This is a genomic window from Saccharopolyspora sp. MMCC62, from assembly GCF_057736575.1.
This window is the reverse complement of record NZ_JBYKCM010000008.1, coordinates 1-55,789: the sequence shown is the minus strand read 5'-3', so window position 1 is coordinate 55,789 and position 55,789 is coordinate 1. Positions and strand designations below refer to the sequence as shown.

The 55,789-nt window shown below is 71.8% G+C and carries 54 protein-coding genes and 2 riboswitches (1 of these 56 cut by a window edge); of the genes, 22 read left to right on the top strand and 32 right to left on the bottom strand.

Going from position 1 to position 55,789, the window contains the following annotated elements:
* The 4 genes from AC29IT_RS19170 to AC29IT_RS19155 all read left to right on the top strand — a co-directional run.
* Positions 1-1,457, top strand: the 3' portion of a protein-coding gene (locus tag AC29IT_RS19170; protein ID WP_358437784.1) for a methylmalonyl-CoA mutase family protein. Its footprint begins 424 nt before the window's first position; the window shows 1,457 of its 1,881 coding nt (coding positions 425-1,881); its start codon lies off the left edge, out of view; its stop codon occupies positions 1,455-1,457.
* Complete coding sequence (gene scpA / locus AC29IT_RS19165) at positions 1,457-3,670, top strand: methylmalonyl-CoA mutase (protein ID WP_358437787.1); 2,214 nt, start codon at positions 1,457-1,459, stop codon at positions 3,668-3,670. Before AC29IT_RS19170 ends, scpA begins: the two co-directional genes overlap by 1 nt.
* A gap of 225 nt (positions 3,671-3,895) precedes the next feature.
* Positions 3,896-4,882: a methylmalonyl Co-A mutase-associated GTPase MeaB gene (gene meaB, locus AC29IT_RS19160; RefSeq protein ID WP_488219669.1), complete on the top strand. Its 987-nt coding sequence runs from the start codon at positions 3,896-3,898 to the stop codon at positions 4,880-4,882.
* 456 nt (positions 4,883-5,338) lie between these two features.
* Positions 5,339-5,701, top strand: coding sequence for a GntR family transcriptional regulator (locus tag AC29IT_RS19155; protein ID WP_488219668.1), 363 nt, complete (start codon positions 5,339-5,341; stop codon positions 5,699-5,701).
* Between the two features lie 132 nt (positions 5,702-5,833).
* Here the strand turns inward: AC29IT_RS19155 and AC29IT_RS19150 are convergent, their stop codons facing one another.
* From AC29IT_RS19150 to AC29IT_RS19140, 3 genes are all read right to left on the bottom strand, one after another.
* Positions 5,834-6,712 carry a cyclase family protein gene (locus AC29IT_RS19150; RefSeq protein WP_488219667.1) on the bottom strand — a complete coding sequence of 293 codons (879 nt, stop codon included), beginning with the start codon at positions 6,710-6,712 and terminating at the stop codon, positions 5,834-5,836.
* A gap of 267 nt (positions 6,713-6,979) precedes the next feature.
* Entirely contained in the window at positions 6,980-7,819 is an 840-nt protein-coding gene (locus tag AC29IT_RS19145; RefSeq protein ID WP_488219666.1) for a phosphotransferase, read from the bottom strand.
* Between the two features lie 46 nt (positions 7,820-7,865).
* The gene (locus tag AC29IT_RS19140) at positions 7,866-8,555 is read right to left on the bottom strand and encodes a DUF305 domain-containing protein (RefSeq protein ID WP_488219665.1); all 690 of its coding nucleotides are present in this window, start codon (positions 8,553-8,555) and stop codon (positions 7,866-7,868) included.
* A 172-nt stretch (positions 8,556-8,727) separates the two neighbouring features.
* Between AC29IT_RS19140 and AC29IT_RS19135 the strand changes: the two genes are divergently transcribed.
* The gene (locus tag AC29IT_RS19135) at positions 8,728-10,155 is read left to right on the top strand and encodes an LVIVD repeat-containing protein (protein WP_488219664.1); all 1,428 of its coding nucleotides are present in this window, start codon (positions 8,728-8,730) and stop codon (positions 10,153-10,155) included.
* 62 nt (positions 10,156-10,217) lie between these two features.
* Here the strand turns inward: AC29IT_RS19135 and AC29IT_RS19130 are convergent, their stop codons facing one another.
* The 5 genes from AC29IT_RS19130 to AC29IT_RS19110 all read right to left on the bottom strand — a co-directional run bounded on the left by AC29IT_RS19130 (position 10,218) and on the right by AC29IT_RS19110 (position 16,706).
* Positions 10,218-12,395 (bottom strand): EAL domain-containing protein, encoded by a 2,178-nt coding sequence (locus tag AC29IT_RS19130; protein ID WP_488219663.1) that lies wholly within the window; start codon positions 12,393-12,395, stop codon positions 10,218-10,220.
* A gap of 260 nt (positions 12,396-12,655) precedes the next feature.
* Positions 12,656-13,540 (bottom strand): oxidoreductase, encoded by an 885-nt coding sequence (locus AC29IT_RS19125; protein ID WP_488219662.1) that lies wholly within the window; start codon positions 13,538-13,540, stop codon positions 12,656-12,658.
* 70 nt (positions 13,541-13,610) lie between these two features.
* A complete protein-coding gene (locus tag AC29IT_RS19120; RefSeq protein WP_488219661.1) occupies positions 13,611-14,318 on the bottom strand; it encodes a M50 family metallopeptidase in 708 nt (235 codons plus the stop codon).
* A 295-nt stretch (positions 14,319-14,613) separates the two neighbouring features.
* On the bottom strand, positions 14,614-15,927 hold the full coding sequence (locus tag AC29IT_RS19115; protein WP_358437811.1) for a M20 family metallopeptidase: 1,314 nt from the start codon (positions 15,925-15,927) through the stop codon (positions 14,614-14,616).
* Complete coding sequence (locus AC29IT_RS19110) at positions 15,924-16,706, bottom strand: EI24 domain-containing protein (protein WP_488219660.1); 783 nt, start codon at positions 16,704-16,706, stop codon at positions 15,924-15,926. The genes AC29IT_RS19115 and AC29IT_RS19110 overlap by 4 nt, the downstream gene beginning before the upstream one ends.
* Positions 16,707-16,887: 181 nt before the next feature.
* Between AC29IT_RS19110 and AC29IT_RS19105 the strand changes: the two genes are divergently transcribed.
* Together AC29IT_RS19105 and AC29IT_RS19100 are read left to right on the top strand one after the other, a co-directional pair.
* Positions 16,888-17,823, top strand: a complete 936-nt coding sequence (locus tag AC29IT_RS19105) for a YihY/virulence factor BrkB family protein (protein WP_358437817.1) — start codon at positions 16,888-16,890, stop codon at positions 17,821-17,823.
* Positions 17,824-17,930: 107 nt separating this feature from the next.
* Complete coding sequence (locus tag AC29IT_RS19100) at positions 17,931-18,956, top strand: iron-siderophore ABC transporter substrate-binding protein (protein ID WP_358437820.1); 1,026 nt, start codon at positions 17,931-17,933, stop codon at positions 18,954-18,956.
* Between the two features lie 48 nt (positions 18,957-19,004).
* Here AC29IT_RS19100 and AC29IT_RS19095 read toward each other — a convergent pair whose 3' ends face one another.
* The 3 genes from AC29IT_RS19095 to AC29IT_RS19085 all read right to left on the bottom strand — a co-directional run bounded on the left by AC29IT_RS19095 (position 19,005) and on the right by AC29IT_RS19085 (position 20,478).
* On the bottom strand, positions 19,005-19,523 hold the full coding sequence (locus AC29IT_RS19095; protein ID WP_358437822.1) for a carboxymuconolactone decarboxylase family protein: 519 nt from the start codon (positions 19,521-19,523) through the stop codon (positions 19,005-19,007).
* Positions 19,524-19,639: 116 nt separating this feature from the next.
* Positions 19,640-20,164, bottom strand: coding sequence for a VOC family protein (locus AC29IT_RS19090; protein ID WP_488219659.1), 525 nt, complete (start codon positions 20,162-20,164; stop codon positions 19,640-19,642).
* Positions 20,161-20,478, bottom strand: a complete 318-nt coding sequence (locus AC29IT_RS19085; protein WP_488219658.1) for an SCP2 sterol-binding domain-containing protein — start codon at positions 20,476-20,478, stop codon at positions 20,161-20,163. The genes AC29IT_RS19090 and AC29IT_RS19085 overlap by 4 nt, the downstream gene beginning before the upstream one ends.
* A 96-nt stretch (positions 20,479-20,574) precedes the next feature.
* Between AC29IT_RS19085 and AC29IT_RS19080 the strand changes: the two genes are divergently transcribed.
* Complete coding sequence (locus AC29IT_RS19080) at positions 20,575-21,249, top strand: TetR/AcrR family transcriptional regulator C-terminal domain-containing protein (RefSeq protein WP_488219657.1); 675 nt, start codon at positions 20,575-20,577, stop codon at positions 21,247-21,249.
* Between the two features lie 24 nt (positions 21,250-21,273).
* Here AC29IT_RS19080 and AC29IT_RS19075 read toward each other — a convergent pair whose 3' ends face one another.
* Both AC29IT_RS19075 and AC29IT_RS19070 read right to left on the bottom strand, forming a co-directional pair.
* A complete protein-coding gene (locus AC29IT_RS19075; RefSeq protein ID WP_488219656.1) occupies positions 21,274-22,203 on the bottom strand; it encodes a DUF5996 family protein in 930 nt (309 codons plus the stop codon).
* 341 nt (positions 22,204-22,544) lie between these two features.
* Positions 22,545-22,823 carry a hypothetical protein gene (locus AC29IT_RS19070; RefSeq protein ID WP_488219655.1) on the bottom strand — a complete coding sequence of 93 codons (279 nt, stop codon included), beginning with the start codon at positions 22,821-22,823 and terminating at the stop codon, positions 22,545-22,547.
* A gap of 141 nt (positions 22,824-22,964) precedes the next feature.
* Here AC29IT_RS19070 and AC29IT_RS19065 point away from each other — a divergent pair, with 141 nt between their 5' ends.
* Together AC29IT_RS19065 and AC29IT_RS19060 are read left to right on the top strand one after the other, a co-directional pair.
* Positions 22,965-23,816, top strand: a complete 852-nt coding sequence (locus AC29IT_RS19065) for a helix-turn-helix domain-containing protein (RefSeq protein WP_488219654.1) — start codon at positions 22,965-22,967, stop codon at positions 23,814-23,816.
* Positions 23,813-24,010, top strand: a complete 198-nt coding sequence (locus AC29IT_RS19060) for a DUF397 domain-containing protein (RefSeq protein WP_488219653.1) — start codon at positions 23,813-23,815, stop codon at positions 24,008-24,010. The genes AC29IT_RS19065 and AC29IT_RS19060 overlap by 4 nt, the downstream gene beginning before the upstream one ends.
* A 40-nt stretch (positions 24,011-24,050) precedes the next feature.
* On the opposite strand, the gene AC29IT_RS19055 is transcribed toward AC29IT_RS19060, so the two are convergent.
* Both AC29IT_RS19055 and AC29IT_RS19050 read right to left on the bottom strand, forming a co-directional pair.
* Positions 24,051-24,389 (bottom strand): hypothetical protein, encoded by a 339-nt coding sequence (locus tag AC29IT_RS19055; protein WP_488219652.1) that lies wholly within the window; start codon positions 24,387-24,389, stop codon positions 24,051-24,053.
* Between the two features lie 58 nt (positions 24,390-24,447).
* Positions 24,448-24,762 (bottom strand): ArsR/SmtB family transcription factor, encoded by a 315-nt coding sequence (locus AC29IT_RS19050; RefSeq protein WP_358437847.1) that lies wholly within the window; start codon positions 24,760-24,762, stop codon positions 24,448-24,450.
* 98 nt (positions 24,763-24,860) lie between these two features.
* Here AC29IT_RS19050 and AC29IT_RS19045 point away from each other — a divergent pair, with 98 nt between their 5' ends.
* Complete coding sequence (locus tag AC29IT_RS19045; RefSeq protein ID WP_358437849.1) at positions 24,861-25,145, top strand: muconolactone Delta-isomerase family protein; 285 nt, start codon at positions 24,861-24,863, stop codon at positions 25,143-25,145.
* Positions 25,146-25,406: 261 nt separating this feature from the next.
* Entirely contained in the window at positions 25,407-26,492 is a 1,086-nt protein-coding gene (locus AC29IT_RS19040) for a methyltransferase domain-containing protein (RefSeq protein WP_358437851.1), read from the top strand.
* A 178-nt stretch (positions 26,493-26,670) separates the two neighbouring features.
* Here AC29IT_RS19040 and AC29IT_RS19035 read toward each other — a convergent pair whose 3' ends face one another.
* The 5 genes from AC29IT_RS19035 to AC29IT_RS19015 all read right to left on the bottom strand — a co-directional run bounded on the left by AC29IT_RS19035 (position 26,671) and on the right by AC29IT_RS19015 (position 33,239).
* Entirely contained in the window at positions 26,671-27,936 is a 1,266-nt protein-coding gene (locus AC29IT_RS19035; protein ID WP_358437853.1) for a dihydrolipoamide acetyltransferase family protein, read from the bottom strand.
* A gap of 92 nt (positions 27,937-28,028) precedes the next feature.
* Complete coding sequence (locus tag AC29IT_RS19030) at positions 28,029-29,024, bottom strand: alpha-ketoacid dehydrogenase subunit beta (RefSeq protein WP_358437856.1); 996 nt, start codon at positions 29,022-29,024, stop codon at positions 28,029-28,031.
* 95 nt (positions 29,025-29,119) lie between these two features.
* Positions 29,120-30,217 (bottom strand): pyruvate dehydrogenase (acetyl-transferring) E1 component subunit alpha, encoded by a 1,098-nt coding sequence (pdhA, locus tag AC29IT_RS19025; RefSeq protein WP_358437859.1) that lies wholly within the window; start codon positions 30,215-30,217, stop codon positions 29,120-29,122.
* Between the two features lie 38 nt (positions 30,218-30,255).
* Positions 30,256-31,722 (bottom strand): dihydrolipoyl dehydrogenase, encoded by a 1,467-nt coding sequence (lpdA, locus tag AC29IT_RS19020; RefSeq protein ID WP_488219651.1) that lies wholly within the window; start codon positions 31,720-31,722, stop codon positions 30,256-30,258.
* A 296-nt stretch (positions 31,723-32,018) separates the two neighbouring features.
* Positions 32,019-33,239, bottom strand: a complete 1,221-nt coding sequence (locus AC29IT_RS19015) for a PucR family transcriptional regulator (RefSeq protein ID WP_488219650.1) — start codon at positions 33,237-33,239, stop codon at positions 32,019-32,021.
* Positions 33,240-33,394: 155 nt separating this feature from the next.
* Between AC29IT_RS19015 and AC29IT_RS19010 the strand changes: the two genes are divergently transcribed.
* Positions 33,395-34,072 (top strand): GntR family transcriptional regulator, encoded by a 678-nt coding sequence (locus AC29IT_RS19010; RefSeq protein ID WP_358437867.1) that lies wholly within the window; start codon positions 33,395-33,397, stop codon positions 34,070-34,072.
* 301 nt (positions 34,073-34,373) lie between these two features.
* Positions 34,374-34,511, top strand: a complete 138-nt coding sequence (locus tag AC29IT_RS19005; RefSeq protein WP_358437869.1) for a hypothetical protein — start codon at positions 34,374-34,376, stop codon at positions 34,509-34,511.
* A 41-nt stretch (positions 34,512-34,552) separates the two neighbouring features.
* On the opposite strand, the gene ligD is transcribed toward AC29IT_RS19005, so the two are convergent.
* A complete protein-coding gene (ligD, locus tag AC29IT_RS19000; RefSeq protein WP_488219839.1) occupies positions 34,553-35,509 on the bottom strand; it encodes a non-homologous end-joining DNA ligase in 957 nt (318 codons plus the stop codon).
* Between the two features lie 181 nt (positions 35,510-35,690).
* Between ligD and AC29IT_RS18995 the strand changes: the two genes are divergently transcribed.
* From AC29IT_RS18995 to AC29IT_RS18980, 4 genes are all read left to right on the top strand, one after another.
* Complete coding sequence (locus tag AC29IT_RS18995; protein ID WP_358437871.1) at positions 35,691-36,452, top strand: DsbA family protein; 762 nt, start codon at positions 35,691-35,693, stop codon at positions 36,450-36,452.
* Positions 36,449-37,075: a vitamin K epoxide reductase family protein gene (locus AC29IT_RS18990; protein WP_488219649.1), complete on the top strand. Its 627-nt coding sequence runs from the start codon at positions 36,449-36,451 to the stop codon at positions 37,073-37,075. The genes AC29IT_RS18995 and AC29IT_RS18990 overlap by 4 nt, the downstream gene beginning before the upstream one ends.
* 250 nt (positions 37,076-37,325) lie before the next feature.
* Entirely contained in the window at positions 37,326-37,784 is a 459-nt protein-coding gene (locus AC29IT_RS18985; protein WP_358437876.1) for an ATP-binding protein, read from the top strand.
* Complete coding sequence (locus AC29IT_RS18980; protein WP_358437879.1) at positions 37,781-38,599, top strand: SigB/SigF/SigG family RNA polymerase sigma factor; 819 nt, start codon at positions 37,781-37,783, stop codon at positions 38,597-38,599. Before AC29IT_RS18985 ends, AC29IT_RS18980 begins: the two co-directional genes overlap by 4 nt.
* Before the next feature lie 125 nt (positions 38,600-38,724).
* Here the strand turns inward: AC29IT_RS18980 and AC29IT_RS18975 are convergent, their stop codons facing one another.
* On the bottom strand, positions 38,725-39,627 hold the full coding sequence (locus AC29IT_RS18975) for a M23 family metallopeptidase (RefSeq protein WP_488219648.1): 903 nt from the start codon (positions 39,625-39,627) through the stop codon (positions 38,725-38,727).
* A 909-nt stretch (positions 39,628-40,536) separates the two neighbouring features.
* Here AC29IT_RS18975 and AC29IT_RS18970 point away from each other — a divergent pair.
* The gene (locus tag AC29IT_RS18970) at positions 40,537-41,433 is read left to right on the top strand and encodes a sulfite exporter TauE/SafE family protein (protein ID WP_488219647.1); all 897 of its coding nucleotides are present in this window, start codon (positions 40,537-40,539) and stop codon (positions 41,431-41,433) included.
* Positions 41,434-41,950: 517 nt separating this feature from the next.
* Here the strand turns inward: AC29IT_RS18970 and AC29IT_RS18965 are convergent.
* Positions 41,951-43,120 carry an NAD-dependent epimerase/dehydratase family protein gene (locus AC29IT_RS18965; protein ID WP_358437888.1) on the bottom strand — a complete coding sequence of 390 codons (1,170 nt, stop codon included), beginning with the start codon at positions 43,118-43,120 and terminating at the stop codon, positions 41,951-41,953.
* A 291-nt stretch (positions 43,121-43,411) separates the two neighbouring features.
* Between AC29IT_RS18965 and AC29IT_RS18960 the strand changes: the two genes are divergently transcribed.
* Positions 43,412-43,882 (top strand): GtrA family protein, encoded by a 471-nt coding sequence (locus tag AC29IT_RS18960; protein ID WP_488219646.1) that lies wholly within the window; start codon positions 43,412-43,414, stop codon positions 43,880-43,882.
* Here AC29IT_RS18960 and AC29IT_RS18955 read toward each other — a convergent pair.
* From AC29IT_RS18955 to AC29IT_RS18915, 9 genes are all read right to left on the bottom strand, one after another.
* Complete coding sequence (locus AC29IT_RS18955) at positions 43,848-44,687, bottom strand: glycosyltransferase family 2 protein (RefSeq protein WP_488219645.1); 840 nt, start codon at positions 44,685-44,687, stop codon at positions 43,848-43,850. The two genes, AC29IT_RS18960 and AC29IT_RS18955, sit on opposite strands and share 35 nt — an antisense overlap.
* A gap of 19 nt (positions 44,688-44,706) precedes the next feature.
* A complete protein-coding gene (locus tag AC29IT_RS18950) occupies positions 44,707-46,122 on the bottom strand; it encodes a hypothetical protein (RefSeq protein WP_488219644.1) in 1,416 nt (471 codons plus the stop codon).
* On the bottom strand, positions 46,119-47,024 hold the full coding sequence (locus tag AC29IT_RS18945) for an NAD-dependent epimerase/dehydratase family protein (RefSeq protein ID WP_488219643.1): 906 nt from the start codon (positions 47,022-47,024) through the stop codon (positions 46,119-46,121). The genes AC29IT_RS18950 and AC29IT_RS18945 overlap by 4 nt, the downstream gene beginning before the upstream one ends.
* A 381-nt stretch (positions 47,025-47,405) precedes the next feature.
* Positions 47,406-47,843, bottom strand: a complete 438-nt coding sequence (locus tag AC29IT_RS18940) for an SRPBCC family protein (RefSeq protein WP_358437902.1) — start codon at positions 47,841-47,843, stop codon at positions 47,406-47,408.
* Between the two features lie 26 nt (positions 47,844-47,869).
* Positions 47,870-48,700: a phosphoenolpyruvate hydrolase family protein gene (locus tag AC29IT_RS18935; protein ID WP_358437904.1), complete on the bottom strand. Its 831-nt coding sequence runs from the start codon at positions 48,698-48,700 to the stop codon at positions 47,870-47,872.
* Positions 48,697-49,929, bottom strand: coding sequence for a Tm-1-like ATP-binding domain-containing protein (locus AC29IT_RS18930; RefSeq protein WP_488219838.1), 1,233 nt, complete (start codon positions 49,927-49,929; stop codon positions 48,697-48,699). Before AC29IT_RS18930 ends, AC29IT_RS18935 begins: the two co-directional genes overlap by 4 nt.
* A gap of 170 nt (positions 49,930-50,099) precedes the next feature.
* Positions 50,100-50,258, bottom strand: a complete 159-nt coding sequence (locus AC29IT_RS18925; protein ID WP_358437907.1) for a hypothetical protein — start codon at positions 50,256-50,258, stop codon at positions 50,100-50,102.
* 102 nt (positions 50,259-50,360) lie between these two features.
* The gene (locus AC29IT_RS18920) at positions 50,361-51,539 is read right to left on the bottom strand and encodes an acyl-CoA dehydrogenase family protein (RefSeq protein WP_358437910.1); all 1,179 of its coding nucleotides are present in this window, start codon (positions 51,537-51,539) and stop codon (positions 50,361-50,363) included.
* Positions 51,540-51,585: 46 nt separating this feature from the next.
* A complete protein-coding gene (locus AC29IT_RS18915; protein ID WP_488219642.1) occupies positions 51,586-53,175 on the bottom strand; it encodes a long-chain-fatty-acid--CoA ligase in 1,590 nt (529 codons plus the stop codon).
* A gap of 228 nt (positions 53,176-53,403) precedes the next feature.
* Between AC29IT_RS18915 and AC29IT_RS18910 the strand changes: the two genes are divergently transcribed.
* Positions 53,404-54,036 (top strand): TetR/AcrR family transcriptional regulator, encoded by a 633-nt coding sequence (locus AC29IT_RS18910; protein ID WP_358437916.1) that lies wholly within the window; start codon positions 53,404-53,406, stop codon positions 54,034-54,036.
* Between the two features lie 102 nt (positions 54,037-54,138).
* Positions 54,139-54,267, top strand: a riboswitch (glycine riboswitch).
* Positions 54,268-54,366, top strand: a riboswitch (glycine riboswitch).
* 118 nt (positions 54,367-54,484) lie between these two features.
* Positions 54,485-55,597, top strand: coding sequence for a glycine cleavage system aminomethyltransferase GcvT (gene gcvT / locus AC29IT_RS18905; protein ID WP_488219641.1), 1,113 nt, complete (start codon positions 54,485-54,487; stop codon positions 55,595-55,597).
* Positions 55,598-55,789: the final 192 nt, after the last annotated feature.

The window sequence follows — 55,789 nt, the reverse complement described above, 5'->3', positions numbered from 1 at the left end:
TCGCGGTCGACGACCTCGGCGACGCGCTGCACGGCGTGCACCTGGACATGATCGGCGTGGTGCTCGACGCCGGGGACGAGGCACCGGCCGCGTCCGCCGAGCTGCTGCGGCTCGCCGCCGAGCAGGGCGTGGCGCCCAGTGCGCTGCGCGGCAACCTCGGCGCCGACCCGCTGGGCGTGCAGGCCCGCACCGGCCGGGAGAACGGCCCCGAGCAGGCGGTGGAGCTCGCACTCCGCTGCGTCGCGGAGCACCCCGGGCTGCAGGCGATCACCGTGGACGCGCTGCCGTACCACGACGCGGGCGGCTCCGACGGCGAAGAGCTCGGCGCCTCGCTGGCGGCGGGCGTGACCTACCTGCGGTGGCTGACCGAGGCGGGCCTGGACGCCGACACCGCGTGCGGACTGCTGGAGTTCCGCTACGCCGCGACCGCCGACCAGTTCCTCACCATCGCGAAGCTGCGCGCCGCACGCCGCCTGTGGGAGCAGGTGGCGCGCCGTTGCGGTGCCGCGGAGCCCGCCCGCGCCCAGCGCCAGCACGCGGTCACCTCTTCGGCGATGCTGACCCGCCGCGACCCGTGGGTGAACATGCTGCGCTCCACGATCGCCACCTTCGCCGCCGGTGTCGGCGGGGCGCAGGCCATCACCGTGCAGCCGTTCGACGCGGCGATCGGCGCCCCCGACGAGTTCTCCCTCCGCGTCGCCCGCAACACCCAGGCGCTGCTGCTCGACGAATCGCACCTGGCGCAGGTCATCGACCCGGCGGGCGGCTCCTGGTACGTGGAGTCGCTCACCGACGAACTCGCGCAGGCCGCGTGGCGGTGGTTCCAGGAGATCGAGGCCGCCGGTGGCCTGCCCGCCGCGCTGCGCTCCGGGACGGTCGCCGAGCGGCTCGCCGCGACCTGGGAGCGCCGCCGCGCCGGAATCGCCGACCGCACCGAACCGATCACCGGGGTCAGCGAGTTCCCGAACCTCGCCGAAGAACCGCTGCGCCGCGCCCCGGCTCCGGCGGCGCCCGGCGGCGGGCTGCCGCGGGTGCGCTACGCCGAGGAGTTCGAGGCGTTGCGCGACGCCGCCGACGCCTGCGCGCAGCGGCCCCGGGTCTTCCTCGCCACGCTCGGCCCGCTCGCCACCTACACGGCGCGGTCCTCGTTCGCGAGGAACCTGTTCGCCGCGGGCGGGCTGGACGCCGCCGAAGCCGGCCCGACCGAGTCCACCGCGGACGTGCTCGCCGCCTACGCCGAGAATCCGTCGCCGGTGGTGTGCCTGTGCTCGTCCGACAGGATCTACGGCGAGCGCGCCGCCGACACCGCGCGAGCCCTCAAGGAGGCGGGCGCGACGACGGTGCTGCTGGCCGGAAAACCCCGGGATAGACCGTCCGAAGTGGACGATCTCGTGTTCACCGGCTGCGATGCCGTCGAGGTGCTGCGCGCGGCGCACCGCACGTTGGGAGTCGAGTGATGGACCAGAGCATCCCGAACTTCGCCGACATCCCGCTGGACCGGGGCACCGAACCCGGGGCGCCCGCGAACTGGGATTCGGCGGTGCTGTCGGCGACCGGCAAGGAATCCGATGCGCTGGTGTGGGAAGCGCCCGAGGGCATCGGGGTGAAGCCGCTCTACACGGCCGCCGACACCGAGGACCTCGACTTCCTCGGCACCTACCCGGGCATCGCGCCGTTCCTGCGCGGCCCGTACCCGACGATGTACGTCAACCAGCCGTGGACGGTGCGCCAGTACGCCGGTTTCTCCACCGCCGCGGCGTCGAACGCGTTCTACCGCCGCAACCTCGCCGCCGGGCAGAAGGGCCTGTCGGTGGCGTTCGACCTGGCGACCCACCGCGGCTACGACTCCGACCACCCGCGGGTGTCCGGCGACGTGGGCATGGCCGGGGTGGCGATCGACTCGATCTACGACATGCGCCAGCTGTTCGACGGGATTCCGCTGGACAAGATGAGCGTGTCGATGACGATGAACGGCGCCGTGCTGCCGGTGATGGCGCTCTACATCGTCGCCGCCGAAGAGCAGGGCGTGGCACCGGAACAGCTCGCGGGGACCATCCAGAACGACATCCTCAAGGAGTTCATGGTCCGCAACACCTACATCTACCCGCCGCAGCCGTCGATGCGGATCATCTCCGACATCTTCGCCTACACCTCGCGGCGGATGCCGAAGTTCAACTCGATCTCCATTTCCGGCTACCACATCCAGGAGGCCGGAGCGACGGCCGATCTGGAGCTCGCCTACACGCTCGCCGACGGTGTGGAGTACCTGCGCGCCGGTGCGCAGGCCGGGTTGGACATCGACTCGTTCGCCCCGCGGTTGTCGTTCTTCTGGGGCATCGGGATGAACTTCGCGATGGAGGTCGCGAAGCTCCGCGCGGCGCGGTTGCTGTGGGCGAAGCTGGTGAAGGAATTCGGTGCGAAGAACCCGAAATCCCTGTCGTTGCGCACTCATTCGCAGACCTCCGGTTGGTCGTTGACCGCTCAGGACGTGTACAACAACGTGGCGCGCACCTGCGTGGAGGCGATGGCCGCCACCCAGGGCCACACCCAGTCGCTGCACACCAACGCGCTCGACGAGGCGTTGGCGCTGCCCACCGACTTCTCGGCGCGCATCGCGCGCAACACCCAGCTGCTGCTGCAGCAGGAGTCCGGCACCACCCGCGTGATCGACCCGTGGGGCGGCAGCCACTACGTGGAGCGCCTCACCGCCGATCTCGCCGAGCGCGCCTGGGCGCACATCACCGAGGTCGAGGACGCCGGTGGCATGGCGCAGGCGATCGACGCGGGCATCCCGAAGCTGCGCGTGGAGGAGGCGGCCGCGCGCACCCAGGCGCGGATCGACTCCGGACGGCAGCCGCTGATCGGCATCAACAAGTACCGCTTCGACGGCGACGAGCAGATCGAGGTCCTCAAGGTCGACAACGCGGAGGTCCGCGCCGAGCAGCTGGACAAGCTGCGCCGGCTGCGGGAGGAGCGCGACGAGGCCGCCTGCCAGGACGCGCTGCGGCGCCTCACCGGTGCCGCCGAGGCCGCGATGTCCGACGAGCGGCCGGACGACCTGGACCACAACCTGCTCACCCTCGCCGTGGACGCGGCGCGCGCGAAGGCGACCGTCGGCGAGATCTCCGACGCGATGGAGAAGGTCTTCGGCCGCCACGCCGGCCAGATCCGTACGATTTCCGGGGTGTACCGGGAGGAAGCGGGGCCGTCGAAGTCCTTGGAGCGGGCGCTGGAGGTCGTCGAGCGCTTCGCCGAGGACGAGGGCCGCCGTCCCCGCATCCTGGTCGCCAAGATGGGCCAGGACGGCCACGACCGCGGCCAGAAGGTGATCGCGTCCGCGTTCGCCGACGTCGGCTTCGACGTGGACGTGGGCCCGCTGTTCCAGACCCCGGCCGAGGTGGCCCGCCAGGCCGCCGAGTCCGACGTGCACATCGTCGGGGTCTCCTCGCTGGCCGCCGGGCACCTGACGCTGGTACCCGCGCTGCGCGACGAGCTCGCCGCGGTCGGCCGCGAGGACATCATGGTCGTGGTCGGTGGCGTGATCCCGCCCGCGGACTTCGACGCGCTGCGCGAAGCGGGGGCGAGCGCGATCTTCCCGCCGGGCACGGTGATCGCGGACGCGGCGCTCGGCCTGCTGGAAGAACTCCGGACCCGGCTCGAACTCGACTGAGGAGTCTTTTTTCCGAATGAGCTGCGTAGTGGGTCGGGTGGCGGAACCTCAGTTGCTTCCTCGCTGCGGGATCGATCTCCCAAGTGGCTCCGCCACGAGGGAAATCGCTGTCCTCGCGAGGAAGCAACTGAGAACCCGCCGGTGGGAGCCCTACGTACGTGGTCGCCGCTCAGCGGCTCCGCCGCTGACAAGACAAGTACCCAGCCCGCTCCGCAAGGACTCCTGATGCCTCGCGAGATCGACGTCGCGGACTACGCCGAGGGCGTGCTGGAGGGTTCCCGCACGAAGCTGGCGCAGGCCATCACGCTGGTCGAGTCGACCAAGCCCGCGCACCGGGCCAAGGCCCAGGAGCTGCTCGTGCAGCTGCTGCCGCACAGCGGTGGCGCGCACCGGGTGGGCATCACCGGGGTGCCCGGGGTCGGCAAGTCCACGTTCATCGAGTCGCTCGGCACCTCGCTGACGGCGGCCGGGCACCGGGTGGCGGTGCTGGCGGTGGACCCGTCCTCGACCCGGACCGGCGGCAGCATCCTCGGCGACAAGACGCGGATGGCGGCGCTGGCGGCGGATCCGGCGGCGTTCGTGCGCCCCTCCCCCTCGGCGGGGACGCTCGGCGGCGTCGCCCGCGCGACCCGGGAGACCATCGTGCTGATGGAGGCCGCCGGGTTCGACGTGGTGCTGGTGGAGACCGTCGGCGTCGGGCAGTCCGAGGTCACGGTGGCCGGCATGGTCGACTGCTTCCTGCTGCTGACGCTGGCGCGGACCGGCGACCAGCTGCAGGGCATCAAGAAGGGCGTGCTGGAGCTGGCCGACCTGGTGGCGGTGAACAAGGCCGACGGTCCGCACGAGATGGACGCGCGCAAGGCCGCCCGCGAGCTGCGCTCGGCGCTGCGGCTGCTCACCCCGGTCAGCGCGTCGTGGACGCCGCCGGTGGTGACGTGCAGCGGCCTCACCGGCACCGGGCTGGACTCGCTGTGGGAGCAGGTCGGGCAGCACCGGGCGACGCTGGCGGAGTCCGGCGAGCTGGCGGCGAAGCGCAGCCGCCAGCAGGTGGAGTGGACCTGGGCGCTGGTGCGCGACCAGCTCATGGCCGAGCTCGCGGCGCACCCGGCCGTCCGCGAGGTCGTCGACGACGTCGAGGCCGAGGTGCGCGCGGGAGAGCTCACCGCTTCCCTCGCCGCGGACCGCCTGCTGCGGGCGTTCCGGCGGGACTGATCGGGGTTTCCGGGCTGCCGGGCTCTTTCCGACGAACGGAGGTGTCCGGCCTGGCCGGAGTTTCCGGGCGAACCGGGGTGTCCGCGCCGACCGGGGTTTCGGGGCTGACGCGCCCTGCCGCGTTAGCGGGGCCGCCCGCATTAACGGGCCCTGCCGCGTTGACGGGGCCCGCCGGGCCGACGGGGTCTCGTGGGTTGACGGGGTCTCGTGGGTTGACCGGGTTCGCTGATCCATGCCTCCATGCTCCCGGTTCGAACACCCGTTCACCATTGCCGAATGGTGTGGCGGATCGCCCGTATCGAGTGATCGGAGACCGGGTTTTCCCTTGCGTCGCAGCGTTCTCGGCAGGTTCGACGGCCGCACCGGGCCGCGCGAGCGGAGCCCGGCAGCGCCCGCCGCCGGCCCGCGGAGGCGCCGCTCGAACGGCACGGGCACCCCGTGCCGGACAATGCGGCCATGGATCTCAGCGTGGACCCCGGTTCCGGGGTGAGCCCGTTCGAGCAGGTGCGGTCCGGGATCGCCGAGCGGATCAACTCCGGGGAGCTGCCGGTGGGCGCGAAGCTGCCGACGGTGCGGGCGCTCGCGGCGGACCTGGGCATCGCGGCGAACACCGCGGCGAAGGCGTACCGCGAGCTGGAGCAGGCCGGGCTGATCGAGACCCGCGGCCGGGCGGGCACCTTCGTCGCCGCGTCCGGGGACCAGAGCAGCGGTCGCGCCGCCGAGGCCGCCGCCGCCTACGCGCGCACCACCCGCGACCTGGGCATCCCGCCGCAGGAGGCGCTCACGATCGTCCGCGCCGCCCTCGGCCTCCCCGGCTGACCGGCTGACCGCTCGACCGGCTGAGCACCTCACCGCTTCGCCGACTCACCGGCTCAGCGCCTGACCGCTCCACCGGCCGACCGCCCCACCAGCCGACCGGCTGACCACCTCACCAGCAGCGAACGGCCCCGCTCAGAAGATCGCCAGCGGGTTGACCGGGACCCCGGTCGCGCCGTGCACCGGGATCGGTCCGATGGTCAGCAGGAACGCGGCGCGGCCGAGTTCGGCGCAGGTGGTGGCGAGCTCGTCCACCTGCAGCGCGTCCACCAGCGGCATCCCGAGCCGGGCCAGGCCGATCTCGTGCAGCGCCAGTCCCCCCGGTACGCCGACCCGGTCCCCGATGTCGCCGCCGTAGAGGCTCACCTCGCGCTCGGCCATCCAGCGGACCGCGTCCGCGGTCAGGTGCGGCAGCTCGTCCTGCGGGTGCGCGCCCACCATCCAGCCGCCGCGGACGATCAGGGCGTCGCCGGAGTCGAGGTGCGCGCCGCTGCGCCGTTCCGCCGCGTCGAGGTCGTCCGCGGTGACCGCATGACCGGCGTCGAGGCGATCGCCGGACGCGAGGTCCAGCAGCACGCCGCGGGTGACGATGCCGTCGGCGAACGCGGTCGTGGAGCCGTGCCGGAGGGTGCCGCCCGCGACGGCCTCGCCGACCGGGACGCCCGGGTAGATCTCGCCGTCGACGGGGACGTGGCCGAGCGCGTCGAGGTGGGTCATGGTCGCCGAATGCGTGTTGATCACCAGCACGTCGGTGACGGCGATTGCGGGCGAGCCGTGCAGGCTCACCACCTGCTGCACCGGCGCGGGCATCGGCACCGGGGTGTGCGCGAGCGGGCCGCCGCCGGACAGCGGGACCGGGTGCAGCGGCTGGGCGAGGGACACGACCCGGCCCAGGCGGGCCTCCGCGACCGCGCGGGCCCGGACCTGGTCGGTGATGTGGTTGAGGGTGCCGAGCTCGTCGTCGGCTCCCCAGCGCCCCCGGTTGGTCGGGACGTCCGGATCTGCTGCGGTCATGCCGCCTCCTCTCGCCGTGCGGGGCGCACGACGGCCCCACCCCCGCGCCATGCTAATGAACAGGATCGTTCACTAGAGGAGGTCCCGGGCGCGGGTCGTGCCGCTCTCCTGCCGGCGGCGGAGCACTCGGCGAACGACCCCGAGCGGCCGGCACCGCCGGGCCCCTCGCGATGACGTCGTTTCCTCCTGCCGCGGAGCGGTGCCGATGGTTCCCGCGACGAGGAGGACCGAGGTTCGCCGCCGCGCGCAACCAGGCGGGCCGAGCAGTCAGCCGTCGAGCTCGGCGAGCAGTTCGCGCAGCGGATCGGCGAGGTCCGGGTGCTCGCCCGTCTCGACGCCGTGCAGCGCCTGAGCGGCGGCACAGCGCAACGCGGTGCGGCCGTCCGGTGCGTCGAGCACGTCGGCGAACGTCTCCCGCACCTTCGCGGCGATCGGCGGCACGAGCAGGCTGTGGCAGTACAGCGAAGCGGCGTCGGCGCCCGCGGGCCCGCGGCCCCACCGCTCCCAGTCCAGCAGCCCGAACCGCGGCCGGACCAGGTTCGCCCAGTGCAGGTCGCCGTGCACGGTGTCCCAGTGCTGGACGTCCAGCTCGTGGCCGAGCTTCTTCCGCACGGCCCGCTGGATGTCGGGTTCGTCGTTGCGCAGCCGCAGCGTCGGCACCATCCGGATCGTCTCCAGCGCGGTGCGCAGCTCCGACCACCACTGCTCAGGCAGGTCGACCTCGTCGCGCAGCACGTCGGTATCCGAGCAGCGCTGCCCCGGCACGAAGGTCATCAGCTCGGCGCGCTGCCGCCGCGTCTCCGCCAGTTCCCACTCCACCAGGCCGAGCACCCGCGGTTTGCGCACGCCGGTGATCGCGTTGGCGTCGGCGTTGCCGGTCCACCGGTCCCCTTCGGCCCACCGGATCTCCGCGGAGACCACTCGCAGCCAGCGCGGGCCTTCGGCGCCGAGCACGGCCGCGCCGATGGACCGCTGCCGCCACCCGAGGACCGGCTCGCCGACCACGCGCACCGCGAAGTGCTCCGCGGCCCGGTCCAGGTTCTGCCGCATCCAGTCGGCGAACAGCTCGTCGGAGTCGCCGGGGTCGTCGATCTCGTTCGGTGCCATCACTCGATCATGTGGCATCGGGTCCCGGCCCGCCCGGTCCGGGGGGTCAGAGCTCGGCCGCGAGCCGCCGCATCGTGCCGATCTCGTCGGACTGGGTGACGAGCACGTCCTGCGCCATCTCGTGCACCTGCTCGTCGACGCCGGTGGCGAGCACGTCGGTGGCCATCCGGACCGCGCCTTCGTGGTGCGCGGTCATCAGCCGCAGGAAGAGGCCGTCGAAGTCGGTGCCGCGGGCGGTTTCCAGGTCGGCGAGCTGCGCGGGGGTGGCCATGCCCGGCATGTCGTGGTGCTCGGCGGCGGCGTGGTGCTCGCCGTGGTGACCGGAGTGCGCGTCGGCGTCCGGGGTCTCCGGCACGTCGTGGGTGCCGAGCCAGCCGCGCATCGCGCCGATCTCCGCCGGTTGCACGCCGCCGATGCGCGCCGCGAGCGCCCGGACCCGCTGGTCCTGCGCCCGCGTCTCGGCGAGGTCGGTCATCCGCACCGCCTGCTCGTGGTGCACGATCATCATCCGCACGTAGCCGATCTCGGCGTCGCCGGGCGCGGAATCGGCGAGGTGCTCGGCGTCCACCGACGGCACCACCGAGGGGTCGTCCCCGGGCGCGCCGGGCAGCACCACCGGCGGCGATGCCTCGGGGGCCGCGGAATCCGCGCCGGTGCACGCGGTGCCGGCCAGCAGCGCCACCGCGCACCAGCCCGCCACGAGCAGCGCGCCGGGCGCACGTCCCAGAACCGGCATTCGGATCCCCCCGCCTCCGCGCGCGGGCCACCACGCGGGAATTTCACATGCTGATACGACCGGATCGACCTATTGGTCCGACCACCGCGTTCCAAGATACTGATCGGAGGCGGTCGGGGTAACCGCCGGCGGACGACGGCCGGGAGCACCGGCCGGACTTGGGGTGATGGGCTTGAACGCGCGAACCGGTCAGCGCAGCAGAAGACGCGTCGCGGGGGTCCTCGCCGCGACGGTGCCGTTGGTGCTCGGCGTGGTGTTCGCCGCGCCGTCCTCGGCGGCACCCGAGGAGCGGGCCGCGCCCGCGGCCGGCGAGGTCGACCAGAGCCCGAACATCGAGCACCTGGCGAACCTGCCGAAGCAGGCCCCGTTCGACAACCTCGACGCGGTCGGCACCGACATCGCGTTCCAGGGCGATCACGCGTTCGTCGGCAACTTCGACGGCTTCGTCGTCTACGACATCGCGCAGCCTGCGGCGCCGAAGGTCGTCAGCCAGGTCGCCTGCCCCGGCGGGCAGGGCGACGTGTCGATCTCCGGGAACCTGCTGTTCGTGTCCACGGACTACCCGCGCACCAACGACACCTGCACCAGCGAGAAGGCCACCGCGGCCGACCCGCAGGCGTGGGAGGGCATGAAGGTCTTCGACGTCAGCGATCCGGCGAAGCCGCGCTACGTCTCGGCGATCGCCACCGACTGCGGCTCGCACACCCACACGCTGGTGCCGGACAAGACCGGCGAGGCGGTGTACCTGTACGTCTCGTCGTACGGGCCGTCCGAGGAGTTCCCGAACTGCCGGCCGCCGCACGACAAGATCTCCATCGTGAAGGTGCCGCTGGCGAACCCGGCGGCACCCGAGCTGATCGACGCGCCGGTGCTGTTCCCGGACGGCGGCAACCCCGGTCAGCCCGGCGGCATCATCGAGACGACCGGCTGCCACGACATCACCGCGTTCCCGGAGCGCGACCTCGCCGCCGGGGCCTGCATGGGTGACGGCGTGCTGTTCGACATCTCCGACCCGGCGAAGCCGCAGGTGACCGAGCGGGTCCGCGACGACGAGAACTTCGCGTTCTGGCACTCGGCGACGTTCAACAACGACGGCACGAAGGTCGTGTTCACCGACGAACTCGGCGGCGGCACCGCGGCCACCTGCAACCCGGAGGTCGGCCCGGTCCGCGGCGCGGACGGCATCTACGACATCAGCGGGGACGGCGCGGACGCGAAGCTGAACTTCCGCAGCTACTACAAGCTGCCGCGGGCTCAGGCCGACACCGAGAACTGCGTGGCGCACAACGGTTCGCTCATCCCGGTTCCCGGCCGCGACATCATGGTGCAGGCCTGGTACCAGGGCGGCGTGTCGGTGTGGGACTTCACCGATTCGGCGAACCCGCAGGAGATCGCGCACTTCGACCGGCCGCCGTTCGACCCGGACGAGCTGCAGCTGGCCGGATCGTGGTCGGCGTACTACTACAACGGCCACATCTACTCCAGCGGCATCCAGGAGGGCCTGGACGTGTTCGCGCTGCACGACCCGCGCACCGACCCGGCGGCGGACGTCCGCTTCGAGGAGTTCAACCCGCAGACCCAGCCGGTCTACGCGGGCTGACCCCCGGCGATCGATCGGCCCCGCTCGTCCTGCGAGCGGGGCCGATTCGCGTTCGGGAGCGGTCAGTCCTCGTCGTGGGCGGGCCGGGCGATGCCGTGGGTCCGCAGCAACGCCTGCGCGTCCCAGGCCGTGACCGGTTCGCCGTAGCGGGGGCCGACCGCGAAGTCGCAGTGCGCGTCCACCCAGTGCTGCTCCTGGCGTTCGTCGGCGACCTCGCCGGTGCAGATCTGCACCCCGCTGTCGTGCATCAGCGGGATCAGCTGCCGCACCGCGCGCACCGCGGGATCGTCCGCGCAGCTCTGCGCGTCGTCGGCGGCGCAACCGTGCACGAGGTCCACGAGCTCTTCGGCCAGCCGCACCCCTTCGACCGGGACCCGCCGCAGCGCCCGCAGTTCCGGTGCGGACCCGGCGAAGCTGTGCAGCAGCACCCGCGCCCCCAGCCCGCGCAGCAGCCGCAGGTTCTCCAGCAGCTCCTCGGACGCGTCCATCACCACGCAGGTCGGCACCGCCAGGTGCATCCAGCTCGGGTCCAGCTCGCCGTCCTCGAGCACCGAGCGCACCAGTGCCACCAGGTCGGGGTCGCGCACCTGGTTCTCGCTCAGCTCCACCAGGAAGCAGGTCCGGTACCCGGAGCGGTGCCACAGCCCGACCTGGCCCCACGCTTCGCGCAGCATCCAGTCCCGCAGCGACAGCGTCACCCCGGAGCGCTCGGCGAGCTGGAGGCATTCGCGGTGGCCGAGCGGCTCGTGGTCCGGCGGGTTCCACCGCAGCTGAGCCTCCACCGAAATCAGGTCGCCGGACCGCAGGGAGATCACCGGCCGGTAGCAGACCTGGAACTCGCCGAGCTCCAGCGCGCCCGGCATGATCGCCGCGAGCTGCGCTTCGGTGCGCTCGTCCGGTGCGATGTCCGGGTCGAACAGCTCCCACTGCCGGGCGCCCGCGATCTCCGCGCGGCGCAGCGCGACGTCCGCGGCCCACATCATGTTCGCGGGGTCGGCTTCGGCGACGTGGCGGCGCACCACGCCGATGCTGGCGGAGGTGGCGATGCCGTGCCTGCCGATGTAGATCGGTTCGGACAGCTCCTCGTTGATCAGCGCGGCGAATTCGGGGATCGCCGGGGTGTGCGGGGATTCGCTGATGAGGATGGCGAATTCGGTGCCGCCGAAGCGGGCGACGAGCGCCTCCTCGTTCTCCACCAGCTGCTCCAGCCGGTGCGCGACGGCGCGGATCACCTTGTCGCCGGTCTCGTAGCCCAGCCCGTCGTTGATCAGCTCGAACCCGTCGAGCCCCAGGTGGTAGAGGGTGAGCATCCCGTCCGGCGGGAAGTTGCCCTGCGCGGCTTCCAGGCGGGTCCGGAAGTACTGCCGGTTCGCCAGCCCGGTCATCGCGTCGTGCAGCGCCTGGTACTGGATGCGCTCCTGCAACAGGTACAGGTCGCTGATGTCCTCGACCATCGTGACGATGTGCCGCGGTTCGCCTTCGGCGCCGCGCAGCAGGGACACCGCCAGGTAGGTCCAGGCCTGCTCGCCGTCGGCGCGCAGCAGCCTGCGGCGTTCCCGCAGCCGCTGCGCGGGGCCGCCTTCGGCGAGTTCGGCGTAGGCGGCGTTGAGGTAGGCCGCTTCCTCCGGGTGGAACAGGTCGTGGATGCTCATCTCCAGCAGGTCCGCTTCGCGGTGCCGGAGGATGTCGGCGAGCGCCGGGTTGACCTCGGTGAACCGGCCCTTGAGGTCGCAGATCGCGACGCCGATGGGCGTGCTGGTGAACACTTCGCGGAACCGGGCGTCGCTGGCCCGGCGTTCGCGGTCGGCGCGCAGCAGCAGTTGCGCGGTGGTGCGCTGCTGGACTTCGGCGCGTTCCCGGTCGGCCGCGGAATAGCCGGCGGCGATGGAGGTGAGCAGTTCCAGCAGGTGCCCGACGGCGCCGACGCCGGATTCGCCGACCACGGTGTCGCGGATCAGCTCCAGGGTGCGCTGGAGGCTGTGCTCGCCGGTGGCGCGCAGTTCCACGAGCCGTTCGCCCACGATCCGGCCGGAGTCGGCGGCCCGCGACGGGTCCTGCAGCGCTTCGGCGAGTTCGTCGGCGAGCTCCGCCAGCGCGTGCTTGAGCTCCACGTCGGACAGCTCGATGTCCGGGGAACATTCGGTGAGCCGTTCGGCCCACCGCAGCACCAGCGTCGCGCGCCAGCCGCCGCGTTCCGGCTGCGCCCCGGCCCCAGCATCCGGGTCGAGGGGGTCACCCATGCTCAGTTCACCTGTCCGTCGACCGCTCCGGCGGACCACGCGCCGGGCAGGGCGAGATGACCGGTCGCCAGGAAGCGGACGCCCCGCGCGGAGGCCCTGCGGCCACCGGGCTCGTCGCACCACGTCGGTCCCCGAACGTCTCCCCGTGTTCGCCAGACTACTGGGTGATGTCCAGTACGCGGAGCACCGTCCACAGGCCTCATCCGTCCGCCGCCGTTGCCACGAAAGTGATCATCATCCCCCGGACGGCGGGACGATGATCACCCGGCCTGCTCGGCGGCGGTGCCCTCCGCCACGAGCGCGTCGAGCTCGGCCACGTCCTCGTCCGACAAGTCCACCCGATCGGCCGAAACGTTGACCTCCAGGTGTTCGAGCGAGGAGGTGCCGGGGATCGGCAGCAGGTTCGGGGATCGGCGCAGCAGCCACGCCAGCGACACCTGGGCGGGCTGGACGCCGCGGCGCTGCGCGACGGAGCGCACCACCTGGTCGCCGCGGACTCCGCTGTCGGCGACGAACGCGGATCCGAGCGGGAAGAACGGCACGAACGCCACGCCGAGCCGCGCGGTGCGCTCGACCAGGTCGGCGCCGGTGCGGTCGAGCAGGTTGTAGGCGTTCTGCACGGCGGCGATCGGGGTGAGCCGGTGCGCTTCCTCGAACTGCTCGGCGCTCACGTGGGACAGCCCGATGCCGCGCAGCAGGCCTTGCTCGCGGAGTTCGACGAGGGCGCCGAGCTGGTCGGCCAGCTCGATCCCCGGCCGGTCGGCGACGTGTCGCAGGTAGACGAGGTCGAGGACGTCCCGCCCCAGCCTGCGCAGGTTGTCGTGCACCTGCGACTTCAGCGCGTCCGGGTGCGACAGCGGCAGCCAGGCGCCGTCCCGGTCCCGGTAGGAGCCGATCTTGGTGGCCAGCAGCAGGTCGTCCGGGTACGGCCGCAGCGCCGTCGCGATCAGCTCGTTGACCGTCCACGGGCCGTAGAAGTCGGCGGTGTCGATGTGGTCCACGCCGAGTTCCACCGCGCGGCGCAGCACCGCTGCCGCGCGCTCCGGGTCGGTGGGCGGGCCGAGCACTCCGGGTCCGGCGAGCTGCATCGCGCCGTACCCGATGCGGCGGACCGGGCGTACTTCGGGGATCTCGAACGTCGTCACCGGGCGATGCTGCGCCACGGAACCGGTCCAGCACAAGGCCACTGTGGACGGCACGACCCCGTTCGGGGCGTCAGAGCTGCGGGATCAGCAGCAGCCAGCGGCCGCCGACGACGAGCGCGGCGCCGCCGAGCAGGAACCAGACGCCCAGCCAGAACCCGGCGGGCGTGCGGGTGAGCCGGGCGAGCTGGTCGGCGTCCGAGCTGGGCGCGCGTCCCCTGGTGCGCTTGCCGCGCAGCTCCGCGATGGGGCGCAGCCCGCCGAACAGCAGGAACCAGCTGAACAGCACGCAGCACGCGGCCTGCCACTGCGGGCTGGCGAACCAGGACACCGCGAACAGCGCGCCGCCGGTGACGACGATGGACAGCACCCCGTAGGCGTTGCGGATGGCCAGCAGCATCAGCACCAGCAGCGCCACCGCGGCCCACAGCGCGGTCCGCTCCTGGTCGAACGACACCAGCGCGGCGCCGCCGAGCCCGAGCAGCGACACCGCCGGATAGCCCGCGAACAGGGTGAACACCATGCCGGGCCCGGTGGGTCGCCCGGTGGAGAGGGTGAGCCCGGAGGTGTCGGAGTGCAGCCGGATGCCGTTGAGCTTGCGCCCGCTGAGCAGCGCGACCACGGCGTGCCCGCCTTCGTGCGCGATGGTGACCACGTTGCGCAGCAGCCGCCAGCTGGTGCGGTTGAGCACGAGGCCCAGGGCGACCAGGCCCAGCAGCAGGGTCAGCGCCGATCCGGAGTCGAGCAGCTCGTCGCTCCAAGACCTGACTAATTCGTCCACAGCAGACACACCTGGGTTGTCGGGTTCGTTCGGGCGACGCCGATCGTACGCAGCGGTCGCGGGCGGTCACCGCCGCCCGAACCGCCCGCTCAGGCGGACCGTGCTCGTTCGTCCTGCCAGCGGCGAAGCCGCTGAGCCGCCGACCACGCGCGCAGAACGACCACCCGCGGGTTCTCAGCGGTTCCCTCGCGAGGACGGCGATTTCGCCGTGCATGGACCGATACATCGGAAATCGATCCCGCAGCGAGGGAACCGCTGAGGTTCCGCCACCCGACCACCGAGCAGCAGGAGCCGGTCAGTCGAAGAAGGCGGGCACGTCCAGCGCCCCGCCGGCCTGCTCGAACTCGGCGTGCACGGCGGCGCGCAGCCGCTCGTCGGCGAGGTAGTCGAGGGCGGTGAGCGCGAGTCCGGTGGCACCGTCCAGCACGGCCCGGTCGCCCGCCCCGGACCGGGCGGCGGTGGCGAATCCGGCGGTGTGCAGCGACAGCCCGGCGTCGTCGAGCCCGATCATCGGGTGCATGGCGGGCATCCGGTAGCTGAGGTTGCCGAGGTCGGTGGAACCGGTGAGGTACTCGGGCACCACGCCGCGCGGCAGCGAGGTGCGGCCGCGCCGGGCCTGGTGCTCGGCCCAGCGGGCGGCGAGCGCGTCGTTGTGCCGGATCGGCAGGTAGGGGTACTGCCGGTCCCAGACGAGTTCCACGCCGCAGCCGGTCATCTCGGCGGCGCCGTGCGCGATCCGGTCGATGCGGTCGGCGAGGTCGCGCAGCGAGTCCGGGTCGGCGGAGCGCACGTAGAACTGGGCGGCGGCGCGCTCCGGCACCACGTTGGGCCGCTGCCCGCCGTCGGTGATGATGCCGTGCACCCGGTCGCCGGAGGGCATGTGCTGGCGCAGCGCCGCCACGCCCTGGTAGGTCGCCACCACGGCGTCGAGGGCGTTGCGGCCCATGAACGGTTGCGCCGAGGCGTGCGCGGCGATGCCGTGGAAGATGACGTCGACCTGGCGGCGGCCGAGGAACGGGTGGGTGGCCACGTCGTGCGAGAACGGGTGCAGCATCACCACCGCGTCCACGTCGTCGAAGATCCCGGCGCGGGCCAGGATCTCCTTGCCGCCGCCGCCTTCCTCGGCGGGCGTGCCGACGAGGCTGAGCCTGCCGCCGACCTCGTCCAGCACCGCGGCGGCGCCGAGGAACCCGCCGACGCCCGCGGAGCAGATGATGTTGTGACCGCAGGCGTGCCCCACCCCGGGCAGCGCGTCGTACTCGGCGAGCACGGCCACGTGCGGCCCGCCGCCGCCGGTGCTCGCCAGCAGCGCGGTCGGCAGCTCGCCCACCCCGACCTGCGCGTCGAAGCCCCGCGCGCGCAGCAGGTCGGCGACGGCGGCGACCGAGCGGTGCTCGGCGAAGCCCTCCTCCGGGTGCTCGTGCAGGTCGTGGCTGAGTCCCAGCAGGTCCGCGGCGTGCTCGTCGAGCCACCGCTCGGCCCGGTCGCGCACCGCGGCGGGCGCGCCGTCGTGCTCGGAGCGCAGCGGTGCCGCGGTGGCCACGGCCCGCTCGGTCGCCGCGGCGACGGACTTCAGGTACGAGTCGTCGGGAGTGGTGGGTTGCGTCATTCCCGCACTGTAGGTGGCCGGGACGGCGTCCCGGTGCGCTCGGTGCCGTCGAGCTGCCGGTGCGCGAGCAGCGTGCCGCCCACGACGGCGGCCGGGATGATCACCAGCTGCAGCACGGGGATCAGGCACAGCAGGTAGGTCGGCAGCCCGAACCCGAGCGTGCTCGCCTTGTTCGCCGCCAGCGAGCGGTGCCGGTCCCGCACGGTCAGGCCGCGGCGCGCGAACACGAGGCCGACCATCTCCAGCGCCACCACCCAGGCGCCGAACAGGGCGGCGAGCACCGGCACCACCGTCTGCCCGAGCACCGGCACGAAGCCCAGCGCGAACAGCAGGACCGCGCCGACCAGCGCCACCAGCACCAGCTTCACCGAGTCCCGCACGCCGCGGCCGAGCTGCCGGGCGAATCCGGCGCCGTCGTCGCCGGTGTCGAGCCCGAGGTGCTGTTCGGCCTGCTCGGCGATGTGCTCGTAGAACGGCCCGCCGATCAGCAGCGTGAGCGCGATGAACGACACCGAGCCGAGCAGCGCGGCCGCGCCGACCAGCGCCACCCCCACCAGCACCCGGAACGCCTGGCGCAGCCAGTCGGTCCAGCCGTCGGCGAACGGGGTCAGCGCGGTCACCAGGTCCCCGCTGAAGTACAGCAGCGCGCCGAGCGATCCCAGCAGCAGCACCGCGCTCAGCAGCGCGGGGATCGCGCCGATCACCAGCAGCCGCGGGGACCGCACGATCAGGCCGAATCCGGTGCCCAGCGCGCGGGCTCCGGCGATGAGGTTCTTCATGCCGCTCCAGGGGAAGTGGATCTCGCAGCACGGTATCGGGCCCGGTTTCACCGTCGGCGCCCGGATCACGACCGCGTTTTCGTGATCTGACCCACTATCGCGTAACGCGGACCGCGGTGGACCTGTCCCAGGGTGCGCGACCCGCGTTCTCGAACGCGGCGCCGGAAAGGGGAACGGGATCGTGCTGACACCGCAGCGAACGCTCGTGGACCGGATCTGGCACGGGCAGCCGCGCAACCGGCAGCTGCGCGGCCTGTGGCGGCTCACGAAGAAGACCATCGGCGCCAGCGCCCGGCACCGGCTGACCGGACTGGCCGGAGAGGCGGCGTTCTTCACGCTGATCTCGATGCCGCCGGTGCTGCTGGGCCTGGTCGGCACGCTCGGCTACCTGGCGGGCGTGCTCGGCGTGGAGACGATCACCGCGGTCCGGGACGCGCTGGTGTCCGGGGCGTCGACGGTGCTGTCCCAGCAGGCCATCGACGAGCTGCTGCAGCCGGTGCTGGACGAGGTGCTCAGCTCGGGCCGGGCCGGGGTGATCTCGATCGGTTTCGTGCTGGCGCTGTGGTCGGGTTCGGCGGCGCTGAACGTCTTCATCGACACGATCTCGGTGGTGTACGGCCTGGCCGGGCAGCGGAACGTGGTGCGCCAGCGGCTGATGTCGGTGCTGCTGTACACGGTGGCGCTGTTCGGCGGGATCGTGCTGCTGCCGCTGCTGGCGGTGGGCCCGTCGGTGATCGCGGACTGGTTCCCGCAGGCGTCGGTGGTGGTGTACGCGCTGTACTGGCCGGTGATCGTGATCGGGTCGATCGCGTCGCTGTGCACGTTGTACTCGTTGTCGCTGCCGTTGCGGGCGCCGTGGCTGGAGCACCTGCCGGGGGCGGCGCTGGCGCTGCTGGTGTGGCTCGGGGGCAGTCTGGCGCTGCGGATCTACCTGGACGTGACGATCGAGCACTCCCCCGTCTACGGTGCGCTGGCGGCGCCGATGGGCGTGCTGCTGTGGCTGTACGTCACGGCGTTCGCGGTGCTGCTCGGCGGGACGGTGAACGCGGAGCTGGACAGCGTGCAGCCGTCGCGGCGGACGGCCCGGTTGCGCCGGGAGCTGGTCGGTTCGGAGTGATCGCCGGGTGACGGGTCTCGCGGGGGCGGTCGTCCGAAGTCACACCACAGCCGCTCGCAGCTTTGTTAGGTTAGCCTCGCTTGGCTGATCCGGATGAAGGATGCGCGATGACCTCTGCTGACCGAACACACCCGCGGACCGAGTCCTTCGGCAGGCGCGGTTTCCTGGCCGGTGCGACCGGTCTGCTCGCGGTGGGCCTGGCGGCCTGCGCGGGTGGTTCGCCCGCCCCGTCGGGTCAGGCGGCGGGTCCCGGTTTCCCGGTGCGGATCCCGAACAAGTTCGGCACCGCCGAGATCCCCGCGGCTCCCGGCAAGGTCGTGTCGCTGGGCATCACCGACCACGACGTGCTGCTGCCGCTGGGCGTGGTGCCGGTCGGCCTCACCGCGTGGGGCCCGTGGGAGTCGGGCGTCGGCCCGTGGGTGGAGCCGATGCTGGGGCAGGCGAAGCCGAAGCAGCTGGGCAGCGACGTGGACGTCGAGGCGGTGATCGCGCTGATGCCGGATGTGATCCTCGGCGTGCAGAGCGCGTTGACGCAGGACCAGTTCAACCGGTTGAACGCGTTCAAGCCGGTGGTGGCGCAGCCACCGGGCACCATCGACTACGGCGTGGACTGGCGCCTGCAGGCCGAGACGATCGGCCGCGCGCTGGGCGAGGAGGAGGCGGCGAACCGGTTGATCGCCGACACCCAGGCCCGCATCGAGCAGGTCCGGAAGGACAACCCGAAGTTCGAGGGCCGCACGCACGTCACGGTGCGCACCGATTCGGCGGGCAACTACGCGGCCTACACCAAGCAGGACGCGCGGACCGCGCTGCTGGAGCAGCTGGGCTTGAAGCTCGCCCCGTCCATCGAGGGCATGGACAGCGGCGGCAAGTTCAACGTGAAGGTCAGCAAGGAGCAGGTGTCGCTGCTGGACGCCGACGTCGTCATCGTCACCACGGCGAAGCCGACGGACGTGGCGGCGGTGCGCGCGGACCCGCTGCTGAACAACCTGCCCGCGGCCAAGCGCGGCGCGCTGGTGGTGCTCGACGACTACGACCTGACGATGTCGCTGGGTTCGGCGACGGTGTCGAGCATCCCGTTCACCTTGGACAACCTGGTGCCGAAGATCGACGAGGCGCTGGCGAAGGCGTGAGGTCGCGGCGCCCCCGTTCGACGACCCGGCGGACGGGGGCGCCGGTGCTCAGATCAGCGGGGCGTCCTCCAGGGGGACCCGGGTGGATTCCAGGAACCTGCTGACCATGTTGAAGTAGCTGCAGCACAGGATGAACTCGGTGGTGCGCCGCGTGCCGTGCTCGGCGAGCAGCGCTTCGAGCAGCCGGTCGTCCAGGCGGACGTTGCGGGTGAGGTCCTCGGCGGCGTCGATGACCAGCCGGGTGCTCGCGTCGAACCCGCTGACCGGCCCGTCGACCCCGACGCGCTCGATCTCGTCGTCGGTGACGCCGACCAGCTTGGCGATGCGGACGTGCTGCGCCCACTCGTAGTGCGCTCCGGTGATGGTCGCGATGCGCAGGATGGCGATCTCCCTGGCGCGCTTGTCGAACTCCGACTGCATGAGCAGCGAGCCCGCCAGGTCCAGGAACGGCTTGAGGCTGTTCGGGGCGTTGGCGACCATCCGGAAGATGTTGGCGTCCGGGAGTCCGCGCAGCAGCCTGCGGTTCTTGTCGGAGAGTTCGTCGTCGCCGGGCAGCGGGATGCTCATGGTGTCCTCCTGGTCGGGGCGGGGCCCGTGCCCGCTCGGACGCGACGGGTGCGGCGCGGGTGCACCCGTGCGCGTCCGAGCGGCGGGCCCTCGGCGCTCGGGGAGCGCCGGGTGGTTCACATCCGGCGGATCGGCTTGCTGCCGTCCCACTCGGCGGCGGTCTTGCGGATGAAGTCGAAGACCGACCGCTTGGGTCCGCTGACGTCGGAGATCTCGACGACGGTGCCGGGGTGGAATCCGGTTTCCAGGTAGGCGAAGCGGCCTTGGGCCCCGCCGACCGCGCCTTCCTGCCCGACCGTGTAGCCGCGGGCGAGGGCGGTGTCGTAGAGCTGCTGGTACTCGGTGGTCCAGTAGCAGACGTGCTGGAGGCCTTCGTTCCCGGCGGCGAGGAAATCCCGGTACATGGACGGGGAGTCGTCGGCGGGCTGGATCAGCTCGATCTGCAGGTCGCCGGAGTTGGCGAGGGCGAGATCGACGCGCGCTTCGGACGGTTCGCCGCGGTAGTGGAAGTTCTCGAAGCGCAGGTCTTCGAAGTAGAACCACGGCCCGACCTCCAGCACCTCGACCCAGTTCGCGATGGCGGTGTCGAGGTCGCGCACGACGTAGCCGTTCTGCGCGATGTCGCCGAACAGCCGGCTCATGCGAGCGCGGCCGGGTCGAGGAGGCCGGGGAATTCCTTGGCGAGCTGCAGGTCCCCTTCGACCTGGAGCTTGCCGGCGAGGAAGGAGGCGACGCCGTCGGCTTCGCCGCGCAGGATCGCCAGCAGGTCGTCGTCGGAGCTGGTGAGCGTGGCGTCCGGGTCGTCGGCGGTGCCTTCGGTGACGCGGAGTTCGCCGCCGGCGACGGTCACGTGCACGGGGGTCGAGATGTTGAGCTGGATGGTGCCTTCGATCCCGTCGGCGGCTTCGCGGTCGAAGGCGGCGGGCAGCTTGTTGATGACGTCGAGCGTCGACATCATCCCTCCTCGGATCGTTTACCTACGCCGTAGGCTTTCGGCGGCGACTTTATACCTACGCTGTAGATCTCGACAAGGGTGGGGCACACTGAGCCCGTGACCACGCCCGCACCGAAGGGTCGCCGCGGCAGACCGCCCCGCGGCAGCGCGACGCTGTCCCGCGATCGCGTCATCGAGGCGGCGCTGGCCCTCGTCGACGAGGAGGGCCTCGACCAGATCAGCATGCGCAAGATCGCCCAGCGGCTGCGCGTCGACCCGATGAGCCTCTACAACCACGTCGCCGACAAGGACGACGTGCTGGACGGCATCGCGGAGGCGCTGCTCGCCGGCATCCCCGCGCCGCCCGCCGACGGGACCCCGCGGGAGCGGATGGAGGGCGTGGCGCGCGGCTTCCGCGCCGCGATGCTGGCGCACCCGAAGGCCGCGCCGACGGTGCTGACCCGGCAGATCGGTTCCTCGGCCGGGCTGGCTCCGCTGGCGGCGGCCGTCGCGCCGCTGCTGGACGCGGGCTGCCCGCCGGAGCAGGCGGTGCACGCGTTGCGCGCCGCGCTCGGCTTCCTGGTCGGCACCCTGATGCGCGAGGTCGAGGCGTCGCCGTCGTTCGGCACCGATCCGGCGGCGGGCGGGCGGCGCCGGCGGACCCTGGAGGCCGCGGCGCTGCCGTCGCTGACCGCGATCGCCCCGCACCTCGCGGTCTGCGATCACGAGGCGGAGTTCGAGTACGGCCTGGACCTCGTCCTCACCGCCATCGAACGCACCCTCCCCGGCTGACCCTCCGGGGGACGGCCCGGCCGTTCAACCCTGGCGGGCGCGGGGTGGCGCTTCCAAGAGCGGGCGGTCCCAGTCGCCCGCGCGGGCGGCGGCCGCGTAGCTGCCGCGCAGGAAGGCCAGCAAGGTGCCGTCCGGATCGGATGCGGTCCGCACGTCGGCGTAGTCGAGCACGAACTCGCCGAGATCGGCTCGGTAGCCCGCCGCGTCGGGCGGGACCGGATGGCCCGGGAACCCGGCCGGTTCCGGGTAGGCGTAGGAGTAGAACAGCCCCTCGCCGTCGCCCCCTGGCCAGAACCCGCAGCTGCTGAGCTCGCGCGAGTAGCCCTCCACCATCACCTCGTCCGGGCAGTTCGGCGCCCCGCCGGGGTGCGGGGGTGCGGGCCTGCCGGAGAACCGGGTGACGGCGAGGTCCATCGCGCCCCAGAAGTAGTGCACCGGGCTGGCCTTGCCGAGGAACTCGGCGCGGAACTCCTGGAACACGCGGTGCGCGGCGACCAGCTGGCGCCACCACAGGTGCGCGCTGGCCGGGTCGTACGCGGCGTGCTCGGTGTCCCGCTGGAACGGGATGGCCCGCCGCACCTCGTTCGGCGCCGCGTGGATGGTGGTGGGCAGCCCGAGTTCGTCGAGCGCCCCCATCACCTCGCCGTGGAACGCGGCCACCGACTTCGGTTCGAGCGGGACGAGCCGTTCGTCCTCGGCGGTGCGGATCCGCAGCACCTGCGCGCAGAAGTCGAACTCGGCGTCGAACAGCGCTCCGCCGTGCGGCACGGCCGAGGTGGTGAGGCCGCGCGCGGAGACGTACAGCGCGGACTGCCACCAGTGGTTGACCATCGGCGCCAGCGCGAGCCGCACCTTGCCGACGACCTGCGTCCACAGGTGCAGCGTGTCGCGCGTGTCCGTCCATTCGTCGACCCGCAGCGCGGGCCAGGCAGCGGTCTCCCGCAGTCCCGTCATGGCGTCCTCCCCCGGTCTCACCCGTCCCCATGCTGGCGGGCGAGCAGGGTGAACGCAGCAGCCGAAGGACACCGGAATAGCAGGTCAGAACGGGACCAACGCCCCTTCCCCGCACGCCTTCCCCCGCGGTTCGCCAGGCTGTCGCGGGGGAAGGCGCGGCCGGGCGGCTCAGGGCACGGCACCGCCCGGGAACATCCGCGCCCACCTGGGGGAGGTCGTGGACGCGGATGCGGGTGCCCCGCCGGGCGCTCGCGGTCGGGGAAGCGGGAGCGGCCCGGCGGGACTCGGTCCACCGCCTCGCGGCGGACGCGGCGGCGAACCGGGCCTTCGGCCGAGCGGGGCTACCCCGCTTCGAGCACGACCGGCGGGTCGGCGCCGATCGTCACCTGGGACCGGGCCGCGAGCACCCGGGTGCAGGCCATGCACGGCATCCCGAGCAGGTCGGAGATCCGCTCGGCGTCCGCGGCGGGCAACCGCACCCCGCAGAGCGCCGACCAGTCACCCTCCACTGTGGACATCGCGATGTGCACGACACGCCGCGCCTCCCCCGCCGCTCCGGCCCGGTACCGGACCCGCGCCGGGAACGAGGTGGCGGAACCGATCGATCGCTGCTGATCCAACTTCGAACCCCCTTGATCCCCGCCACGACGCGGAGGTGGCGAACAGTCATCTTGGTGCATGCACCAACTATCAATGCACATCATAATCCGCGCAAGATCCACTTTCGGGTGATCAGATCAAGCCCCGCGTGACCACCTACGATGTGCCGCATGGCGAGCAGTGCGGACACACCACGAGCGCGAGCACTCGGCGCCGAGCTTCGAGTGGCGCGGAACCGGAAAGGCATCAACACCCGAGAGCTCGCCGACCTGATCGGACGCAGCAACTCGCACGTGTCCCGATGGGAGACCGGAAAGCTCACGCCGTCCGAGACCGACACCGCGACGGTGCTCGCCGTCCTCGGAGTCCACGGCTCCGAACGGGAACGACTCCTGGAGCTCGCCCGCGACGCGGCCGATCCGAACTGGGTCGCACCCGGCACGGACAAGCAGCTCGCCATGCTGACGGAATACGAACGCACCGCGTCGGAGATCACCAACGTCGAGCCGCTGATGATCCCCGGCCTGTTGCAGACCTACGACTACGCGCGCCACATCCTCACCGCCTTCGGCGCGTCCCGCGGCGAAGCCGAGCAGAGCGCACAAATCCGCGTGGGCAGGCAGCACGTGCTCACCACGGGCAGGCCGGCGAAGAAGCTGGTCGCATTCGTCGGGGAGGCCGCACTCCGATTCCCGCCGTGCCCGAGCCGGACGATGTCCGACCAGCTCCACCAGCTGTCCCGCTCCGCCGAGTTGAAGAACGTGTCGTTGCACGTCCTACCGCTCGACCTCGCCCTGGCGCCGCTCCTCTGCGGATCGTGGCTGCTGATCGAATTCTCCGAGGCCAAGCCGGTGGTCCACCTGGAGCACTACGGGTCGTCGTCGACGCTGACCGACGGCAAGGCAGTGGCCCAGTACCGAAATGCCGTCCCCCTACTTCACGAACACGCCCTGACTCACGAAGAATCGGCGAAGTTCATCGAGAAGTTGCGGCAGGAGAGGGCGGACGCGTGAGCACCGGAAACAGCGGCCTGTGGCGGAAGTCGAGCTACAGCGGCGGGCAGACCAATTGCGTCGAGGTCGGCGGACTGGCCGGACGCGCTGGAATCCGCGATTCGAAGGACAGGGACGGCGCCACTTTGACCGCGTCCTCCGAGCAGTGGTCCACCTTCATCAGCGCGCTCAAGGACGGGCGCTTCGCGGGCTGAGGCACGAGCCCCGGCCGGGTCGACCGGCCGGGGCTACCGCTCAGTCGAGGTCGACGTGGACCTGGACCTTGCCGCTGTCGTCGCGGACGGCGTGGGCGCGGCCGGTGCGGCGGTCGCCGCCGATGTCGATGGTGAGCGGGCCGGGCTGCAGGAAGTTGCGCCACCAGCGCTTCTGGTCGGGCAGCTCGACGGCGATGGTGGCACCGGACTCGGTGCGGCGGACCGCGACGACGAGCGTGAACTCCCGGCCGGATTTGCGGCCCGCGTAGGACACGACCGCCATGCTCGTGCGGCCGGCCTCGGGCCACTTCCCGCACCGCAGGACCACCGGCGCGACGACCTTGTTGACCCACCGCCCGGCGACGGACACGACACCCACCTCGGCACCCCTCCTCGATTCACCTGCTCGAAGATCGAGCGTACGCGGATCGGGACGCTCAGGCCGATTCCTGCACCAGCGAGCGCAGCACGCCGTCGAGCGCGGTGTCGTGGCGCTGCAGCACGTCGGCGCGCAGCGACACGAAGCAGCGGGTGCCTTCGAACCGGCAGCGCACCAAGCCCGCCTCCCGCAGCACCTTCATGTGGTGGCTGAGCGTCGAGGGCCCGACCTCCACCGCGAAGTCCTCCCGCTGGTGCTCGGCGCGGTCGGCGAGCACCGCGACGATCCGCAGCCGCGCCTGGTCGCCGAGCGCGGCGAAGATCCGGTCGAGCCGGACGTCCCGCAGGTCCGGGTGGTCGGGGTTGCGCGCCATGCGTCCCAGCATAGTAGTTCGAAGTTCGTCGAACTTCGATGTATGGTGACGGCACCCGGCCGGGCACGCCGCCCGGCCACCAGCGCACAGGAGAACCCGTGGAATTCCTCGTCCAGGTCGACGTCGCCCGCGTCTTCGAACTGCCCGCCGCCGAACGCGAGGACGTGATCCGGCGCGAGCAGGAACGCGGCCGCGCACTGCTCGCCGACGGCGTGATCCGGCACTTCTGGACGGTGGTCGGCAAGCGGGCCAACGTCGGCGTCTGGGTCGCCGCGGACGCCGCGGAGCTGCACGGCATCCTGTCCGACCTGCCGATCTGGCCCTGGGCCGACATCGAGGTGACCCCGCTGATCACGCACCACCTCGCCGCCGAAGCCGAGTAGCACTCCCCCACCCGTCGATCAAGGAAGTTCACCGCACTCGATCTCGCTAGCCGGTTCACCCCGCAGCGCCTCCCACCTCGCCTGACGGCTCCGGCACCCTGGAATGCGACGCACCTCCGACGCAGGAAGGGCGAAGCGATGGGCCGACGGGACGCAGACCGGGACGGACAGGGCACGCCGCAACCGGACAAGTGGGAGACATGGGGAACGGACGACGACGGGAATAAGCACGAGGACACCGAGAGCAAGAAGTAGTCCACAGTGGACTCAAGGGCTCGGTTCCCCGCCCCGCGCGACGCGTTCGTCCCACCGGTCGTGTGGGACGACGACCCCGAATCGGACGGCTTCGTCCCGATCCACCGCGAACGGGAACCCGCGCGCTGGCACGCACTGGTCGACGCCGACGAACCGGTCGTGACGCAGGTCGAGGACGGCGAACCCGGCGGCGGCGCGCGGACGCCGACGAGCTCGTGCAGCAAGCCCTCGCTCGTCGCCGAGATGCTCGACGCGCTGGACCTGCGACCGGGCCTGCGCGTCCTGGAAATCGGCACCGGCACCGGGTGGAACGCCGCGCTGCTGCGCGACCGGGTGGGCCCGCACGGCCAGGTGACCTCGGTGGAGATCGACCCGGGACTCGCCGCCCGAGCCCGGGACGTGCTCGCCGCCACCGGCCGCGACGTGGACGTGATCACCGGCGACGGCGCGGCCGGGCACCCGCCCGGTGCGCCGTACGACCGGGTCATCGCCACGGCCTCGGTGCGCACCGTTCCGCGCGCCTGGATCGAGCAGACCCGCGTCGGCGGACTGGTGCTGCTGCCGTGGGGCACCGACTACGGCGAACACGCGCTCACCAGGCTGGAAGTGCGGCCGGACGGCTCGGCCACCGGGCGCTGCGGCACGCGGCTCTCGTTCATGCGGCTGCGGCAACAGCGCAGGCACCACCTCGAACCGGACGAGGACGAACTCCGCGCGGCGCGGCGCAGCAGCACCGCGCTGCGCGGTCCGGAGTTGTACGAGGTGGTCGAGTTCTCCCGCGCCGCCTTCACCATCGGGCTCCGGGTACCGCACTGCCACCTCACCGTCGAGGACCGCGACGAGCGGCACCGCGACGTGGAACTGCACGACCGCCGCACCGGATCCTGGGCGCGCGTCGGCATGATCCGCGACGAGCATCCGTGGCCGGTGCTGCAGCTCGGGCCGCGCGAGCTCTGGGACGAGGTCGAAGCCGCGCACGCCTGGTGGCGGGACGCCGGCCGTCCCACCCCCGATCGCTGCACGCTCACCGTCCACCCCGACGGCACCCACCGGATCAGCACCGGCCCGCACCACTGGCCCCTGCAACTCTGACCAGGTGAGTGGCCCACCCGACCGACCACACCAGGCCAATGGGCCACTCACCTAGAACTGTGACCAGGTGAGTGGCCCATTCGACCAACGAGACGGGGCTGGTGGGCCACTCACCTGGAACGAGCGACGGCCCGCTCACCCCGGAGCACGGGGCGGGCGGGCCGTCGGAGTTCGCGCGTCAGGCGATGATGCGCAGCGGGTCCTCCAGCAGCGCGGTGAACTGCTGCAGGAACGCGGCACCCACGGCACCGTCGATCGCGCGGTGGTCGGCGGACAGCGTCACCCGCAGGATCTTGCGGGCCACCACCTCGCCGTCGCGCAGCTGCAGCTCGTCCTTCGCCGCACCCACCGCGAGGATCGCCGCCTCCGGCGGGTTGATCACCGCGGAGAACTGCTCGATGCCGAACATGCCCAGGTTCGAGATGGTGAAGGTGCCACCGGACATCTCGTCCAGCTTCAGCTTGCCCTCGCGGGCGCGCCCGGCCTTCTCCCGGCCCTCGGTGGCGATCTCCGAGACGCTCTTGCGGTCCGCGTCCGGGATGACCGGCACGATCAGGCCGTCCTCGATGGCCACCGCGACGCCCAGGTTGATCCGCTTGTGCTTGATCAGCTTGTCGCCGCCGAAGGACACGTTCACCGACGGGTTCGCGCGCAGCGCCGTGGCGACCGCCTTCACCACCAGGTCGTTGATGCTGACCTTCGGGCCGCCCGCCGCCTGCAGCCGCTCGTTGAGCGTCGCGCGGAACGCGACCAGCTCGGTCACGTCGATCGCGCTGGTCAGGTAGAAGTGCGGGGCCTGCTGCTTGCTCTCGGTGAGCCGCTTCGCGGTGACCTTGCGGATGTTGCTCAGCGGCACCTCCTCCGCGTCCGCGGGCGTCGCCACCTGCTGGACCGGAGCCGGAGCCGCGGCGGGCGCGGCCGGAGCCGGCGCGGCCGCCGGGGCCGAGGAGGCGGCGGCCTCGATGTCGGACCGGATGATCCGGCCACCGGGACCGGAACCCCGCACCGCGGCGAGATCCACCCCGAGGTCCTTCGCGACGGCCTTCGCCAGCGGCGACGCCTTCGGCTTGGAGCCCTCGGCGACCGAGCTGCCGTTCGTCGGCGCGGCGGGCTCGGCGGGTTCCTCCGCCGGAGCGGCGGCCGGAGCGGCCTCGGCCGGCTTCTCGGCGGCCGGAGCAGGAGCACCTGCCGACTCCGCCGCAGCACCCGAACCGTCGCCGACCACGGCGATCGGCGTGCCGATCGGAACCGTCTGCCCCTCCTCGACCAGCAGCTTCTCCAGCACGCCTGCGTCGAAGGCCTCCAGCTCCATGATGGCCTTGTCGGTCTCGATGTCCGCGACGACCTCGCCGCGCTCGATCGAATCGCCCACCTTCTTGCGCCAGGCGGCGATGACGCCTTCCTCCATGGTGTCGGACAGGCGGGGCATCTGGATCTCAGTCATCTGCACATTCCTCGGGAACTCTCAAGAATTCATGGTGAACCGGCTCGTCGTGGCTCCCGGGGTCCGACCCGAACGCACGACCCAGGTCGAGCTCAGCGGCGGCGGCCGACGGCGTCGAGAGTCTCGCGCACCGCCGTCGTGAGCGACTCGGCGGACGGCAGCGCGGCCCGCTCCAGCGGCTTCGCGTACGGCAGCGGCACCTCCGCGGCCGCGACGCGGCGCACCGGGGCGTCCAAGTAGTCGAACGCGCCGTCCGAGATGGAGGCGGCGATCTCCGCGCCGATCCCGTAGGTCAGCCAGTCGTCCTCGGCGACCACCGCGCACCCGGTCTTGCGCACCGAGTTCACGATCGTCTCCCGGTCCAGCGGGCGCAGGCTGCGCAGGTCCACGACCTCGGCGTTGATGCCGTCCTCGTCGTGCAGCTTCTCCGCGACCTGGGTCGCCACGCCCGCCATCCGCGAGTAGCCGATGATCGTGATGTCGCTGCCCTCGCGGGTCACCGCGGCCTTGCCGATCTCGGCGGGCTCCACGTGGTCCGGGACCTCGCCCTTGGTGTTGTAGAGCGCCAGGTTCTCCAGGAACAGCACCGGGTCGTCATCCCGGATCGAGGCCAGCAGCAGCGCCTTCGCGTCCGCGGGCGTGCTCGGCGCCACGACCTTCAGGCCCGGCACGAACGCGTAGTACAGCTCGATGTTCTGCGAGTGCGTCGCACCGAGCTGCTGGCCGCCGCCACCGGGCGTGCGCAGCACCATCGGCACGCTGGTCTGGCCGCCGAACATGCCGTAGATCTTCGCCGCGTGGTTGACGATCTGGTCCAGCGCCACCAGCGAGAAGTTGATCGTCATGAGCTCCACGACCGGGCGCAGCCCCAGCATCGCGGCGCCCACCGCGGCACCGACGAAGCCCTCCTCCGCGATCGGGGTGTCGCGCACCCGCTTCTCGCCGAACTCCTTCAGCAGCCCGGCGGTGATCTTGTAGGAGCCCTCGAAGACGCCGATCTCCTCACCGATGAGGAACACGTCGTCGTCGCGGTGCATCTCGTCGCGCAGGGTGTCGTGCAGCGCCTGGCGGTAGGTGATGACGGCCAAGAGTCGTTTCTCCAGAAGACATGCCACCGGCGGCACCCGGCGGGATCACCGCCGAGCGCCGCGCGGCGACTCGAAAGGAAGGGGTGCGGGTCGCCTCAGAACACCGGGTCGGCGGGCAGCCGGCGGGAGTCGTTGGCGACCGGGGTGGCGTAGGTGTAGTCGAACAGCGTCGAGACCTCGGGGTGCGGGCTGTCGTCGGCGAAGGCCACCGCCGCGTCCGCGTCGGCCTGCGCGAGCCGCTCGATCTCCTGCGCGCCGTCCTCGTCGAGCACACCGGCCTCGACCAGCCGCGCCCGGAAGTTCACCACCGGGTCGTGCTCGCGGGCCTCCTGCACCGACTCCTCGCTGCGGTACTTCGCCGGGTCCACCACCGAGTGGCCCTTGAGGCGGTGGCTGACCGCCTCCAGCAGCGCCGGGCCGCCCGACTCGCGGGCCCGCTCCACCAGGCGCGCCGCCGCGTCGCGGACCGCCAGCACGTCGTTGCCGTCCACCCGCTCGCCGTGCATCCGGTACGCCGAAGCGCGCTTGTACAGCTCCGACTCCGCGGAGGACTTCTCCACCGTGGTGCCCATGCCCAGGAAGTTGTTCACCACCACGAACACCACCGGCAGGTTCCACAGCGCCGCGATGTTCAGCGCCTCGTGGAACGCACCGATGTTGGTGGTGCCATCGCCCATCTGGCACATCACGACCTGGTCGCCACCGCGGTAGTCGATCGCCATCGCCGCGCCGGTCGCCAGCGGGATCTGGCCGCCGACGATGCCGTAGCCGCCGAGCAGCCCCGCCTCCACGTCGAACATGTGCATCGAGCCGCCCCAGCCCTTGGAGGTGCCGGTGGTGCGGCCGTACAGCTCGGCCATCACGCGGCCGGGCTCGATGCCCTTGGCCAGCGCGTAACCGTGCTCGCGGTAGTTCGTGAACAGCAGGTCCGTCTTGCGCAGCGCCGACATCAGGCCGACGACGGTGGCCTCCTCACCCAGGTTCAGGTGGCAGTAGCCACCGATCTTGGCCTGGGTGTAGCCCTGCGCAGCCCGCTCCTCGAAGCGGCGGATCAGCGTCATCTGCTGGAAGTAGCCGCGCAGCAGCTCGGCCGACTCGCCGGAGAACGCGCCGGACTTGGCCGACTTCGCCGTGCTGCGGCGGGTCGTCTTCGCGCGGGTGGCGGGCTTGGTGCGGGTCGCGGTCTCAGCCATCACGGAACCCTTTCGGTGCGAGGAGCGGAACGGGTGGATCAACGCTTCTTCGGCGGGGCGGTGTGCACCGGCAGGCCGAGGGCGGTCATCGCCGCCTCCATGCCGATCTCGCCGAGCGTCGGGTGCGCGTGGATCGTCTCGGCGAGCTCGTCGAGCGTCGCCTCCAAGGTGATCGCGAGCGCGCCTTCGGTGATCAGGTCGCTGGCGGACGGGCCGAACACGTGCACGCCGAGGACCTCGCCGTACTGCTCCCCCGCCACGATCTTCATGAAGCCCTCGGTGTCGCCGAAGGTCTGGGCGCGGCCCAGCGCGGCGAACGGGAACTTCGCGGCGACCACCTGGTGACCGGCCTCGGTGGCCTGCTTCTCGGTGAGCCCGACGCTGGCGATCTCCGGGTGGGTGAACGTCGCCGCCGGGATGACGTTGTAGTCGATCGAGGCGTGGTGGCCCGCGATGGTCTCGGCGGCCACGACGCCCTGGTGCGAGGCGACGTGCGCGAGCAGCGCCTTGCCGGTGACGTCGCCGATCGCGTAGACGTGCTCGACGTTGGTGCGCAGCTTGTCGTCGACCTGCACGAACCCGCGGCCGTCGACCTCGACGCCTGCGGCGGCCAGGTCCAGGGCGGCGGTGTTGGGCTTGCGGCCCACGCCGACCAGCACCACGTCCGCATCGACCTCGGAGACCTTCGCGCCGTCCACCGAGACCTTGAGGGCGGCGTCCTTCCCGCCCTCCTCGATCTTGGAGACGGTGGCGCCGGTGAGCACCTGCACGCCGCGCTTGGAGAAGGAGCGGCCGAGCGCCTTGCCGATCTCGGCGTCCTCGGCGGGCACCAGCGTCGGCTGCATCTCGATGATGGTGACCTCGCTGCCGAGGGCGTTGAACAGGCTCGCCCACTCGGCGCCGACCGCGCTGCCGCCGATGACGGCGAGCTTGCCGGGCACCTCGGTGAGGCCGAAGGCGCCGTCGGAGGTGATCACGCCGGGCAGTTCCGCGCCGGGCAGCGGCAGCTGGACCGGGACCGAACCGGTCGCGACGATGATGTCGCGCGCGCTGATCCGGTCGACGGGCTCGTCGCCCGCGGGCTCGGCGGCGTACCGCGGGCCGTTCGCCCCGAGCACCGACTCGCCGACCGCGTACACGTCGACGGTGGTGGGGCCGGTGAACTTGGCGTGGCCGTTGACGACGGTGACGCCGTTCGCCTTGAGCAGGCCGGCGACGCCGTCGGTGAGGCCCTTCACCACGCCGTCCTTGCGGCGGGTGATGGCGTCGTAGTCCAGGCCCACGTTCTCCGCGCGGATGCCGAAGTCGGCGGCGTGCAGCACCGTCTCGTAGACCTCGGCGGAACGCAGCATCGCCTTGGTCGGGATGCAGCCCCAGTTCAGGCAGACGCCACCGGGCCGTTCCTTCTCGACCACGGCCACGTTCAGACCGCGCTGCGCGGCCCGGATCGCGGCGACGTAACCGCCGGGGCCGCCGCCCACTACGAGGAGGTCGTATTCCTGCACTTCGATGTGCTCCTTCGAGCCGGACCAGCCCTGACGACACCGCGCCATCGGGCGGGTTCGCAGCCGGGTGAATATCGGGTGATTCTCACTCTGAGTGTCGTGAGCGCTGCCACTTCCGCGCTATGCGCGACCGCCCAGACTTCAACGACGGTCGCTGTGCACTTCGCACAATCCGAGCCTCGGCCAACACCTCTGGTGATCGAATCTCACGGTCGGTGAGATCCTAGCGCGCGACGACCTGGAAAACCCGCGCCCCTCGCGGATAGCGGAAAAACGCGAAAAATTCGTTCCGCGGGTCAGTCGCGCAGTCCGTCGCGCAGGTGTAGTGCCGACAGCGCCAGCGACAGCGACACGTACGCGGCGCGCCCCTGCAACGACCGCCCGATCAGGGTGCTGATCCGGTGCAGCCGGTTGAGCACCGTGTTGCGGTGGCAGTGCAGCCGCAGCGCCGCGTTCGCGGTCGAGCAGTTCTCCTCCAGCCACGCGGTCAGCGTCTCCAGCAACATGTCCCGCTCCTTCACCGGCAGCTCCAGCAACGGGCCCAGCTGCGAGTCCAGCAGGCGTCGTGCCAGTTCAGGGGACTGCACCAGCAGCGCCTCCGGGTAGTGCCGGTCCAGCGACACCAGCTGCGCCGCCCCGTGCGGGACGGTGCCCATCGCGGTCACCGCGAGCTGGTGGGCCAGCCCCACCTCGGCGAGCCCGCGCACCTCCGGCGAGGCCGCGACCCGGCCGCGCGCCAGCGGCCGCAGCACGTCCAACGCGCCCGCCGGGTCCCGCTGCTCCAGCGCCACCAGGCCCACCAGTGTGTCCGCGCGCACTTGCCACACCGATCGGATGTGCACCCCGCCCAACGCGTCGTGCTGGCCGCTGAGCGCGAAGCTGCCGTCGCCGCGCATCTCGGCGACCACCACCAGGTAGCGGCCGCCGGTCGGCAGGTCCAGCTCCTTCGCGGTCCGCTGCGCGAACGCGGAGTCCCGGGCCCGACCGCTGAGCAGGTCCTCCACCAGCGCGTGCCTGCGCTGGTCGTCGCGCCGCAGCCGCTCCAGCTCGGTGTTGCGGTACGAGGTGGACAGCGTGGAGGACAGTCCGTCGATCACCGTCCACATCGACGTCGCCGCCCCCAGCACCACGTCCGGGTCGGCGCGATCGGCGTGCGCCTGCTCGACGATCGCCTCCCACACGATGCGGCCGCCGAGCCGGAAGGTGCGCAGCATGACCTCCAGCGGCACGCCCTGCTCGGCGCGGCGGCGGCCGATCTCCGCGGCCACGTCGTCGCCGTCCGGGTCGCCCGCCGCGCCGCTGAGGATCTCCAGGACCCGTTGCAGGTAGCGGCGGCAGCCGTCGTAGAGGTCCTCACGGGGCACCGGACGGTAGTCGGTCCACTCCGGATTGTCGGTGAAGATCGCGCCCATCAACCGGCCGGCGAGCGCCTCGGCGTCCCCGAGCCGGGCCGCCGCCAGCGAATGCGTGATCGCGTGCCCCGGATCGGGCACCGGACGAGCGGGATCGGCGGCCACGTCCTGCGACGATACCCGCCGGACCACGAGCAGCGATCCGGTCGTACCGCCCGCCTGGTATCAAGTTCGCAGCAGCAACGCCGCGCGCGACCGGCGGCGCACACCCAGCACGATCGAGCAGGGACGATCGAAATCAGGCGACGATCGAGAGAGCGATGCCCGGAGCAGGACTGCCCCACCGACGACCCCGCGCCCAGCTCTCCGACGAGGTGGCCTCCCGGATCCGCGACCGGATAGTGACCGGCAGGCTGCGCAAGGGCGAACACCTGCACCTGGAGCGGCTCGCCGAGGAGATCGGCGTCAGCGTCACCCCCGTGCGCGAGGCGCTGCTGGCGTTGCGCGGCGAGGGCTTCGTCGAGCTGGAGCCGCGTCGCGGGTTCACCGTGCTCCCGCTGAACCGCAAGGACATCGAGGACACCAGCCGCGTGCAGGCCGCCATCGCGGGCGAGCTGGCGGCGCGCACCGCGGCGCTGATCAGCGTCGGCCAGCTCGCCGGCCTGGAGGAGGTGCAGGCCGAGCTGGAGCACGCCGGCCGGTTCGGCATCGGCGACGCCGCGGAGCTCGACCTGCGGTTCCACCACGCCATCTACGACATCGCCGATTCGGCGAAGCTCGCCTGGTTCGTGCAGCTGACGTCCCGCTACGTGCCGCGAAGACTCCTGGCGAGCACCTCGGAGCACGCGGAGACCACCGGCTCCGAGCACCGGGCGATCCTGCGCGCGCTGCACAACCGCGATCCGGAGGCGGCGCGGCTGGCGATGCACGACCACCTGGCGCACCACGGGCAGACCCTGGTCCGGCAGTTGGACCAGCAGGGCTTCTGGGACCAGTGACCGTCCCACCCGGGACCAACCAGAACGGCTCGGCGTCCCTCCGCGACCGCCGCCGCAGCACGGTCCCCCACGTGAGCGAGACGCACGCCACCAGGGAATATTTCGGCCACGTAACGTATTGTGGGAGTGCGGCGACAAGCTCTGTGGCAGTCGAGTTCGCGGCGACCTCACCCATCGAATCGGGACCACCCCAGCAGGTCTCGACCCGGTGGCGGGCGCTCCGGCGAACCGCGCGTCTCCCCGGACTCGGCGCCGACACCAGCAGCAGATCCACTCCTCCCAGAAAAGCGGGGCGCGAACCATGCAGATCAGCAGCCGCACCATCGTGTCGGTTGTCGGAACGGTGATGATGGTCCTGGCGACCGTCGGTCTCGCCGCGTGGTCGCAACCGCATCCCGCCGTGCAGCAGAACAACGCGGTGATCAGCGTCGCGCAGTGACCGGGCGCGCCCGCCCGCTCCCCCGTTCCGGGGGCGGGCGGTCAGTCCTCCCGCACCACGTCGCCCGCCGCCTTGTCGTTGCGCAGCCCCAGGAATCGCGGGTGCCGCAGCCGCCCGTCCGCCGTCCACTCGGTGAAGCCCACCTCCGCGACGAGCTCCGGTTCCGCCCACCTCGCCTCCCGCTCCGGGATCCGGTCGGCGAACGGTGATTCGCGGCGCGCCAGCGCGTCCAGCCTGCCGCGCAGTTCCCGCAGCGTCGCCTCGTCGTAGCCGGTGCCGACCTTGCCCGCGTACCGCAGCGCGCCCTCGTCGTAGTAGCCGACGAGCAGCGCGCCGAAGCCGGACCGGGCGCCCTTCGGCTCGGTGAACCCGCCGACGACGAACTCCTGCTGCGACAGGCACGGGAGCTTCAGCCAATCCCGGGTGCGGCCGCTGCGGTACGGGCGGTCCGCGCGCTTGGCGATCAAGCCCTCCCAGCCGCGGGCGCAGGCCTGCCGGTAGAACTCCTCGCCGTCACCGCGCCGGTGCTCGGTGAGCCGCAACGGCTCGGCGAACTCGAAGCACTCGGCCAGCAGCCGCTTGCGGATCCGCAGCGGCAGCCGCGTCACGTCCACGTCGCCGATCGCCAGCAGGTCGAACAGGTAGTAGTGCACCGCGACCCCGCTGCGCCGGGCCTCCCGCGGATCGGCCAGGTGCATCCGGTGCTGCAGCCGGGCGAAGCTGGTGCGGCCGCCGTCGAAGGCCACCACCTCACCGTCCACCACGAACCGGTCCGGTTGGGACTCCAGCGCCTCCACCAGCTCCGGGTAGGCCGAATCGACCCGGTTGTGGTTGCGCGACCACAGCGCCGGGGCGCCCCCGGCGCGGGCCGCGAGCACCCGCACCCCGTCGAGCTTGCGCTCGAACAACCAGTCCGGATCGGAGAACCGGGTGTCGCCGCGGGTCGCCAGCGCCGGAGGCAGCCACTCCCCCGTCCACCGCCGCAGCAGCGGGCGCATACCCGCATCGACCAGGTCGAGCACGTCGGACTCCGTCACCGATGCGGTATACCCGTAGAGGGCATGGCGGTCCCGTGACCACCCGCTCTCTCACACTTTCGTGTTGGTGGGGGAAACTGGATCTCTCTGCCGCAGGTGCGGGAACACCCGCGCGAGCCGACCGCCGAAGGTGCACGAAGCGATGCCGAAGACAACGAACCCGCTGCTGAAGAAGAGCGGCCCCTCCACCAACATGATCCTGAGCATCGTGGTCGTGGTGGCCGCGCTGCTCGTGGTGGGCGGGATCCTGCTCTACTCCGCGGGCCAGAAGGACGACGCGAGCCAGGGCGGCAACGGTGCGCCCGACCTCAGCACCGTCGTCGCGCACCCCGACAGCAACAAGCTCTCGGAGTCCCCGGACGGCAAGGTCACCGTCGCCGAATTCCTCGACTTCCAGTGCCCCGCCTGCTGGCAGTACTACACGGGCGTCACGAAGCAGATCGAGCAGGAGTTCGCCGGCCGCATCACCTTCGTGAACCGGAACTTCCCGATCGCCAAGGCCCACCCGCTGGCGGAATCCGCCGCGAAGGCCGCCGAAGCGGCGGGCGTGCAGGGCAAGTACAAGGAGATGTACCACGCCCTCTACGACGACTACTCCGCCTGGGCCGTCGCCCCCGACGGGCAGAACGTCAGCGACGACGAGGCCCGCGCCGAGAAGGTCTTCGACCAGCACGCCCAGCAGCTCGGGCTGGACATGGCGAAGTTCAAGTCCGACGAGGAATCCCAGCAGGTCGCCGACCGGATCAAGAAGGACCAGGCCGACGCCAAGACCGCCGGGGTCGAGGGCACGCCGAGCTTCTTCATCAACGGCCAGAAGTGGGAGCCGACCACCGGCGACAAGACCACCTACGCCGACGTCGTCAACCAGCTGCGGGACAAGCTGAACCAGGAGCTGGCGAAGTGACCGCCACCGAGCAGGCCCGCACCGCCGAACCCGCACCCGCGGGGCAGGCGCCCGCGCGCGGGCTCGGCTGGCTGTACGTGATCGGCGGTGCGATCGGCCTCGTCAGCGCCTTCGCGCTGACCATCGAGAAGATCAACAAGCTGGGCGACCCGAACTACGTCCCGTCTTGCAGCCTGAACCCGATCATCTCCTGCGGCTCGGTGATGGACAGCGCGCAAGCCGCGCTGTTCGGGTTCCCCAACCCGCTGATCGGGGTCGCCGCGTTCCCGGCGTTGATGGCCGCAGGCGCGGCGCTGCTGGCCGGGCTGGCCGCACCGCGCTGGTTCTGGCTCGGCCTCCAGCTGGGCAGCGCGCTCGGTGTCGTGTTCGTGCACTGGCTGATCGTGCAGAGCCTGTACGAGATCGGCGCGCTGTGCCCGTACTGCATGGTCGTGTGGGCCGTCACCATCCCGATCTTCTGGTACACCACGCTGCACGTGCTGCGCTCCGGTCACCTCGGCGGTGGGCGAGCGGTGGGCGCGGCGCTGGCCAAGTTCCACAGCTTCGTGCTGGTGGTGTGGTATCTGGTGATCGTGGTACTCGTGCTGCAGGCGTTCTGGGACTACTGGACCAGCCTGGTCTAGCCGCCCTGGCACCCGGTGCGGCGGCGGGCTGGAACACCCGTTTGCCCGGCCACCGCACCGGGTACCAGGTGACGGTGAGTAGTGGTAATCGCGAGCACCCGGCCGGGCGGTCGGCGGCACCGGCCGCACCCGAACGAGGGGGCGTGTGATGCGATCAGAACCCGGTGCGCGAACGGGAACCGGAGTCCGGCGGGCAGTGCCGGAACCCGGACCCGGAACGAGATCCCCCAGCGCAAAGCGAGGTGTATCAGTGTCAGCACCACAGCCCGCCCGCGGCGAGCGGACCGCTCCCCCGCCGCGATCCGGCTCCGCCCCCGCCGAATCCGTCGTCGAAGTGCGAGTGGCCGCCGACGCCTCCCAGCTGTCGGTCCTGCGGGCGGTGACCGGGGACCTGGCGATGCGCGCCGACTTCGACGTCGACTCGATCGCCGACCTGCGGCTGGCCGTGGACGAGGCGTGCTCCTCGCTGATCCGCCTCGCCGCGGACGGCAGGCAATTGGTGTGCCGCTTCGAGACCGACGAGGTGGGGCTGCACGTCTCCGCCGCGGTCGGCAGCGACCGCGGGCAGGGCGCCCGCGAGGACACCTTCAGCTGGCGCGTGCTCAGCGCGCTGACCGACAGTGTGTCAACCTCGGTGGAATCCGACGCGGACTCCGGCACCGGCCACTTGGTCCGCATCGACCTGACCAAGGGACGGACCCACGAGTGAAGCAGGCGGATTCCGATCACGCCTCCCACTCGCGACATCAACGCTACGACGAACTGGCGCCCCTGTTCGCCGAACTCGCGGGTGTGGGGAAGGACGACCCTCGCCGGGAGCGGCTGCGGGACCGGCTGGTCACCGAGCACCTGCCGGTGGCCGAGCACATCGCCCGCCGCTTCAGCCACCGCGGCGAAGCGCAGGAGGACCTCACCCAGGTCGCCACCCTCGGGCTGATCAACGCCGTGGACCGGTTCGACCCGGAGCGCGGCGTCGACTTCCTGTCCTTCGCGGTGCCGACGATCATGGGCGAGGTGCGCAGGCACTTCCGCGACACCGGCTGGGCGGTGCGGATGCCGCGCAGGCTCCAGGAACTGCACCTGTCGGTGTCCTCCGCCATCGCGCGCCAGTCCCAGGAACTCGGTCGGGCGCCCACGCCCAGCGAGCTCGCCGAGCACCTCGGCATCAGCCGGGACGACGTGTTCCGCGGGCTGGAGGCGGGCAACGCCTACCGCAGCGCCTCGTTGGACGAACTGCTCACCGCCACGGACGAGATCCCGCTCGGCGCGGCCATCGGGTCCGACGACGCCGAACTGGCCGAAGTGGAGAACCGGGAGACCATCCGGCCGCTGCTGGCCGAACTCGACGAGCGGGAGCGGCGCATCCTGGTGATGCGGTTCTTCCGGTCCATGACCCAGACGCAGATCGCCGAGCAGATCGGCATCTCGCAGATGCACGTGTCCCGGCTGCTCGCGCGCACCCTCGGCTGGTTGCGCGAACGGCTGGAGAACGCCGAAACCCCCGCCGAGTCCACGACGGACTGACGGGGGTCGGCTTTTCCCGGTGGGAAGACCGCCCGGGGCACGGTCGGGGGTGACTCCGAACCTCGGGCGGCCGGTCTCGATGTCCCGGCGAGCCGGGCCGCGGTCACGCGGCCCGGCTCCGGGAGTCACTTCACGGAGATCCCGTGCTGCTGCAGCCACGGCAGCGGGTTGATCTTGCTGCCACCCTGGATCACCTCGAAGTGCAGGTGCGGTCCGGTGGACTGGCCCTTGTTGCCGATCGTGGCGATCTTGTCGCCCGCCTTGACCTGCTCGCCGACGCTCACGTCGATCGTGTTCACGTGGCCGTAGACGGTGATCGTGCCGTCGTCGTGCTGCACCCGCACCCACTGGCCGAAGCCGCTGGCCGGGCCGGCGTTGATGACCTCGCCGTCGTTGACGCTGACGATCGGGGTGCCGATGTTGTTGGCGATGTCGATGCCCTTGTGGGTGCTGCCCCAGCGGGAACCGAACCCGGAGGTGAAGGTGCCGTCGGCGGGCTTGACGTAGCCGCCGCTCGCCTTGGCGGGCTGGGCGGTGGCCGGTTTCGCCGGGACCGCGGCCTCCTTGGCCAGCTCGGCCTGCTTCGCGGCGGCGGCCTTCGCGTCCGCCGCCTCCTTCGCGGCCTTCTGGTCGGCGGCGGCCTGGGCCCGCTCCTGGGCGATCTCCTTGCCCTTGGCCACCTTCTGCGCCTCGTCCTGCGCGGGCTCGGGGGACTGCTGCGGGAGCAGCCGGACCGCGGCCTCGGTCTCGGGGGTGCCGTTCACGGCGGCCGCGAGCTGCTGCTGCGCGGCGGCGTGCTGGTCGGCGACCGGGCGGACGGCCTGGTTCTCGGCGCTCTTGTCCGCGTTGGCGGCCAGCGGCTGGCCGACGGCGGCGAACGCGCCTGCCGCGACGACGGCCGCGGCGATCTTGTTCCGGGTGGAGACCCGGGAGTTGCCGCGCTCGGAACGCGGCCGGAAGGAGTTCAGCAAGGACTCCCGGAGAGCGGTCTTCGGGGTGTGGCCGCTCTCCTGGCGGTGCTTGGCCATGGTCGCCTTTCCGTCTTCGGGGGTGGTCCGATCGCTCCCGCCGGGGGTGCGGGCGAGGACTCTTCGGGGGTGAGTCCTGTTCGTGATCGAACCGTGACGTTCTCAGCGAGAAAGGTAGCTCCGGGTCATCAGCAGCAGCAAGCGATAGCCCGTTAGGTGTATGTACAGCTTGCAATCAGCCGCAATGCACACACTGCGCGTAATCAAACAAGATGACCATTCGATAACGTTCGTGATCTTTCGGCGTCGATCACCGGCTCACCGGGGACGACGTCCGGCGGAGATCGACGACCCGGCGCGATCACCTCCGCGCGATCGGTGATTGCCCCTGGGCACGGACTCGGCGGCCACGCGGCGCAACCGGCCGGCCACGGCCGCGCACCGCGACCACCGGGCCGCGTCGCCGGACGCGGCACCGGCACGCCGAGCGGTCGCGCCGATCCCGGTACCAGCGGCGGAGTGGGTCACCGACCAAGACCGCGAGGGCCCGAAAGTGGTCTTGAGCACAAGCACCGCCACCAGGCCCCGCGCGCCCGGTCAGCGCCCCCAAGTGACCGGCGAGTAACCGATCGCGCCGGGTCTCCCGCACTCTGGGAAGCACATATCGCACGAAGGATTGATCTGATTCACTGAGTGCATGACGCGTGGTGACCAGTGGGGCCTGCTTGCCCAGCGCCTGCACGTCGACCTGCTGCGCGTCAGCTCCGCGGGGTGTCGACCCCGCCGCTGAACTCCCGCACGGCCGCCGCCCGCAACCGGGCGCGCCGAGCCGGGGCGCCGACGCCCTCCTCCTGAGCCGCGTCCGCCCGCGGCCACCGTGCCTCCCCCGAACCGACCACCGCACCGCCCCGGCGCGCGTCCGCGCGCGAGAGAACGGGGGTGCCCGCGCACGCCACCCACGGAGAGATCGTGCAGACCTTCCTGATCTTCGCGCTCGGCGGATTCATCGCCCAGCTCGTCGACGGTTCCCTCGGCATGGCCTACGGGGTGACTTCCACGACCATCCTGCTCACCGCCGGGCTCACGCCCGCGGTGGCCTCCGCCTCGGTGCACCTCGCCGAGATCGGCACCTCCGTCGCCTCCGGCATCTCGCACTGGAAGTTCGGCAACGTCGACTGGCGGGTCGTGCTGATCCTCGGCGTGCCCGGGGCCGTCGGCTCGTTCCTCGGCGCGACCGCGCTGAGCAACCTGTCCACCGAGGCGGCCGAGCCGTGGATGTCCACCATCCTGCTCGCGCTCGGCCTGTACGTGCTGCTGCGGTTCGCGCTGCGCCCGCTGCGCCGCAGGCAGCTGACCGGGGTGAGCTCGAAGCTGCTCGCGCCGCTCGGCCTGGTCGCCGGCTTCGTCGACGCGACCGGTGGCGGCGGCTGGGGTCCGGTGGCGACGCCGACGCTGCTGAGCACCGGCAAGGTCGAGCCGCGCAAGGTCGTGGGCTCGGTGGACACCAGCGAGTTCCTCATCGCCGTGGCCGCCAGCCTCGGCTTCATCATCTCGCTCGCCGACGAACCGCTGTCCTGGGCGACGGTGGCCGCGCTGCTGATCGGTGGCGTGGTCGCCGCCCCGCTGGCCGCCTACCTGGTCCGGATCGTGCCGATGCGGCTGATCGGCGTCGGCGCGGGCGGGCTGATCGTGCTCACCAACGCGCGCACCCTGATCAAGGCGTTCGACCTGCCCGCCCCCACCGCGATCTACGCGGTGATCGTGCTGGCCTGGGTCGCCGCGCTGGCGTTCACCATCACCCGGATCGTGCGCGACCGCCGCGAGGAGCTCCCGGAGGAAGAAGCGAGCGAACCGGTCGGCAGCTGAGCGATGGCCGGTCCCGGACGCCACGGCGCCCGCTCGCGACAGGAGTTCGCGGGCGGGCGTCGTCGTGCTGTTGCTCTCGACCAGAGGTTGTACGGCTACGGATGGCACACGCAGCGTCAGCTTTACCCACGTGTCGTATCGCGCGAGTCATACGAAAGGGCTACGGTTCGGTAGGCCGTGTGGAAGCCCCCCGACACGCGGTAGGCGCCCCGGGTGCGAGAGTGCCCTGCATTCCCGCGCCCGGGACGCCGCTCCCCGTACCTGCGGCCACCGACATGGCCGCGTCGATCTCCACCCGGGAACCGGGGGAACGGCCGGTTGAGCTCCATCGGCGGGCGACCGGCACCACCGATGAAGGATCAACGACGCGTGGCTTCAGTGTGCACGTGAAACTTGGAATATTCCAGGCCTTTCAGCGCACAGTTGGGCCACGACCGGGCATCGGCCCGGGTACCGGCGGAGGTGACGGACGCACGCGCCTCGCGCGCACCTCCGTCACCGTGACGGCTCCGCCCGCTCAGCCGTCCGCGCGCAGCGGGCTGGACGCGGTCCGCCATTGCACCGTCGGGCGCATCGCGCCGAGGTCCACCCGGTCCACGTGCGCCTTCGCGACCCCGAACAGCGAGTCGATCAGCGTGTTCGACAGCAGGTGCGGCTCCAGGCCGAGCTCGACCAGACCGGTGTGCACCACGTTGTAGTGGTGCTCGGACTGCTCGACGCGCGGGTTGTCCAGGTACTCCACCTCGACGCTGCCGTCGAAGCAGTTCGCCACGACCTTCGCGATCTCCCCGACCGAGAAGCTCTCGGTGATCTGGTTGAACACCCGGAACTCGCCCGCGTCCGCCGGGTTCTCCGCCGCCAGCCGGATGCACTCCACGGTGTCCCGGATGTCGATGAGCCCGCGGGTCTGGCCGCCGCTGCCGTACACCGTCAGCGGGTGGCCCAGCACCGCCTGGATGACGAAGCGGTTCAGCACCGTGCCGAAGATCGCGTCGTAGTCGAAGCGGGTCGCCAGCCGCGGGTCCTGCGTCGTCTGCGCCGTCTCCTGCCCGTACACCACGCCCTGGTTCAGGTCGGTGGCGCGCAAGCCCCAGATGCGGCAGGCGAACTCGATGTTGTGGCTGTCGTGCACCTTGCTCAGGTGGTAGAAGGAGCCCGGCTTCTTCGGGAACAGCATCCGGTCGGTCCGCCCCTTGTGCGTGACCTCCAGCCAGCCTTCCTCGATGTCGATGTTCGGCGTGCCGTACTCGCCCATCGTGCCCAGCTTCACCAGGTGGATCGACGGGTCGATCTCCTGGATCGCGAACAGCACGTTGAGGTTGCCGACCACGTTGTTCTGCTGGGTGTACACCGCGTGCTTGCGGTCGATCATCGAGTACGGCGCGGCGCGCTGCTCCGCGAAGTGGACGATGGTGTCCGGGCGGAAGTCCCGCACCATCTCGTAGGTGAAGTCCGCATCGACCAGGTCGCCGTAGTAGGACTTGATGCTCTTGCCCGACACTTCGTGCCACGCGTCGATGCGGGTCTGCATCGGCTCGATGGGCACCAGGCTCTGCACGCCCATCTCGTGGTCGTAGCCGCGCCGGGCGAAGTTGTCGGCCACCGCCACCTCGTGGCCGCGGTCGGACAGGTGCAGAGCGGTCGGCCAGCCAAGGTAGCCGTCGCCCCCGAGGACGAGGATTCGCACGCCTTCTTCTCCTCTACGTTCATTGCGGCGCCACCGCCGGCGGGAGGACCGCGGTGGCAGTTCTTCTCCGAGCACCCGAAACGCCCGGAATCGATCGGCACGGTAGGAATGCGCTGCCAGGAACTGTGCACGAGCCCGCCCCGACAACATCGGGAATGCTCTCATCCTTCAGCCCCGGAACGAAGAGCTGCGCTCCGCCGGACGGAGCGGAAGGGCCCGCGGCGCGCACCGGTATCGTGCGGGCGCGACGCCCCGCCCCGGACGCGGTGGCACGGCTGGAAGGACGCGGCAGTGCAGCAGGCCACCGACACCGCAGCTTCGCGGCGCGGCCACTACTGGCGGCTGATCAGCAGGTTCGCCGCCGCCTCGGTGGTCGCCACCGGCATCAGCCAGCTGGTGTTCATCGGCTCCTACGCGGCCTGGGCGCAGCCGGTGGTCGCCACGGTGCTGGCGTGGCTGGCGGGAGCGGTGCCGAACTTCGTGCTCAACCGCCGCACCTGGGGCGGCGGGGGCCGCGCGGCGCTGCGCGGCGAGATCCTGCGCTACGCGGCGCTGTCGATCGGCACCGCGCTGCTGGCGGCGCTGTCCACCAGCGGCGCGGAACGGCTCGCGGTGCACGCGTTCCCGCACGACCGCCTCCCGCAGGTGGCGATCGTGTGGGGCGCGTTCCTCGGGACCTACCTGGTGATGTTCGTGGTGAAGTTCCTGATCATCGACCGGTTCATCTTCACCGCTCGGGGACGGCCGCCGCGGGCTCGTTGATCCGCTCGGCGGCCGGGCGGTCCTGCGGCTGCGGGGCCGAGCGGCGTTCGCGCAGCCAGGTGCCCAGCACGACCTTCGCGTAGCTGTAGCCGTAGAGCAGGTTGCCGCCCTTCTTGCTCTGCCCGGCGGCGCGCACCAGCATCGTCATCGGCTTCTCCAGCACCCGGTAGCCGCGGGCGAGGACGCCGACGAGCAGCTCCGAGGACTGGTACTGCTGCTGCTCCAGGCGCACCGAGTTCGGCACCTCGATCTTCATGGCCCGGAAGCCGAACGAGGTGTCGGTGATCTTCTGCCGGGTCAGGGCGCTGACCAGCCAGGCGAACACGTGGGTCCCGGCGCGGCGCACCAGGTCGGTGCTCTCGGTGCGGCCGAGGGTGCGGGAACCGGTGACGAAGTCGGCCTCGTCGTCGATCAGCGGCTGCAGCAGTTCCGGCAGTTCCGCGATGTCGTACTGGCCGTCGGCGTCGGTGGTGACCAGGTAGCGGGCCCCGCGCTCGGCGGCGAGCCGGTAGCCCAGCCGCAGCGCAGCTCCCTGCCCGCGGTTGCGGGGGGCCACGCAGGTCAGCGCGCCGTGGCGCAGCGCGACCTCGGCGGTGTCGTCGGTGGCGCCGTCCACGACGACGAGGGTGTCCACGTCCAGCCCGCAGCTCGCCGCGGGCATCCCGTCGAGCACGGCGCCGAGCGCGTCCTGCTCGTTGTAGGCCGCGATGAGCACGACCACCGAGGCGAACCGGCGGTCGCCGTAGCGCTCGGCGAAGCCGTCGAAGGCGGCCCGGTCGACCTCGTCGGGGAAGGTCGTGGACATGGTGTTCTCCTTCAGGTGTTCAGTCGGATGAGCGGGACGGCCCGGTGATCGCGGTGAGGGCGAGCCCGGCCGCCAGCGGCAGCAGGACGAGGCCGGGCAGCTGGTAGCGCCACGAGAACTCCATCGCCGCGGCGGTGGCCAGCACCGTCGTGGCCAGTCCCGCGGGCAGCAGCACCACGGCGCGCAGCCCGCTGCGGCGGGCGCGGCCCGCGCCCAGCACCGCCGCCGCGGACAGCAGCAGGCAGCCGCCGAGGACGATGCCCGGGGTGTAGCCGCCGCCGAGCTGGTAGGCGCGCAGGAATCCGCCGATCGCGGGGTCGACGCGCAGCGTGCCGTCCCCGTGCAGCTCGGCCCACTCGGTCACGTACCAGGGGTCGGCGTACATCGGGTAGTCGGTGGTGAACTGCCAGCGGGCGAGCGGCACGTCCCCCGGCGATTGGGTGCGGGTGGGCGCGAAGCCCTTGAGGAAGTCCTGCACGAAGCCGCCGAGCACGTCGAACGGCTGGTGCAGCAGGACTTTCCGCGCCATCCCGCTCTGCGCGGCGTTGAGGTCGAAGTCGTCCGGCAGGGAGCGCGTGTTGGCGGGCACGTGCCAGAAGTGGATGTAGAAGTCGATGCCGTTCGCCGCCCGCGCCGCCACCGGCTCGTTCGGGCACACCACCGCTTCTTCCGGGGTGAGCCCGAGCGCCGCGCAGTCGGCGACGGCGGCGGTGCGCCCGAAGACGACGCTGCCGGTGGAGCCGCCCAGCGCGGGGCTCCCGGTCCACGCCAGGTGGTACATCGCGTAGCAGAACAGCACTCCGGCGAACGCCCCGGCGAGTGCTCCGGCGGCGCGCAGCCGGAGCCGCCAGCCGTCCCGCGGCCGCAGCCCGGCGGCCAGCAGCACGAAGGCGACCGCCGGGACGACCAGCGTGAGGCCCACCAGCCGGACCAGCACCGAGGCGGCCAGCAGCAGCCCGGCGATCGCGGCGGTGCGCGGACCGGGGGTGCCGCGCCAGGCCAGCACGAAGATCACGGCCAGCAGCAGGACCTGGAACAGCAGGTCCGACATGATGTTGTGCTCGATCTGCACCTGGTAGGCGTCCAGCAGCACCGGCGCGGTGGCGAGCGCGGCGATCCAGCGCCGGGCGCCGAACCGCAGCAGCAGCACGTAGATCGCCACGCCCAGCGCCAGCCCCAGCAGGTGCTGCACGACCGCCACCAGCGCCAGGTTCCCCACCAGCAGCAGCGGCCCGAGCAGCAGGACCTCGTAGCCGACGGGGTTGATGCCGCCCGGGTAGAACACGCCGAGGTCGTCGAGGTAGCGGAACGAGTCGATGTAGAGCAGCGCCGGGCGGTAGGCCAGCTGCGCGAGCACGCGCAGCACCACGCCGCCGATCAGCAGCAGCGCGAGCAGCCAGTGCGCGCGGAGGAGCCGCGCCGGCGCCGCGGTCACGGCGCCCCGGTGGCCGCGCGGAAGTCGTCCCACACGGTCCGCAGCCCGTCGGTCAGGTCCACCGAGGGCGCGTAGCCGAGCTCGCGGCCCGCCTTGGCGACGTCCACGATCACCGCGGGCATCTCGCCGTTCTTGGCGGGCACGTGCGTCACGGGCAGCGCCGCTCCGGTGGCGGCGCGCACCGCGTCGATCAGCTCCAGCACCGAGATGGAGCGCCCGGAGCCGATGATGGCGGTGCCGCCGTACTCCTTGTCGCAGGCGGCGAGGATGCCCTGCACCACGTCGTCGACGTGCACGAAGTCGCGGCTCTGCGCACCGTCGCCGTAGACCTCGACGCCCTCGCCCGCCAGCGCGGCGCGCATCAGCCGCGGGATGAAGCTGTCCTTGCGCCCCATGCCGGGCCCGTAGATGTTGGTGAACCGCAGCGCGGTGGTGGCGATGCCGTAGGAGCCCGCGTAGCCGGACAGCAGCATTTCGCAGGCGGCCTTCGTCGCCCCGTACGGCGTGAGCGGGCGCAGCGGGAGGTCTTCGGAGATGGTGCCGTGCCCGATGTCGCCGACGACGGCGTTGGTGGAGGCGAGCACGAACCGGCCGACGCCGCGCTGCCGCGCGAGTTCGAGCAGCCCCTGGGTGACCTCGACGTTGGCCCGGTAGGTCTCGGCGGGCTGGTCCACGGAGCGCAGCACCGAGGTGATCGCGGCGAGGTGCACGATCGCGGTGGTGCCCTCGGTGACGGCGGCGTCGCGGACCGCGGGATCGGTGAGGTCGCCCGCGACGTGGGTGATGAGCTCGCCGGGTTCGGCGGGTTCCTGGACGTCGACGACGGTGACCGGGGTGCCGCGTCCGGTCAGCGCGCGGACGACGGCTCGGCCGACGAAGCCGGAGCCGCCGGTGACCACCACCCCGCCGCTACTCTGCGTCCCGGAAGTCTCGGGGGCCGTCGCTCGTTCGGGGGTTGTCTCACTGCTTGGCACGGCTGAACTCTAACGGGCCGCCGCCAAGAGCTGTCAGCTAGCCCACACCGGTCGTCCACCGAATGGCAGCTTGCGCAACACCCGCACGATCCCCGCGGACCGTCCGGCGTCTCCCCCTGTCCGCTCGGCGGCGAAGCCGCCGAACAGCGACCACCAGAGCAACCGGACCACCCGCGGGTTCTCAGCGATTCCCTCGCGAGGACGGCGTTCCCTCCTGCGGCGGAGCCACCGGTGCGAACGATCCCGCAGCGGGGGAACCGCTGAGGTTCCGCCACCCCACCCCTGCGAAGCAGGGGAACGAGCGAGCACTCAGCTCGCGTAGTGGTCCGCGAGGGCTTTGAGCCCTGGGCCGAAGACCCCACCCCCGAAGATCTCGTCCAGCTTCGCCTCGTCCGCCCCCTCGGCGTCGTAGTCGGCGTACCACTCGACGAACGAGTCGCCGGTCGCGGTGATCGGCAGCACCCGGATGGTGCTGCGGTACGAGCGCACCGGGAACGGGCCTTCGGTGATCTCGTAGGTGCAGGAGCGGGCGGTGTCGTCGAGCCCGACCAGCCGTTCCCGCACCACTCCGCCATCGCCGACGACGAGCCTGCGCACGGCGCCGAGTTCGGTCGGGGACGCACCGCTCTCCAGCTCGCCGGAACCGATGGCGGGGTGCCAGCCGGGCAGCCCGCCGAAGTCCCGCACCAGCGCCCACACCTCGTCGGCCGCCGCCGGGACCACCCTGCTCGCGTAGGACCTCGCCATCACGCCCTCCTCGTCGTCGTGCGCCGTCAGCGCTTGAGGTTCTTGAACTCCCTGGTGCGTTCGGTGAGCGCCTGCTCCACCGGGAGCCGTTCCATGCTGCTGGCCCCGTAGAAGCCGTGGCAGCGCTTGGTGCGGCCCAGCACGTAGGCCGCATCGGCCGGGGTGGCGATGGGGCCGCCGTGGCACAGCACGAGGACGTCTTCCCGCACGTCGGCGGCGGCCGCGGACCACTCGTCGATCAGCGCCACGCAGTCGTCGAGGTCCTTCGCGGTCTCGGCGCCGATCGATCCGCCGGTGGTGAGGCCGAGGTGGCACACCACGATGTCGGCGCCCGCGGCGGTCATGGCGCGGGCGTCGTCGGCGGAGAACACGTAGGGCGTGGTGAACAGGTCGGCGTCGCGGGCCGCGGCGACCAGGTCGACCTCCAGCCGGTAGCTCATGCCGGTCTCCTCCAGGTTCTCCCGGAAGGTGCCGTCGATGAGCCCGACGGTGGGGAAGTTCTGCACCCCGGCGAAGCCGAGTTCCCGCAGCCGCGCCAGGAACGGCCCGGTGAGCAGGAACGGGTCGGTGCCGTTGACCCCGGCGAGCACCGGGGTGCGGCGCACCACCGGCAGCACTTCGCTCGCCATCTCCACGACGATCTCGTTGGCGTTGCCGTAGGCGAGCAGCCCGGCGAGCGAGCCGCGTCCGGCCATCCGGTAGCGGCCGGAGTTGTACAGCACGATCAGGTCGATGCCGCCGGATTCCTCGCACTTGGCGGACAGGCCGGTGCCCGCACCGCCACCGATGATCGGTTCGCCCCGGTCGGCCATGCCTCGGAACCGGCGCACCAGGGTCTCCCGGTCGAACCGCGTCATGCCGTGCTCCCTTCCTCCGGCCGCACTTCGCGGAGCGCGGTGAGCAGCGCGGCCACGAACCCGTCGTCGTTGATGGCGTGCGGGACGCGCCGCAGCCGCCGCAGTTCGGTCTGGTGCACTTCCGCTTCGAGCGTCTCGAACAGGACCTCGTCGGCGGCCGGGTCGTGGAACGGCTGCCCCGGGACGTCGAGCAGCGAGACGCCGCCTTCGGGCAGCAGGAACCGCACCGGGCCGGTGCAGGCGTTGAGCTTCGCCGCGAGGAACCGGGCGATCTCCCGGCATTCGTCCGGCGTGGTGCGCATCAACGTGACCTGCGGGTTGTGCTCGTAGAGCAGCCGGTTCCGGTAGCGCTCGGGCACGGTGTCCGGCGCCCCGAAGTTGACCATGTCGAGGGCGCCGCAGGAGCCGACGTAGGGCACGCCGCTGCGGGCGACCTCGTCCAGCCGGGTCTCGCCCGCGCTCATCACTCCCCCGGCGATCAGGTCGCACACCTCGGTGGTGGTGATGTCCAGGACCGCTTCGACGCGCCCGTCGGCGACGAGCTTCTCCATGGCGCGCCCGCCGGTCCCGGTCGCGTGGAACACCAGCGGGTCGTGCGCGCCGGCGAGCCGGTTCGCGGTCTCGGTGACGCAGGGCGTGGTCACCCCGAACATCGTCAGCGCCACCGCGGGCAGCTGCTCCACGGCGGGCACCGTGTTGCGCACGGCCCCGGCCAGCGCGTGCGCGGCGTTGCCGAGCACCTGGCGGGAGATCCGGTTGAGCCCGGCGACGTCGGTGACCGCCGGGAACATCGCGATGTCCGACGCGTCCACGTAGGACGAGATGTCGCCGGAGGCCACCGTCGACACCACCAGCTTCGGCACCCCCACCGGCAGCGCCCGCAGCGCGGGGGTGATCAGCGCGGTGCCGCCGGAACCGCCCAGCCCGAGCACGCCGCCCACGCCCGGCACTCCGACCACGCCGTACCGCGCCACCAGCCACCGCTCGAACGCCAGCGCCATCGCGACCACGGCCGTGCCGCGATCACCGGTGAACACCGCCCCGGCTCCGCGCGGGTGCGCGGCGGCGACCTCGGCGGCGGGCACGTCGGGGGCGTCGGCGGACTCCGCGCCGGAGGTGCTCACGTCGACGGTGATCACCTCGACGCCCGCGTCGGCGACGAGCCCGGCGACGTAGCGCAGCTCGGCGGCCTTCGTGTCGAACGTGCCCACCACGTAAGCCCGGCTCATCGCACCGCCTTCGGTTCGGCTGACCACCTCACCGAACCCTACTGCGGACGACCACCCCGCACAGCCCGCTGATCACCGCCCGGGCACGGCTCCGATCGGCGCGGCCGGAGCCGGTGGACGCACGACGACGGCCCCCGGCGGGAACCGGGGGCCGTCGGGGTCGGGCGGGGTCAGTGGCCCTTGTTCTTGCCACCGCCGAGGAAGCGGTTCTTCACCTGTTCGATCTTGGCCTTGTTCTTCGGGTCGCTCGCGTACTGCTTGGCCTGGTCGATCGCCTTCTTGCCCTGCGGGCTCTTGGCGAAGTCGGTCACCTTCTTGAACAACGACATAGCAGCTCCCAGTCGGGCCGGTCGATCACGCAGCGCCCAGGTTACCGGCGAATCGGACACCCGATCGAGGGTGTGACCGGGCCGATCCGCCGCGTCCCCGGATCAGCCGAGCACCCCGCCGACCTGGGCGTGCCCCTTGAGCAGGTTGCGGGCGATGGTGCGGCGCTGGATCTCGTCGGTGCCCTCGAAGATGCGCAGCAGCCGGATGTCCCGGTACCAGCGCTCGATGGGCAGCTCGCGGGTGTAGCCCATGCCGCCGTGGATCTGCAGCATCCGGTCCACGATCTCGTTCGCCCTGGTGCCGCCGTAGAGCTTCGCGATGGACTGGGCGTGCCGGGAGTCGGCGCCCTGGTCGACCTGCCACGCGGCCTGCAGCACCAGCCAGCGCAGCGCCTCGATCTCCACCGCCGAGTCCGCGATCATCCACTGGATGGCCTGCCGGTCGGCGATGGGCGCCCCGAACGTCTGCCGGTTGCGGGCGTAGTCCATCGACATGTCCATCATCCGCTCGCAGCCGCCGAGGGCGCGGGCGGGCAGCAGGTAGCGGCCGCGGCCGATCCACTGCATGGCCAGCTTGAACCCGCCGCCGACCTCGCCGAGCACGTTCTCCTCCGGCACCCGGACGCCGTCGAAGACCAGCGCGGCGGGCTGGCGGTCCCACTCGCCCATGATCTCGATGGGTTCCGACTTCCAGCCGGCCTCCCGGTCGGCGAGGAAGCAGGTGACGCCGCCGTCGGCGCCCTTCTCCTTGTCGGTGACGGCGAAGACCATGGTGAAGTCGGCGTCGATGCCGCCGGTGATGAACGTCTTCTCCCCGTCGATCACCCACTCCGAGCCCTCCTTCCGGGCCGTGGTGCGCAGGTTCTTCGCGTCCGAACCCGCGCCCGGCTCGGTGATGGCGAAGCAGGACTTCCGCTGCCCCTCGATGGTGGGCACCAGGTAGCGCTGCTTCTGCTCCTCGTTGGCGTGGTAGAGGATGTTGTCCGCGTACCCGCCGAAGCTGAACGGCACGAACGTGCGGCCCAGCTCGATCTCGATCAGGGCGGTGAGCACGGCGGAGAGGTCCATCCCGCCGTACTCCTCGGGCGTCTGCACGCCCCAGAAACCGGCGTCGCGCGCCTTCTGCCGCAGCTCCGCGAGCTCCTCGCGGGTGAGGCCGCGCTCGTGGTTGCGCTCGCGGCGCAGCACCTCGGGCTCCAGCGGCACCAGCTCGCGCTGCACGAACGTGCGCACCCAGTCGCGGATGTCGCGTTCGGTCTCGGACAGGGAGAAGTCGACCATCGGTGGCGGGTCCTTTCGGCGAGGCCGGGTGTGGGGAGGTCGGGGGTCAGGAGGTTTCGGCGATGCGGCTGCGCAGTTCCCGCTTGAGCACCTTGTGGCTGGGGCCCAGCGGCAGCTCGTCGACGAACACGACGCGGCGCGGGTACTTGTGGTGCGCGGTCTGCTCGGCGGCCCAGGCGATGATGGCCTTGCCGAGCGCCTCGTCCGGGTCCTCGCCGCGTTCGGGCACCACGACCGCGCACACCTCCTCCCCGCGCCCCGGGTCGGGCAGGCCGATCACCGCGCACTGCGCGACGGCCGGGTGCCGGATCAGCAGCTCCTCCACCTCGCGCGGGTAGATGTTGTAGCCGTTGCGGATGATCAGGTCCTTCTTGCGGTCCACGATCGACAGGTAGCCCTCGGCGTCCTTGACGCCCATGTCGCCGGTGCGGAACCACCCGTCGACGACCGCCGCCGAGGTGGCCTCGGGGTCGTCGAGGTAGCCGGCGAACACGTTGTGGCCGCGGACCACGACCTCGCCGGTCTCCCCGGCGGGCAGCAGTTCGATCCGGTCCTCCACGGACGGTTCGGCGATCTCCACGTCGATGCCCCACAGCGCGTGCCCGACGGTGCCTGCGCGCGGCCCGAACGCGGGCTGGTTCACGGTGGCGGTGGGCGAGGTCTCGGACAGCCCGTAGCCCTCGTGGATCGGGGCGCCGAAGCGCCGCTGGAACCGCTCCAGCACCGCCACCGGCAGCGCCGCGCCACCGGACACGCACATCCGCAGCGAGGACAGGTCGTCGTCGTCCCCGGCGGCCTCCAGCATCCGGATGTACATGGTGGGCACGCCGTTGAGCTGGGTGATCCGCCGGTCCCGGATGAGCCGCAGCGCCTCGGCCGGGTCGAACTTCGGCTGCAGCACCAGCGTCGCGCCCGCCCGGAACGTGGTGTTCAGCGACACGGTCTGGCCGAACACGTGGAACAGCGGCAGGCAGCCGAGGACGCGATCCTCGCGCCGGGTGTCGTTGGCGTCGAAGGCGTTCACCGTCGCGTTCAGCACCAGGTTGAGGTGGGTGAGCACCGCGCCCTTCGGCCTGCCGGTGGTGCCGCTGGTGTAGAAGATCACCGCCGGGTCGTCGGGCCCGCGGGTCATGAAGGAGCGGACCGGCTCGGCCGCGGCGGCCACCTCGGTCAGCGAGTCCGGCGTCTCCGGACCGGGCACCGCCGGGCCGACCGACACCAGCGGGATGCCCGCGCGGCGCGCCGATTCGGCGGCGAGCGCCAGCTGGCTCGTGTGCCCGATGACGAGCTTCGCGCCCGAGTTGCGCAGCAGGTACGCCGCCTCATCCGGGACCAGCAGCAGCGGCACCGGCACCACGACCGCGCCCGCGGTGAGCACGGCGTAGTAGGCGCGCACGAAGTCGATGACGTTGGGCGCCACGATCGCCACCCGGTCGCCCGGTTCGACGCCGCGGGCCAGCAGGGCCGCCGCGTGCGCCCGGACCTGCTCCCACAGCTCGCCGTAGGTCACCTGCTGCTCGCCCTCGACGACCGCGGTGTCCGCCGGGCGGAGCCGGGCCGGTTCGGCGAGGACCGAGGCGAGCGACAGCGTGGTGTGCGGCTCGACCCGCGCCGGGGACTCGTCGTCGTTGACCATCGTCCACCTCCGTGAGGACGTCGCCGGTCCACCGTTGGACATCCGGCGACTAACGTCGTTAGTTTTCGGACTCTAGGACCACCCCGCGGACCGCGGCAAGGGCCGCGCACCGGACACTGATCGACACGTTCCGCAGCGGACGCGGGCGGGCGCGGCGGTTGCCGGAGGGGTGCCCGAGAGGTGCCCGAGGGGCGCCGACCGGCGGCGGACGGCAGGCAGGAGCGCGGCATGGGCAGACCCAAGAGCCCCCAGCTCACCCGCGAGCGCATCCGCGAGCACGCGCTGGCGATCATCGACGGGCAAGGTCTCGAAGCGCTGTCCATGCGCAGGCTCGCCGACTCCCTCGGCGTCCGCGCCGCCTCGCTCTACAACCACGTCGCCACCAAGGAAGCGCTGCTGCACGACGTCGCGGACGGCGTGATGGCCGCCGTCGACACGAGCGGCTTCGCCATCGACTGGCCCACCGGGCTCACCCGATGGGCCCGCTCCTACCGGGCCGCGCTCGCCGCCCACCCCAACCTGGTGCCGTTCATGGCGTCCGGCCCGGCCCGGCGGGAGAACTCGCTGCGCCGCGCCGACGCCGTGCACGGCGGGCTGACCGGCGCGGGCTGGCCGCAGCGGTACGCCACGATGATCGGCGCCTCCACCAAGTTCCTGGTGCTCGGCGCGGCGATGGGCTCGTTCGCGGGCGGGTTCGTCGACGACGCCGAGGTCTACGAGGACCGGTTCCCGCACCTGCGCGGCGCGCACCTGCTGCGCGAGCACGCCGCCGAGATCGACGACGACAGCTTCGAACTGGCGCTGCGGGCGCTGGTGGACGGCCTCCGCGCCCAGCACGCCCGCCTGTTCCCGCAGCGCTGAACCCCGCGCGCGGCGACGGGATCACGCTCACGTTCGGTTGACTGCGCTGCGTGATCTCCGTAGCGTTCCGGAGCACAACACAACACCGGACTACAACGCCGACGACGTCGTGCGGGAGAGTCTGCGCCCCGCCAGGAGCCCCTGGTCCGTGCAGGATGCGATTCCTGGGTGCAGCGCCGAAGGAGCAATCCTCCCCACCAAACTCTCAGGCCCCGCTACCGCGCGACACCAGGCGATCACGGAGAAAAGCAGGGACCCGTGTCCCTCGCCCATGGTGCAAGCCGCCCTCGTGCGCGGTGAAACTCTCAGGCCAATGACTCCGGGGAGACCGGCAGCGCACGCCCGCGCCCATCGCCGTCGGAGGACCCCGGATATGGTTTCTGCTGGAAGTGGCCGCAACCGGTCCCCCTCGGACGTGATCGGTGCCCACCAGGAGGAGTTCCGCACCATGACGTCGTCGCCCCCAGCTCCGCGACGGACACCGCTGCACGAGGTCCACGAGTCCCTCGGCGCGCACTTCACCGACTTCGCGGGCTGGCGGATGCCGGTCCGCTACTCCGGGGACACCGCGGAGCACCAGGCGGTGCGGACGGCGGCGGGGCTGTTCGACCTCTCGCACATGGGCGAGATCGAGATCAGCGGCCCGGAGGCGGCCGCGGCGCTCGACCACGCGCTCATCGCGAACGCGTCCGCGATCACGGTGGGTCGCGCCCGCTACACCATGCTGTGCAACGCCGAGGGCGGCGTGCTCGACGACCTGATCGTCTACCGGCTGGACGAGCAGCGGTTCCTGGTGGTCGCCAACGCCGCCAACGCGACCGTGGTCTCCGCCGAGCTCGCCGAACGCGTCGCCGGGTTCGACGCGGTGCACCGGGACGTCTCCGACGACTACGCGCTGATCGCCGTGCAGGGGCCGGAATCGGTGGCGATCTTGGCGCCGCTGACCGAGACCGACCTGTCCGCCGTGAAGTACTACGCCGGGTACCCCGGCGAGGTCGCCGGGAAGCAGGTGCTGCTGGCGCGCACCGGCTACACCGGTGAGGACGGCTTCGAACTGTTCACCTCGCCCGCGGACGCGCCCGCGGTGTGGCGCGCGCTGACCGACTCCGGTGCCGAGCGCGGGCTGATCCCGGCGGGGCTGTCCTGCCGGGACACGCTGCGGCTGGAGGCGGGCATGCCGCTGTACGGCAACGAGCTGTCCGCTGCGCTCACCCCGTTCCACGCGAACCTGGGGCGCGTCGTGAAGCTGGACAAGCCCGGTGACTTCGTCGGCAAGGCCGCGCTGGCGAAGGTCGCGGAGGCTCCGACGGAGCGCACCCTGGTGGGGCTGCGCACCGACGCGCGCCGCGCGCCCCGGCACGGCTACCCGGTGCTCGCCGACGGCACCGAGATCGGCGAGATCACCAGCGGCGCCCCGTCCCCGACGCTCGGCCACCCGATCGCGATGGCCTACGTGGACCGCGCGCACAGCGCGCCCGGTACCGCGGTGCAGGTCGACATCCGCGGCAAGTCCATCGACGCCGAAGTCGTGGCGCTGCCGTTCTACCGCCGCGAGGCCTGACGAACGCCCGCAACGGGCGCGAGAACCTTGACCGGACCGCGCCGGACCCGTCCGGCGCAGCCCAGATCGAACACCAGGAGGCAATTGCTCATGTCGACACCGGACCTGTTCAACGACCGGCTTGCGGTGGTGGATCCGGAGGTGGCCGCTGCTGTGGGGGCGGAGCTGGGTCGTCAGCAGAACACGTTGGAG

Coding starts and splice junctions, on each gene's coding strand:
- scpA (WP_358437787.1), top strand. CDS start 1,457: ATGGACCAGAGCATCCCGAACTTCGCCGACATCCCGCTGGACCGGGGC.
- meaB (WP_488219669.1), top strand. CDS start 3,896: ATGCCTCGCGAGATCGACGTCGCGGACTACGCCGAGGGCGTGCTGGAG.
- AC29IT_RS19155 (WP_488219668.1), top strand. CDS start 5,339: ATGGATCTCAGCGTGGACCCCGGTTCCGGGGTGAGCCCGTTCGAGCAG.
- AC29IT_RS19150 (WP_488219667.1), bottom strand. CDS start 6,712: ATGACCGCAGCAGATCCGGACGTCCCGACCAACCGGGGGCGCTGGGGA.
- AC29IT_RS19145 (WP_488219666.1), bottom strand. CDS start 7,819: ATGGCACCGAACGAGATCGACGACCCCGGCGACTCCGACGAGCTGTTC.
- AC29IT_RS19140 (WP_488219665.1), bottom strand. CDS start 8,555: ATGCCGGTTCTGGGACGTGCGCCCGGCGCGCTGCTCGTGGCGGGCTGG.
- AC29IT_RS19130 (WP_488219663.1), bottom strand. CDS start 12,395: ATGGGTGACCCCCTCGACCCGGATGCTGGGGCCGGGGCGCAGCCGGAA.
- AC29IT_RS19115 (WP_358437811.1), bottom strand. CDS start 15,927: ATGACGCAACCCACCACTCCCGACGACTCGTACCTGAAGTCCGTCGCC.
- AC29IT_RS19110 (WP_488219660.1), bottom strand. CDS start 16,706: ATGAAGAACCTCATCGCCGGAGCCCGCGCGCTGGGCACCGGATTCGGC.
- AC29IT_RS19100 (WP_358437820.1), top strand. CDS start 17,931: ATGACCTCTGCTGACCGAACACACCCGCGGACCGAGTCCTTCGGCAGG.
- AC29IT_RS19095 (WP_358437822.1), bottom strand. CDS start 19,523: ATGAGCATCCCGCTGCCCGGCGACGACGAACTCTCCGACAAGAACCGC.
- AC29IT_RS19090 (WP_488219659.1), bottom strand. CDS start 20,164: ATGAGCCGGCTGTTCGGCGACATCGCGCAGAACGGCTACGTCGTGCGC.
- AC29IT_RS19085 (WP_488219658.1), bottom strand. CDS start 20,478: ATGTCGACGCTCGACGTCATCAACAAGCTGCCCGCCGCCTTCGACCGC.
- AC29IT_RS19075 (WP_488219656.1), bottom strand. CDS start 22,203: ATGACGGGACTGCGGGAGACCGCTGCCTGGCCCGCGCTGCGGGTCGAC.
- AC29IT_RS19065 (WP_488219654.1), top strand. CDS start 22,965: ATGTGCCGCATGGCGAGCAGTGCGGACACACCACGAGCGCGAGCACTC.
- AC29IT_RS19050 (WP_358437847.1), bottom strand. CDS start 24,762: ATGGCGCGCAACCCCGACCACCCGGACCTGCGGGACGTCCGGCTCGAC.
- AC29IT_RS19035 (WP_358437853.1), bottom strand. CDS start 27,936: ATGACTGAGATCCAGATGCCCCGCCTGTCCGACACCATGGAGGAAGGC.
- pdhA (WP_358437859.1), bottom strand. CDS start 30,217: ATGGCTGAGACCGCGACCCGCACCAAGCCCGCCACCCGCGCGAAGACG.
- AC29IT_RS19010 (WP_358437867.1), top strand. CDS start 33,395: ATGCCCGGAGCAGGACTGCCCCACCGACGACCCCGCGCCCAGCTCTCC.
- AC29IT_RS19005 (WP_358437869.1), top strand. CDS start 34,374: ATGCAGATCAGCAGCCGCACCATCGTGTCGGTTGTCGGAACGGTGATG.
- ligD (WP_488219839.1), bottom strand. CDS start 35,509: ATGCGCCCGCTGCTGCGGCGGTGGACGGGGGAGTGGCTGCCTCCGGCG.
- AC29IT_RS18995 (WP_358437871.1), top strand. CDS start 35,691: ATGCCGAAGACAACGAACCCGCTGCTGAAGAAGAGCGGCCCCTCCACC.
- AC29IT_RS18975 (WP_488219648.1), bottom strand. CDS start 39,627: ATGGCCAAGCACCGCCAGGAGAGCGGCCACACCCCGAAGACCGCTCTC.
- AC29IT_RS18955 (WP_488219645.1), bottom strand. CDS start 44,687: ATGTCCACGACCTTCCCCGACGAGGTCGACCGGGCCGCCTTCGACGGC.
- AC29IT_RS18940 (WP_358437902.1), bottom strand. CDS start 47,843: ATGGCGAGGTCCTACGCGAGCAGGGTGGTCCCGGCGGCGGCCGACGAG.
- AC29IT_RS18935 (WP_358437904.1), bottom strand. CDS start 48,700: ATGACGCGGTTCGACCGGGAGACCCTGGTGCGCCGGTTCCGAGGCATG.
- AC29IT_RS18930 (WP_488219838.1), bottom strand. CDS start 49,929: ATGAGCCGGGCTTACGTGGTGGGCACGTTCGACACGAAGGCCGCCGAG.
- AC29IT_RS18925 (WP_358437907.1), bottom strand. CDS start 50,258: ATGTCGTTGTTCAAGAAGGTGACCGACTTCGCCAAGAGCCCGCAGGGC.
- AC29IT_RS18920 (WP_358437910.1), bottom strand. CDS start 51,539: ATGGTCGACTTCTCCCTGTCCGAGACCGAACGCGACATCCGCGACTGG.
- AC29IT_RS18915 (WP_488219642.1), bottom strand. CDS start 53,175: ATGGTCAACGACGACGAGTCCCCGGCGCGGGTCGAGCCGCACACCACG.
- AC29IT_RS18910 (WP_358437916.1), top strand. CDS start 53,404: ATGGGCAGACCCAAGAGCCCCCAGCTCACCCGCGAGCGCATCCGCGAG.
- gcvT (WP_488219641.1), top strand. CDS start 54,485: ATGACGTCGTCGCCCCCAGCTCCGCGACGGACACCGCTGCACGAGGTC.